Origin of the sequence: Mesorhizobium sp. M1428 (assembly GCF_040317515.1) — a bacterium.
Classification (GTDB): Bacteria; Pseudomonadota; Alphaproteobacteria; order Rhizobiales; family Rhizobiaceae; genus Mesorhizobium.
Genome location: NZ_JAMYKT010000034.1, coordinates 1 through 51,097 on the forward strand (window position 1 = coordinate 1; position 51,097 = coordinate 51,097).

43 protein-coding genes, 1 tRNA gene and 4 pseudogenes are annotated in these 51,097 nt (G+C 57.3%); 40 read left to right on the forward strand and 8 right to left on the reverse strand.

Annotated elements, in window-relative coordinates; translation table 11 throughout:
• The first annotated feature begins 1,408 nt into the window (after positions 1-1,408).
• The 5 genes from NKG60_RS28865 to NKG60_RS28885 all read left to right on the forward strand — a co-directional run bounded on the left by NKG60_RS28865 (position 1,409) and on the right by NKG60_RS28885 (position 6,679).
• Positions 1,409-2,548 carry a hypothetical protein gene (locus NKG60_RS28865; protein ID WP_352493676.1) on the forward strand — a complete coding sequence of 380 codons (1,140 nt, stop codon included), beginning with the start codon at positions 1,409-1,411 and terminating at the stop codon, positions 2,546-2,548.
• A gap of 566 nt (positions 2,549-3,114) precedes the next feature.
• Positions 3,115-3,495 carry a transposase gene (locus tag NKG60_RS28870; protein WP_352671857.1) on the forward strand — a complete coding sequence of 127 codons (381 nt, stop codon included), beginning with the start codon at positions 3,115-3,117 and terminating at the stop codon, positions 3,493-3,495.
• Positions 3,492-3,836 carry an IS66 family insertion sequence element accessory protein TnpB gene (tnpB, locus tag NKG60_RS28875; protein WP_287281401.1) on the forward strand — a complete coding sequence of 115 codons (345 nt, stop codon included), beginning with the start codon at positions 3,492-3,494 and terminating at the stop codon, positions 3,834-3,836. The genes NKG60_RS28870 and tnpB overlap by 4 nt, the downstream gene beginning before the upstream one ends.
• A 73-nt stretch (positions 3,837-3,909) precedes the next feature.
• Positions 3,910-5,493 (forward strand): IS66 family transposase, encoded by a 1,584-nt coding sequence (tnpC, locus tag NKG60_RS28880; protein ID WP_352747989.1) that lies wholly within the window; start codon positions 3,910-3,912, stop codon positions 5,491-5,493.
• A 382-nt stretch (positions 5,494-5,875) separates the two neighbouring features.
• A complete protein-coding gene (locus NKG60_RS28885) occupies positions 5,876-6,679 on the forward strand; it encodes a class I SAM-dependent methyltransferase (protein WP_352493675.1) in 804 nt (267 codons plus the stop codon).
• Positions 6,680-6,834: 155 nt separating this feature from the next.
• On the opposite strand, the pseudogene NKG60_RS28890 reads toward NKG60_RS28885, so the two are convergent.
• Positions 6,835-7,122, reverse strand: a pseudogene (locus NKG60_RS28890) (transposase); the annotation flags it as partial.
• Between the two features lie 180 nt (positions 7,123-7,302).
• On the opposite strand from NKG60_RS28890, the pseudogene NKG60_RS28895 reads away from it, so the two are divergent.
• A pseudogene (locus NKG60_RS28895) lies at positions 7,303-8,076 on the forward strand (helix-turn-helix domain-containing protein); the annotation flags it as partial.
• A 150-nt stretch (positions 8,077-8,226) separates the two neighbouring features.
• On the opposite strand, the gene NKG60_RS28900 reads toward NKG60_RS28895, so the two are convergent.
• Positions 8,227-8,301, reverse strand: a tRNA-Gln gene (locus NKG60_RS28900).
• Positions 8,302-8,954: 653 nt separating this feature from the next.
• On the opposite strand from NKG60_RS28900, the gene ppdK reads away from it, so the two are divergent.
• From ppdK to NKG60_RS28935, 7 genes are all read left to right on the forward strand, one after another.
• Positions 8,955-11,630 (forward strand): pyruvate, phosphate dikinase, encoded by a 2,676-nt coding sequence (gene ppdK, locus NKG60_RS28905; protein ID WP_352976270.1) that lies wholly within the window; start codon positions 8,955-8,957, stop codon positions 11,628-11,630.
• Between the two features lie 85 nt (positions 11,631-11,715).
• Positions 11,716-11,901, forward strand: coding sequence for a hypothetical protein (locus tag NKG60_RS28910; RefSeq protein WP_352493321.1), 186 nt, complete (start codon positions 11,716-11,718; stop codon positions 11,899-11,901).
• Between the two features lie 170 nt (positions 11,902-12,071).
• Positions 12,072-12,221, forward strand: a complete 150-nt coding sequence (locus tag NKG60_RS28915) for a hypothetical protein (RefSeq protein ID WP_023721750.1) — start codon at positions 12,072-12,074, stop codon at positions 12,219-12,221.
• 181 nt (positions 12,222-12,402) lie between these two features.
• On the forward strand, positions 12,403-12,558 hold the full coding sequence (locus tag NKG60_RS28920; protein ID WP_352976272.1) for a hypothetical protein: 156 nt from the start codon (positions 12,403-12,405) through the stop codon (positions 12,556-12,558).
• A gap of 168 nt (positions 12,559-12,726) precedes the next feature.
• Positions 12,727-12,900, forward strand: a complete 174-nt coding sequence (locus NKG60_RS28925; RefSeq protein ID WP_352465314.1) for a hypothetical protein — start codon at positions 12,727-12,729, stop codon at positions 12,898-12,900.
• A 436-nt stretch (positions 12,901-13,336) separates the two neighbouring features.
• The gene (locus NKG60_RS28930) at positions 13,337-14,440 is read left to right on the forward strand and encodes a glycosyltransferase family 9 protein (RefSeq protein ID WP_352670386.1); all 1,104 of its coding nucleotides are present in this window, start codon (positions 13,337-13,339) and stop codon (positions 14,438-14,440) included.
• A gap of 140 nt (positions 14,441-14,580) precedes the next feature.
• Entirely contained in the window at positions 14,581-15,318 is a 738-nt protein-coding gene (locus tag NKG60_RS28935; RefSeq protein WP_352976275.1) for a polysaccharide deacetylase family protein, read from the forward strand.
• Here NKG60_RS28935 and NKG60_RS28940 read toward each other — a convergent pair whose 3' ends face one another.
• Both NKG60_RS28940 and NKG60_RS28945 read right to left on the reverse strand, forming a co-directional pair.
• Positions 15,319-15,708: a DUF427 domain-containing protein gene (locus NKG60_RS28940; RefSeq protein WP_352670383.1), complete on the reverse strand. Its 390-nt coding sequence runs from the start codon at positions 15,706-15,708 to the stop codon at positions 15,319-15,321.
• Positions 15,709-15,833: 125 nt separating this feature from the next.
• Entirely contained in the window at positions 15,834-16,220 is a 387-nt protein-coding gene (locus NKG60_RS28945; RefSeq protein WP_352493316.1) for a hypothetical protein, read from the reverse strand.
• A gap of 178 nt (positions 16,221-16,398) precedes the next feature.
• Between NKG60_RS28945 and NKG60_RS28950 the strand changes: the two genes are divergently transcribed.
• Positions 16,399-18,027 carry a fatty-acid--CoA ligase gene (locus NKG60_RS28950; RefSeq protein WP_352493315.1) on the forward strand — a complete coding sequence of 543 codons (1,629 nt, stop codon included), beginning with the start codon at positions 16,399-16,401 and terminating at the stop codon, positions 18,025-18,027.
• An 83-nt stretch (positions 18,028-18,110) separates the two neighbouring features.
• Positions 18,111-18,896 (forward strand): DUF1499 domain-containing protein, encoded by a 786-nt coding sequence (locus NKG60_RS28955; protein WP_352976278.1) that lies wholly within the window; start codon positions 18,111-18,113, stop codon positions 18,894-18,896.
• Between the two features lie 13 nt (positions 18,897-18,909).
• Here NKG60_RS28955 and NKG60_RS28960 read toward each other — a convergent pair whose 3' ends face one another.
• Entirely contained in the window at positions 18,910-19,818 is a 909-nt protein-coding gene (locus tag NKG60_RS28960) for an MBL fold metallo-hydrolase (RefSeq protein WP_352976280.1), read from the reverse strand.
• 114 nt (positions 19,819-19,932) lie between these two features.
• Here NKG60_RS28960 and NKG60_RS28965 point away from each other — a divergent pair, with 114 nt between their 5' ends.
• The 11 genes from NKG60_RS28965 (at position 19,933) to NKG60_RS29015 (ending at position 31,871) form a co-directional block, all read left to right on the forward strand.
• Positions 19,933-20,523 carry a biotin transporter BioY gene (locus tag NKG60_RS28965; RefSeq protein ID WP_352976281.1) on the forward strand — a complete coding sequence of 197 codons (591 nt, stop codon included), beginning with the start codon at positions 19,933-19,935 and terminating at the stop codon, positions 20,521-20,523.
• A 310-nt stretch (positions 20,524-20,833) separates the two neighbouring features.
• Positions 20,834-21,397, forward strand: a complete 564-nt coding sequence (gene nusG, locus NKG60_RS28970; protein WP_352493311.1) for a transcription termination/antitermination protein NusG — start codon at positions 20,834-20,836, stop codon at positions 21,395-21,397.
• Positions 21,398-21,539: 142 nt separating this feature from the next.
• A complete protein-coding gene (locus NKG60_RS28975) occupies positions 21,540-22,859 on the forward strand; it encodes a UDP-glucose dehydrogenase family protein (protein ID WP_352493310.1) in 1,320 nt (439 codons plus the stop codon).
• Between the two features lie 41 nt (positions 22,860-22,900).
• Positions 22,901-24,178, forward strand: a complete 1,278-nt coding sequence (locus NKG60_RS28980) for a sugar transferase (protein ID WP_352493309.1) — start codon at positions 22,901-22,903, stop codon at positions 24,176-24,178.
• Between the two features lie 37 nt (positions 24,179-24,215).
• A complete protein-coding gene (locus tag NKG60_RS28985; RefSeq protein ID WP_352493308.1) occupies positions 24,216-25,514 on the forward strand; it encodes a nucleotide sugar dehydrogenase in 1,299 nt (432 codons plus the stop codon).
• Positions 25,514-26,536, forward strand: coding sequence for an NAD-dependent epimerase (locus NKG60_RS28990; protein WP_352493307.1), 1,023 nt, complete (start codon positions 25,514-25,516; stop codon positions 26,534-26,536). Before NKG60_RS28985 ends, NKG60_RS28990 begins: the two co-directional genes overlap by 1 nt.
• Positions 26,537-26,583: 47 nt before the next feature.
• Positions 26,584-27,375 (forward strand): class I SAM-dependent methyltransferase, encoded by a 792-nt coding sequence (locus NKG60_RS28995; RefSeq protein WP_352670376.1) that lies wholly within the window; start codon positions 26,584-26,586, stop codon positions 27,373-27,375.
• Positions 27,353-28,543 (forward strand): glycosyltransferase, encoded by a 1,191-nt coding sequence (locus tag NKG60_RS29000; RefSeq protein ID WP_352493305.1) that lies wholly within the window; start codon positions 27,353-27,355, stop codon positions 28,541-28,543. The genes NKG60_RS28995 and NKG60_RS29000 overlap by 23 nt, the downstream gene beginning before the upstream one ends.
• A gap of 49 nt (positions 28,544-28,592) precedes the next feature.
• Positions 28,593-29,804 carry a lipopolysaccharide biosynthesis protein gene (locus NKG60_RS29005; protein ID WP_352493304.1) on the forward strand — a complete coding sequence of 404 codons (1,212 nt, stop codon included), beginning with the start codon at positions 28,593-28,595 and terminating at the stop codon, positions 29,802-29,804.
• Positions 29,801-30,634, forward strand: a complete 834-nt coding sequence (locus tag NKG60_RS29010) for an O-methyltransferase (protein WP_352493303.1) — start codon at positions 29,801-29,803, stop codon at positions 30,632-30,634. The genes NKG60_RS29005 and NKG60_RS29010 overlap by 4 nt, the downstream gene beginning before the upstream one ends.
• A gap of 64 nt (positions 30,635-30,698) precedes the next feature.
• Positions 30,699-31,871 carry a glycosyltransferase family 4 protein gene (locus tag NKG60_RS29015; protein ID WP_352493302.1) on the forward strand — a complete coding sequence of 391 codons (1,173 nt, stop codon included), beginning with the start codon at positions 30,699-30,701 and terminating at the stop codon, positions 31,869-31,871.
• Positions 31,872-32,053: 182 nt separating this feature from the next.
• Here the strand turns inward: NKG60_RS29015 and NKG60_RS29020 are convergent, their stop codons facing one another.
• Complete coding sequence (locus NKG60_RS29020; protein WP_352493301.1) at positions 32,054-32,866, reverse strand: glycosyltransferase family 2 protein; 813 nt, start codon at positions 32,864-32,866, stop codon at positions 32,054-32,056.
• Positions 32,867-32,980: 114 nt separating this feature from the next.
• On the opposite strand from NKG60_RS29020, the pseudogene tnpC (NKG60_RS29025) reads away from it, so the two are divergent.
• Both tnpC (NKG60_RS29025) and NKG60_RS29030 read left to right on the forward strand, forming a co-directional pair.
• Positions 32,981-33,722: pseudogene (tnpC, locus tag NKG60_RS29025) on the forward strand (IS66 family transposase); the annotation flags it as partial.
• A 256-nt stretch (positions 33,723-33,978) separates the two neighbouring features.
• Positions 33,979-34,182, forward strand: coding sequence for a hypothetical protein (locus NKG60_RS29030; protein WP_352493710.1), 204 nt, complete (start codon positions 33,979-33,981; stop codon positions 34,180-34,182).
• A 194-nt stretch (positions 34,183-34,376) separates the two neighbouring features.
• Here the strand turns inward: NKG60_RS29030 and NKG60_RS29035 are convergent, their stop codons facing one another.
• Positions 34,377-34,760: a VanZ family protein gene (locus NKG60_RS29035; RefSeq protein WP_352493522.1), complete on the reverse strand. Its 384-nt coding sequence runs from the start codon at positions 34,758-34,760 to the stop codon at positions 34,377-34,379.
• Between the two features lie 256 nt (positions 34,761-35,016).
• Between NKG60_RS29035 and NKG60_RS29040 the strand changes: the two genes are divergently transcribed.
• Positions 35,017-35,277 carry a hypothetical protein gene (locus tag NKG60_RS29040; RefSeq protein ID WP_352493521.1) on the forward strand — a complete coding sequence of 87 codons (261 nt, stop codon included), beginning with the start codon at positions 35,017-35,019 and terminating at the stop codon, positions 35,275-35,277.
• 421 nt (positions 35,278-35,698) lie between these two features.
• Positions 35,699-35,901 (forward strand): annotated as a pseudogene (locus tag NKG60_RS29045) (recombinase family protein); the annotation flags it as partial.
• 264 nt (positions 35,902-36,165) lie between these two features.
• On the opposite strand, the gene NKG60_RS29050 reads toward NKG60_RS29045, so the two are convergent.
• The gene (locus NKG60_RS29050; RefSeq protein ID WP_352976285.1) at positions 36,166-38,286 is read right to left on the reverse strand and encodes a hypothetical protein; all 2,121 of its coding nucleotides are present in this window, start codon (positions 38,284-38,286) and stop codon (positions 36,166-36,168) included.
• 321 nt (positions 38,287-38,607) lie between these two features.
• Here NKG60_RS29050 and NKG60_RS29055 point away from each other — a divergent pair, with 321 nt between their 5' ends.
• The 10 genes from NKG60_RS29055 to cysQ all read left to right on the forward strand — a co-directional run bounded on the left by NKG60_RS29055 (position 38,608) and on the right by cysQ (position 50,775).
• Positions 38,608-39,078, forward strand: a complete 471-nt coding sequence (locus tag NKG60_RS29055; RefSeq protein ID WP_352493519.1) for a hypothetical protein — start codon at positions 38,608-38,610, stop codon at positions 39,076-39,078.
• Between the two features lie 270 nt (positions 39,079-39,348).
• The gene (locus NKG60_RS29060; RefSeq protein ID WP_352493518.1) at positions 39,349-39,831 is read left to right on the forward strand and encodes a hypothetical protein; all 483 of its coding nucleotides are present in this window, start codon (positions 39,349-39,351) and stop codon (positions 39,829-39,831) included.
• A 470-nt stretch (positions 39,832-40,301) separates the two neighbouring features.
• The gene (locus NKG60_RS29065; protein WP_352493517.1) at positions 40,302-41,111 is read left to right on the forward strand and encodes a tyrosine-protein phosphatase; all 810 of its coding nucleotides are present in this window, start codon (positions 40,302-40,304) and stop codon (positions 41,109-41,111) included.
• Complete coding sequence (locus tag NKG60_RS29070) at positions 41,108-41,896, forward strand: polysaccharide biosynthesis/export family protein (RefSeq protein WP_352493516.1); 789 nt, start codon at positions 41,108-41,110, stop codon at positions 41,894-41,896. Before NKG60_RS29065 ends, NKG60_RS29070 begins: the two co-directional genes overlap by 4 nt.
• A gap of 49 nt (positions 41,897-41,945) precedes the next feature.
• Positions 41,946-44,330: a GumC family protein gene (locus NKG60_RS29075; RefSeq protein ID WP_352976288.1), complete on the forward strand. Its 2,385-nt coding sequence runs from the start codon at positions 41,946-41,948 to the stop codon at positions 44,328-44,330.
• Positions 44,290-45,477 carry a tetratricopeptide repeat protein gene (locus NKG60_RS29080; RefSeq protein WP_352670392.1) on the forward strand — a complete coding sequence of 396 codons (1,188 nt, stop codon included), beginning with the start codon at positions 44,290-44,292 and terminating at the stop codon, positions 45,475-45,477. Before NKG60_RS29075 ends, NKG60_RS29080 begins: the two co-directional genes overlap by 41 nt.
• Positions 45,474-46,790 (forward strand): O-antigen ligase family protein, encoded by a 1,317-nt coding sequence (locus NKG60_RS29085; RefSeq protein ID WP_352493513.1) that lies wholly within the window; start codon positions 45,474-45,476, stop codon positions 46,788-46,790. Before NKG60_RS29080 ends, NKG60_RS29085 begins: the two co-directional genes overlap by 4 nt.
• 340 nt (positions 46,791-47,130) lie before the next feature.
• A complete protein-coding gene (gene cysD / locus NKG60_RS29090; RefSeq protein ID WP_352493512.1) occupies positions 47,131-48,036 on the forward strand; it encodes a sulfate adenylyltransferase subunit CysD in 906 nt (301 codons plus the stop codon).
• A gap of 2 nt (positions 48,037-48,038) precedes the next feature.
• On the forward strand, positions 48,039-49,976 hold the full coding sequence (cysN, locus tag NKG60_RS29095; RefSeq protein ID WP_352976291.1) for a sulfate adenylyltransferase subunit CysN: 1,938 nt from the start codon (positions 48,039-48,041) through the stop codon (positions 49,974-49,976).
• 10 nt (positions 49,977-49,986) lie between these two features.
• Entirely contained in the window at positions 49,987-50,775 is a 789-nt protein-coding gene (gene cysQ / locus NKG60_RS29100) for a 3'(2'),5'-bisphosphate nucleotidase CysQ (RefSeq protein ID WP_352869386.1), read from the forward strand.
• Positions 50,776-51,097 lie beyond the last annotated feature (322 nt).

The window sequence follows — 51,097 nt, forward strand, 5'->3', positions numbered from 1 at the left end:
GCGCATCGACGATAAGCGGCGCGACCGGCGAGTTACCGACAATTCCAACGATACCGCACATGGCGCTTGCCCCCGATTCCGACCTCAAACCCGGCGCTATTTAGAGACTGCCGGGCTGTCGCGAAAAATCACATTCCATTTCGTCCGGTATCAGCCGGACTATCCTGCACAGATGCACCATGACAGGGCGCACTTGCAATCCGGTGCAGAGGACTCGTTTGTGAGTTGCGTCTGATGGGTTGGCTCGATGTGGCACCGCCCTCGAGATTATCAGCGATTTTCTTTGGCGGATCGCCGGCCGGACGAGTCCATTGGACCAATGGAAAGCCTCACTTCTCCATTTTTCATGCCGGTCCTGTCCAACTCAACGCGCATCGAGTCCAGGTGGCCAGGGCCCAAGAAGGGCTAGCCGACGGGGCGTTTTGGATGACACAGCACGTATCCGGTGAAACATCCGTCCTCGTATATTGGAGATAGGTAGGCACTTGCTGAACCCGGCGCGAAGCGTCGAGGCGCGCGAAGAAAGCTGTCCCGCGACCACAAGCCGGCAAATCGGTGTCCTGACTTGAATTGCGCGATCGCCTTGCAAAGCACAACTGATAATGGGACGAGGTAAAGCCTTGAGCCCCGTCTGCTGGCCAACCGAGAGCGAGACCTACTTCACTATCACTGATTTTTCCAGATTGGCAGCTGTGAAGGGACAGCTGAGAAATATCAGGCCGCACGAAATTCCGATGCAGTCAGCGGCCAGATCAAGCACGTCAAGATCCCTCCTAATCACGCTGGTAACCACCAAAACTACCAGAGTCGCCTTTCGTTCTGCCAACCAATAGCTCCAATAAACATTGGTACTGCGAACGCGGTCGCATGATTTAGCTTGTGGTAGTGGAATCCTATGTTGACCCGAATTTCTCAAGCCGGGAGACGGGTAAAAGCGCTAGCACGAGAACGGCAAGCAAAGTGACGAAAAAAGCTGTCCTTCGGTGACTGAGTGCAACCTCATTGTTCTCAATGATGGCTTGGTAAGTGAACATTGCGGTCAAACCGAAGGCTCTGCTCGCACCAGCCCCAAGCCTAGACACGTGGTTAGCTCAGCGGCTACGAATGCATTCGATACCCCGAGAATCAAGCGGGCAGTCTGTGCGCCCAGAAAAGCTGGCTCTCTAGACCGCCGTTGGCGAAGAGGGTAATTTCCGTGTTGAAGCGGCTAGCAACGACTAGCTGTCATCATCAACTTCAGCGAGGATACAGCTTGATACTGGTCTTGTGGGTCGCTGTGGTGGGTACCATCACCATATGTCTTACAAATTTCCCTAACGTTTCGGTCCCGTGGATTGGGGTCGCTGGGTTGTTTTCGTACACCCTCCCGGCACTCGTCGGGCTTACCAGTCCAGTTGCGACGGCTGGTATGACAGGTTACTTCGCCCCTACATCAGATCGGGCCACGATGGTCATGGCGGTTGTATGGATTGCGTTTGGATTATCGATCATCACTGCAAATGCTTTTCACGCAATAAATCGGGAGGAAGTTCGAATCTACTCGCACCCTCGCTATATCGATCGATTTCTAACCATAACCTTCGTTCTCAGCATGGGCCTTTTTGCGTCGTTCGTCGTTAGATACGGCACAGGTTGGTTCCTGCAAACACGCTCAGATCTAAGTTCATTGGTCGGAGTTGACTGGCTAATCTGGAAATGGAGCAATGCCTTAGGTCTCTTGGTGGCAGCGTACTTTTTCATGTGGTCGCGATTATGCAAAATCTACAGTGTCTTTTTCGGGGCCATGATAGTGGTCAACATAGTGGCTGGTGATCGCACAACACCGGTCATCGCTATGGTCAGCGTAATTGTATCTCTGAGTTGGGGAATGCCAATTGGTCGAGCGGTGTTCGCTGCGAAGGCATGGTTTGGTGCCGGCCTGGTCCTTGCGATCATTTTTTTGGCCAAGCCGTTTTATGTAGCGTTGAAAACCGGAGCCTCGTTCGGCGAGGTCTTTAACAGCATGTCGACCATGTCATTCCAGATGGGTTGGGAAGCTTTCGGCACGCACGAGTTACTGGAACGAGTTCTCGCGTTGAATGTTTCCTATTCCCCGTGGGCGACCGTTCGGGACTGCTTGGCGCAGTTCTTGGTGATGCCCTCGGCTTTCGGCTTCGGCAGCACTGGGTACAATGATCTAATACAAAGCCAAGTGATCAGCTATGCGACTTATGGGCTCGCGTCGAATTTTTGGGCGCATTGGTGGTCGATGTTCGGTATAGCTGGGGTAATCATCGGCGGGACGGTTTACGGTTTGTCTTTGGTTTTCTTGAACAATATGATTCAACGTAGCCGGGGAATGACGTTCTTTCTGTTCATAATTCTGGCGGCGACCTTCGGCGTCTATGCTCACCGAAACAGTCCGGAGAACGTCCTTGCGCTGATGAGGCCTATTATGCTCGCATACGCCTTAGTGTGGATCGCAATGTACCTCTTCCCTTTGCGAACGACGGACGGAAGTACAGTCGGAGTAATGTCCCCGACCAGACGCGTGCATCGAAACGCCTAGGCCATAGCAGGTTGCTGGGCCATGTTTAGTGATGCTGGACCCACCTCATGTAGCAAATCCATCAGGCGTTTTCGTACCTCTGCGTACCGATTTGGGATCCAGCCGGCGCTGGTGCTGCCGGACCAGGCGCGGCCGGTGGTGTGGCCGGGTCGTGCTCGATGATTACCGGCGCCATAAGGTTCTGTCCGAGTTGCTCGGCATTGTCGGCATCTCCTGTCGCGTCATGTGTGCGGAAACGCTGTGAAGTAGGCGGTGCTTCGATCCTATCTGGAACGTATCGCCGGACTGGACGCGGTAGGAGCCGGCGGTGTCGGCCGCTGCGGTGCTCCGGCTTCGTTTATCCAGAGGTCGCCGGTGGAGATGTTCTGGCCGTTGAGGCCGCGACGGTCTGGATTGATGGCGGACAGCGCCTGCGCTTGCCACCCGTAGTGATCGAGCCAGACCGATCCGTTCCAGTACGTAAGCGCCAAGCTGACCCCATCTGGCGCGGTTTGAGGTGATGAGCGAGAGATAGTGACACTGAAGGAGCTGAGGAGCTTGCAGTGTCAATTTCTATGTCTGCGCCTATGCCTGATGATAGGAGCTTCCATATCCTTGAGGCGGTTGCGAACCGGCTGGACGCAAGTCCGCAGCGTCCGCGGCGGCGCTGGTCGGCGGAAGCGAAGGCACGGCTGGTTGAAGAGTCCCTGAAGCCAGGGGCGAACGTGTCGGCGATCGCGCGCCAGGCTGGACTGGCGAGCTCGCAGCTGTTCGGCTGGCGGCGCAAGGCGATCAAGAGCGGTGCGGTCAGGCGGCAGCGAGATGCGGCTCGGCTCGGCTTTGTCGAGGTCACGCCGACAGCGTCTGCGTCGGTGGAGATCGAGCTGGGTGGCGTGGTCATTCGCGCCGGTGCCGATATCAATGAGGAGCAGCTGGTGCGGATCATCCGGGCGGTTCGCCAGGCATGATCCCGGCCGGCGTGAAGGTGTTGGTCGCCAGTCATCCCGTCGATTTTAGAAAAGGTCCCGACGGCCTACTGGCACTGGTGCGCGATGCCGGCTCGGATCCGTTCAACGGCGCGCTTTATGTCTTCCGCGCCAAAAGAGCGGACAGGATCAAGATCGTCTGGTGGGACGGCAGCGGCGTGTGTCTTTATGCCAAGCGACTGGACGACGCGAAGTTCTGCTGGCCGCGGATCGGCCACCACCGGGTCCAGCTCAATCATGCTCAGCTCATGGCTCTGGTTGACGGAATGGACTGGAAACGGGTTCGGACTGAGACCGTCAGGCGGCCGCAATCGGCTGGGTAAAACCCTGCGGCATGATGAATCAGGGAGCTGAAAAAGCGGGAAAATTGCCCGCGAATATGCTCTGATTTTGGCCATGTCGGCACCCGAACTCGCGCTCCCGGACGACGTTGACGCGCTCAAGGCGATGGTTGTTGCCATGGCCGAAAAGGCCGCCCTTCTGGAGGAGCGCAACCTCCATCTCGAGTTGGTCAACAAGAGCGCTGATGAGCGGATTGCACGGCTGACCGCGGTGGTGAAGATGCTGGAGCGGGCGCGCTTCGGCAGCCGCTCCGAAAGGTTGCGGACCGGTGCGCTGAGCGAGGAGCAGTATGCGCTGGTCTTCGACGAGATCGAAACCGGCGTGGCGGCCATCGAAGCGCAGATGGAGAAGTCTGCGGGCGGCTCGAAAGCGAAGCGCGCTCCGCGTCCTCGCAAAGGCTTTGCGGCCCATCTCGAACGGGTCGAGGTGGTTATCGAGCCCGAAACGCCTGCTGGCTGCGAAGCGCTGGAAAAGATCCTGATCGGCGAGGACGTCTCCGAACGGCTCGATGTCACCCCGGCGAAGTTCCGGGTGATCGTCACGCGTCGCCCCAAATATGCCTACAAGGGCTGGGACGGCGTTATCCAGGCAGCCGCTCCCGCCCGCATCATCGAAAGCGGCATTCCGACCGAAGCGCTGCTGGCGCAGATCGCAGTGTCCAAATACGCCGATGGCCTGCCGCTCTACCGCCAGGAAGCGATTTATGCCCGCGATCAGGTCGAGATCGACCGGTCACAGATGGCGCAGTGGATGGGCAAGGTTGGCTTCGAGCTCGAGCCGCTCGCCGATTACGCACTGACCCGCATCAAGCAGGGTGAGCGGGTCTTTGCCGATGAGACCACCCTGCCAACGCTGGCCCCAGGATCGGGCAAGGCCAAGACGGCCTACCTCTGGACCTATCTGCGCGATGATCGGCCGTTCGGTGGCAGCGGACCGCCCATCGTCGCCTACCGCTTCGAAGACAGCCGTGCCGGCGAATGCGTCGCCCGCCATCTGGACGGCTATCGCGGCATCCTGCAGGTCGACGGATACGCCGCCTATAACCGGCTGGCCCGATCGGATCGGGGCAATGACGGCGTGACGCTGGCGGCGTGCTGGTCGCACGTGCGGCGCAAGTTCTACGAACTGCATGCCGCAGGCTCCTCCGTTATCGCCTCGCAGACGGTGGCGCAGATGGCCCCGCTGTGGGCCGCCGAGGAGGCCGTGCGCGGCCAGGACCCGGTACTTCGGATAGCTGCGCGTCAGGAGAAATCCGCCGTCGTCGTTGCCGCTCTCTTTGCGCTGTGGGAAAAGGAGCTGCCGAAGCTGTCGGGAAAATCGAAGCCCGCCGAGGCGATCCGCTATGCGCTCGGCCGGCGTGCCGCGCTCGAGTGCTTCCTTACCGACGGCCGCATCGAAATCGACTCCAACACCGTCGAGCGCGCCATCCGGCCACAGACAATTACCCGAAAGAACAGCCTCTTTGCCGGCAGCGACGGCGGCGGACGGACATGGGCCACCATCGCCACGCTGCTGACCACCGCCAAGATGAACCAGATCGATCCGCACGCCTGGCTCACCCAGACCCTCGAGCGTATCGCCAATGGCTGGCCAAACAGCGATATCGAGGCGCTCATGCCTTGGAACTACCAGCGCTGAACGGCATCAGCTACGCGCTTACTCCAGTACTCAGCATCGTTACCTCCCTCCGTTCGGACAGATCAGTTGGTGATCTTCTCCAGTCGGTGTTGGTAGCCCGGTCGACATCTAGAATTAGCGCGGTATCGAAATGGAATTTGCCGATGAAGGTCGGCGTCACCCCACCCGACGGCGAGGCGGCGCTCGTCGAATAGGTCAGGCGGTCCCTGATTTTGGGACTGACGTACCAGGCCGCCGAACCAGGCGTCGTATGGGGATTTGGACAGGGGCATTTGCATATCTCCGCTGGTGGTTAACCGTCTGGGAGGGCATGTTGCTGGTGTAAATAAACTGTGATTTAACGGGCCGATATCCGCACAGAACCGTGAAGGCGGGCTCTCACATGCAGCGCTCAGGCGTTTCCGTTTATGCCGACCGGCCGAACAAGCGGCTCGTTTATGTTGGCCGCCCCGCTGATGAAATTTTCTGGGATGACCATTGGTCCAGCGACGTGGCCGCCGTGGCCGTCCGGCGCAAAGATCGTTTCGTCGTCCGTGAGACGGCAGCCAGATTGCCCAAAGGCTCGAAGGTAATCGATGCCGGCTGTGGTCTTGCCCAGACCGTGTTCGGGCTTCACCACTCAGGTTTCGAGGCCTACGGGATCGACTACGCGCCGAAGACCGTCGATCTGGTGAACAGTGTTGCCCCGGAGTTGAAGGTCTCGATTGGCGATGTCCGGGACCTTCGCCAGTTCCCGGATGGTTTCTTCGATGGCTATTGGTCGCTTGGTGTGATCGAGCACTTTTACGACGGCTACGATCAGATCCTCGCCGAAATGAGCCGAGTGCTGCGGCCCGGCGGTTATGCTTTCGTCACCGTCCCGTCGATGTCGCCGCTGCGCCGGCTGAAGGCATGGCTTGGCGGCTATCCCTCAGTCGTGGGCCGTGATCTCAGCGGCTTCTACCAGTTCATCCTGTCGCCGGAATCGATCGTGCAGGGCTTCGAGCGGCACGGTTTCCAGTTCACATCATCCAAGCCGCGTGGTGGCTTCAAGGGCATGAAGGATGAGGCTGGCTTCCTTCGCAGTCCTCTACAGGCTTTCTACGAAATGAAGCACCCGTTGGCCCGCATGATCAGGACCGGCGTGGATAGGGTGCTCAGCCCGTTCAGCTTTCACACCCGGCTCTATGTGTTCCGGAAGCCCTAGTATTGGATAATCGACGGTGAAGCCGAGGCCAGAGATGGCCGCGGTTCCGCCAACCTTGGAAGTCAACGCCAGTGAATCGCCAGGCTCCAGGTAGGCATCGGCCGGACCGGCTGTGGCGCCACCATCACGAAAGGCAAAGGCAGTTGACGTTGCCCAGCTTTCCGCTTGGCCGCGGGCGTCACCATTTCTTTCCCACACTCCTTCAACGCGGCATTGTCGAGCATGGCGTCGGCCAGAAGCCGCTTCAGCCGCGTGTTCTCGTCCTCCAGCGCCTTCAGCCGCCGAGCCTCGGACACATCCATCCCGCCGAAGCGGGCCTTCCAGTTGTAGATCGAGGCGTGGCTGACCCCGTGCTTGCGCCACAGATCGGCAACCGATACCCCGGCCTCGTGTTCCTTCAAAATTCCGATGATCCGCTCTTCAGAGAAGCGGCTGCGTTTCATGTCCTGGTCCTCTCGATGGGCCAGAACGAACTTCAAACCGGATTAGATCAGAGGGGCAAGGTCAATAGGTATAAACCGTAACCTATGTGTCCAGAATGGACCTCTGAGCGACCCGAGACATAGGTGACGTTTTGTACCGGACACATGGGTAACACTTTTGGCTTTTGGCCGGAGGTGTTGATGCCGTGGAGAGAGTGTTCGGTGATGGAGGAACGTCTTCGTTTTGTAGCTCGTCTTCTCGACGGGGAAGGCATGAGCGATGTGTGCCGGGAGTTCGGCATCTCGCGCAAGACGGGCTACAAGATCTACAATCGCTACAAGGATGAGGGCCTCGAAGCCCTGACGGACCGCTCGCGCCGGCCGGTTCGCTATGCCAACCAGTTGCCGGCCCAGATCGAGCGGATGATCGTAGAAAGCAAGCGGGAGAAGCCGCACTGGGGCGCCAGGAAGATACGCGAGCTGCTGGTGCGCAAGCTCGCAGGCGATGTGCGCATTCCGGCCAAGAGCACCGTTCATGCTGTGCTCGATCGCCACGGCCTTGTGAGCCAGGCCCGCAAGAGGAACCGGGCGAACAAGGCCGTGGGCACGCAACTGTCACAGGCGACGCGGCCCAACGATCTCTGGTGCGCCGACTTCAAGGGCGAGTTCAAGCTCGGCAATGGCCGCTACTGTTACCCGCTGACAGTCACCGACCAGGCCTCGCGCTACCTGCTGGCCTGCGAGGCCATTGAATCGACAAAGGAGGGTCCGGTCATAGAGGCTTTCGTCCGGCTCTTCAAGGAACGTGGCCTGCCGGAAGCGATTAGAAGCGACAACGGCCTTCCCTTCGCAAGCCCCAATGGCCTCTACAATCTATCGAGGCTGTCGGTGTTCTGGCTGAGGCTCGGCATCGCGATCGAGCGCATCCGGCCTGGCAACCCGCACGAGAACGGCCGCCACGAGCGCATGCACCTTGGCTCGTCTCCTTCATGCCTATGATCTGGGATATATCGACCTGGAACAGAGGACCTTGCAGACCATCGACAACCCGTTCGGCACGAGGTTGTCACCCATGTCTTAGGTACAAACTGTTACCCATGTCTTCGGGCCGTACACTCTTGAACTTGGCTGGGGCGCCAGGATTCGAACCTGGGAATGTCGGTACCAAAAACCGATGCCTTACCACTTGGCGACGCCCCAACAGCCGGAGCGTGCCCGCTGTGCGCGCGGCCTTATAGGACGAGCCGAGGGAAAGCTCAATCCCGACAAATTGACTACGCGCGACCGATTCACCGGTCTTGCAATCGTCAGATTCAACGGGCCTATTCACCTAAGCTGCCAATTATCCGCTGGGTCGACGAAATGGAAACTGCCTGGCGCCGGGAAATGACAAGATCGGCCTGACGAGTGGTGGCGCCGGCATTCTCAAGGCGCTCAACGTTTCCTCCAGCCTTTCGGAATAGCGCACCGGCAGCGGCTTGGCCGGCACATCTTGGCCATCCGCCCGAAAACCGACGTCAAGCCCTTCGGCAGAGGCTGAATAAGTCGGCCCCTTATTATCGGTGAACGACCACGAAAAGGCCGCGCTGTAGAAAGCCTTCAGGCTGTCCAGCGTGCTGCATGTCGCAGTCATTTCCAAACATCGAGCTTTCCGGCCATTCTCATCGCTCTGTCCATTTGTTCTCGTTATGTTCTCAAACAAAGCTCTCCAAAAAGCAAGTCTTTTCGGCGCCGCTTTTCCTTAATCGATTTGTACGGGCCGGCCGGCTTGGCCGATGCCTTGCCTTTCGCACCGCACCATCATATCGCTCGATTGGCTAATATTTCCATCCGTCTGCAACCCGGGAGCAAGCATGACCAAGTGGGTCTATACCTTTGGCGATGGCACCGCGGAAGGTCGCGCGGGCGACCGCAATCTGCTCGGCGGCAAGGGCGCCAACCTTGCCGAAATGTGCAGCCTGGGCCTGCCGGTGCCGCCGGGCTTCACCATCACCACCGAAGTCTGCAACGCCTATTACGCCAACGGCCACACCTATCCGGCCTCACTGGAGACGGATGTTTCGGTTGCCCTCGACCATATTGGCCGGCTGACCGGGCGCCGTTTCGGCGATCCGTCGAAACTGCTTTTGGTGTCGGTGCGCTCCGGTGCCCGCGCTTCCATGCCCGGCATGATGGACACCGTGCTCAATCTCGGCCTCAACGACGAGACGGTCGAAGCCTTGGCCGCCGATTCAGGCGATCCGCGCTTTGCCTATGACAGCTATCGCCGTTTCATCCAGATGTATTCCGACGTGGTTATGGGCCTCGACCATGAGGTGTTCGAGGAGATCCTCGAAGACCAGAAGGGCGGCCTCGGCCATGAGCTCGACACCGAGCTAACAGCAATCGAATGGCAAGGCGTAATCGCGCTCTACAAGGCCAAGGTCGAGGAGGAGCTCGGAAAGCCGTTTCCGCAGGATGCGAACGAGCAGCTGTGGGGCGCCATCGGCGCGGTGTTTTCCAGTTGGATGAACAACCGCGCCATCACCTATCGGCGCCTGCACGACATTCCCGAAAGCTGGGGCACGGCAGTCAATGTCCAGGCCATGGTCTTCGGCAATATGGGCGACACGTCGGCCACCGGCGTTGCCTTCACCCGCAACCCGTCGACCGGCGAAAAGCAGCTCTATGGCGAGTTCCTGGTCAATGCCCAGGGCGAGGATGTCGTTGCCGGCATCCGTACACCGCAGAACATCACCGAGGCAGCGCGCATTGCCGCCGGTTCCGACAAGCCGTCGCTACAGAAGCTGATGCCGGATGCCTTCCAGGCTTTCGTCAGCATCTCCGACCGCCTGGAAAAGCACTACCGCGACATGCAGGATCTCGAATTCACGATCGAGCGCGGCAAATTGTGGATGCTGCAGACCAGGTCCGGCAAGCGCACCGCCAAGGCGGCGCTGAAGATTGCCGTCGACATGGCCAGGGATGGCCTGATTTCGAAGGAGGAGGCCGTCGCCCGCATTGATCCGGCCTCGCTCGACCAGTTGCTGCATCCGACGATCGATCCGAAGGCGGCGCGCGACATCATCGGCGTTGGCCTACCGGCCTCGCCGGGCGCTGCCACCGGCGAGATCGTGTTTTCCTCCAACGACGCCGAGGAGGCCAAGACACAAGGCCGAAAGGCGATCCTGGTGCGCATCGAGACCAGCCCCGAAGACATCCATGGTATGCATGCGGCCGAAGGCATCCTGACGACGCGCGGCGGCATGACCAGCCACGCCGCCGTTGTTGCGCGCGGCATGGGCAAGCCCTGCGTTTCGGGCGCAGGCTCGCTGCGCGTCGACTACAAGGCCGGCACGCTGATGGCGATGGGAGCGACCTTCCGCAAGGGCGAGATCATCACCATCGACGGCGGCAACGGCCAGGTACTGAAGGGCGCTGTACCCATGCTGCAGCCGGAACTCTCGGGTGATTTCGCCGCCATCATGGAATGGGCCGACGGGGCGCGCCGCATGAAGGTGCGCACCAATGCCGAGACGCCGCTGGATGCGCGCATGGCGCGCTCCTTCGGCGCCGAAGGCATCGGCCTTTGCCGCACCGAGCACATGTTCTTCGACGGCGACCGCATCGTTGCCATGCGCGAGATGATCCTGGCCGATACGGAAAAGGAGCGGCGAACGGCGCTGGCCAAGCTGTTGCCGATGCAGCGCGCCGATTTCCTCGAACTGTTCGAGATCATGGCCGGGCTGCCGGTGACGATCCGCCTGCTCGATCCGCCGCTGCACGAATTCCTGCCCAAGACCGAGGAGGAGGTGGCCGAGGTCGCCGCCGCCATGAAGGTGTCGCCGGACAAGCTCCGGCGGCGCACCGAAGCGTTGCACGAGTTTAATCCGATGCTCGGCCATCGCGGCTGCCGGCTTGCCGTCTCGTATCCCGAAATCGCCGAGATGCAGGCACGAGCCATTTTCGAGGCGGCCGTCGAGGCCGGCAGGAAGGCCGGCGCGCTGGTGGTGCCGGAGATCATGGTGCCGCTGGTCGGGCTGGTGAAGGAGCTCGACTTCGTCAAGGCACGCATCGACGCCGTCGCCAAAAGCGTGATGGAGGAGACCGGTGTCAGAATCGCTTATCTGACCGGCACGATGATCGAACTACCGCGCGCCGCAATCCGCGCCCACGTTATCGCGGAGGCGGCCGAATTCTTCTCCTTCGGCACCAACGACCTGACCCAGACCACGTTCGGTATCTCGCGCGACGACGCGGCCTCGTTCCTTGAGACCTACCGGCAAAAAGGCATCATCGAGCAGGATCCATTCGTGTCGCTCGATATAGAGGGTGTCGGCGAGCTGGTGCGGATGGCGGCCGACAAGGGCAGGGCGACGCGGCCCGACATCAAGCTCGGCATTTGCGGCGAACATGGCGGCGACCCAGCCTCAATCCATTTCTGCGAGAAGGTCGGCCTCGACTACGTCTCGTGCTCGCCCTACCGGGTGCCGATCGCCAGGCTGGCCGCCGCGCAAGCGGCAGTGCAGGCTGCGAAAGCCAGAGCGTGAATCGATCCCGCCGACGATTCCTCCGCGTGGCAAGGAAGGTTGATGTTTTCGATCCGCCGTGTGAAATGGCGACGGGATGGTGCACATGTCTGATGATGAACAAACCGCCGCGGCGCGCTGGACGGTGAAGTCCGAGCTCCGCGCCGTCGGCCGCGACAAGCCGCTGCTACTGGTGCTGGCGGCGATCCTCTGTCTCTATTGTGCGTTCATCGCCGGACCGATCGTCTATGCGGTGCTGGCCATCGACGGCATTGCGGATTTCTTCAAATGAAGCCGATTCCGGCGATTTCGCTCACGTCCCGGTTCCCGAGTCTATCGCGCCCGAAATTGCTCGACCTGGATGAAATTGCTTAGCCGGGATGAAACTGTTACGCCTATCGTCGTACCTGGAGGGGTGCGGGAGGACATGTGACGATAAGAATCAGGCTTCCAGGCGGGACTTTGAAGATCAAGAAAAGGGACGAGCTGCGGCGGCGCGAGCAGAAGCGCGAGGTGCCGGTTTGGCAGGTCGGCAATTACTTCGTCATCTGGTGGCCGAGCGGGATGTCCGATCGCCCATCCTCGCCCAACAAGTCCTCGCCCAGGAAATAGCCCCCGCACCCAACGATCCCGGCTGGGCGTGACGTTTCCGTGCAGGATCAGGAACCGCCGTGCGTGCCAAAACTTCCGAGACCGCTCGACAAATCCCAGAAAAAGTCGGCGGGCGGGCGTTGACTCTTCCGCGACGGAAGGTCTTTGATGCTGCATTGCACAATTTGGGGCGGCGGAAGCGATGGCAGTGCGTATCAGAATGCCAGGCGGCACGCTGAAGATGAAAGTGTACCGCGAATTGCGCGACCGCCGCATTCCCGTCGTCAAGCTCGGCCGGCTTTATTTCACCTGGTGGTCGAACCGCCAGCGCCTGGTTGGCGACCAGTCGCCAGGGTGACGCCCCAATTTTTTCGGCTTGCCATGCGCCTGGGAAAGCCCGCCCCGACCTCCACAGGCGAGCTCGCAAAATAAGTTGATGACGCTGCTGTTGACTCTCCCGTAACGGAAGGTCTCTACTTACCGCATTGCACGAAAATTGCTGCGTGGCACAACGGGAGGCGGACCGATGGCAGTGCGTATCAGGTTGCCTGGCGGCACTCTGAAGATGAAGACCTATCGTGAGTTGCGAGCGCGGGAACGCGACCGCCGCGTGCCTGTGATGAAGATGGGCTCGCTGTATTTTGTCTGGTGGTCGAAGAGCCAGGACCTGCATCAGAAGCCGCAGGACAGCAGACGGTGAATCCACCTCGCTCTGACCTTGGTCAGTGTTTGGGTGGGAGTCAGAGTTCTAGCAAGCAAGGCCTGTCGTGAAGCCACGCGCGAGCGATATTTAACCGTATCGCCAAAGAACGGTGCCGCTGGTTGGGCGCGAACAGGTCAGACAGTTTGTTGGGGCACTGCGTGAACTCTTTCAAGCACGATCAAGGGGATGGAACACGCACTGTAACCTGGTTCCGCCTCGACTTAATCTGGTCGATCTTGAACCGATAGATCCCCCGCGCAAGCGGTGCTGCAGGCCACAAAGAACGGCCGCAGATAAGAGTTTCAGTCCGCCGGCATCTGACCTTACCGATTTGTAACCGAATTCACGCGAACGTGCGTGTGTCGGCTCCAAATCCCGACATCGGTTTCTGCCCAGTTTCCGGCCCCCGAACCCGCCCCGGTGCCAGAAACACGTGTTGCAGAACCCGCCCACGCACGTCCGCTCGATTCTCATCCTCCAGACGAAATTCATCGGCGATCTTGTCCTCGCTTCCGCGCTCGCCAGAAACCTGCGCCTCCAATATCCCAAGGCCAGGATCGTGTTCCTTTGCGAGGCGAACTTTGCCAGTTTCCTGTTGGCTCATGGCATCGCCTCGGACGTGGTGGCGTTCCGACGCGTACGGATGCGTGGCACCCCTGTGCAGCGTGGTCGCGAGCTTTACGCGATGGTGCGCGCTCTGCGCCGGTTCCGGTTTGACCTGACCATCGACCTGGCCGATTCCAAAACCTCACGCATCATCGTCAGGCTCGTCAACGCCAAGACCCGCGTCGGATATGATCCTCCCGAAAAACCGTTGCGCTGGCTGGAACGCCAGCCCGCCAACGTCCTGGCCAAGCCTTTTGGCTTTGGTGGCCAGCATTATCTATACCGCTATCTTTCGCCACTTGAGGCGCTCGGCGTGGAGTTGCGTGCGCCGGTCCCAAAGATTGAGCCGCTGCCGCTGGAGACCGCCAAGGCATTGGCGCTTCTTGACCGGCATCATCTTCGGCGTAACGCCTTCATAGCCGTTCATACGGGAGCGAGCTTCCGGGGGCGCCAATGGCAGCCGGAACGTTTTGCGCTGGCGATCGACGAGATCTCACGGCAGACCGGGTTGGACTTCCTGCTTGTCGGCGGCTCCGATGAACGGGCATCTGCCGAGCGCATCGTCGCCAAGGCCGCTTCGCCGGTCGTCAACGTGGTCGGGGCGCTGTCGCTGGCAACGCTGCTGGCGGTCCTCGGCCAGGCACGCCTGTTTCTGGGAAACGAGAGTGGCCCGATGCACATGGCCGCCGCCGCCGGAACGCCGGTTGTCGGCCTGTTCGGTCTGACCGAACCGGCCGTCTGGGGCCCTGTCGGCGTGGCCAGCGTTACGCCGCGGCCCTCCATGCCTTGCGAGTGCATAGCCAGGGACCTGTGCCGCCGTCCCGATCCGAGCAAGGCTTGCTGCGTCTGGCGACTTGAGGTCAAAGCGGTGGTCGACGCGGTGCGCGCGATCCTTTCACGTAAGGTTAAGGACGTGGAGCACGCATTGTGACCTCGCGCTTGCCAAAGGCCGGGCCGGCGGTCAAATTGCCGCTGCCGACGCTTTTGCAGGGGCATCGTCCCGATTTCCGCCTTGATGGCGGCCTTGGGGTCGCCGCTTCAATTTTGATCCGGCCGACCTGGAAATAATCGATGCGCCCGTTCCAAAAGTATTTTTGCGCCATTGCGATATCGCTGTGGGCTGTTTCTCCTGGCAACGCCCAGTTGCTCGTCGCACCGACGCTGCACATCAAGGCCGAGGCGGGCAGCGGCCGCGTCGCGCTGACGCTCGATGCGTGCGGCGGAAGGACCGACACACGGATTCTTTTGGCGCTGTTGGAAAACAAGATTCCTGCCACCATTTTCGTCACCGGCATCTGGCTCAAGCACAACGCCGCCGCTGTCGAGATCATGCGGGCGCATCCCGAACTGTTTGAATTGGAAAACCATGGCGGCCGCCATGTCCCGGCCGTCGACACGCCGCAAAAGATCTACGGCATTCGCAGTGCCGGCAGCCCGGAAGCCGTGCTGGCCGAGGTCGAATCGGGTGCTGCCGCTCTTGCCGTGACCGGCGAACCGGCGCCGAAATGGTTTCGCGGCGCAACCGCCGAATACAGCCCGTCGACAATCGCGATGATACGCAAGCTTGGTTTCAAGATCGCCGGATTCTCAATCAACGGTGATGGCGGCTCATTGTTCGGCGCAAAACAGACCGCCCGGCGCATTGCCGCGGCAAAGGACGGCGACGTCATCATCGCTCACATCAACCAGCCGACCCATGCGGCCGGCGAAGGCGTGGTGCAGGGACTTCTGGCGCTGAAGGCCAAGGGCCTCACCTTCGTGCGTCTCGACGATGCCGACGGCGTCGGCGACCAAGGCACTACCGACTGATCAGTCGGGCGTGGCCTCGATGGTCACCTTGTTCGGATAGAATGCGCCGTGGTCGCGGATATCGGCCATCTCGTCGAACGGCCGCTCATAGGCCCACATCGCATCCTTGCCTGCATCGCCGGCGGGCAGCACGCTCCAATAGCTGGCATCGCCCTTATAGGGGCAATGGGTCGAGTGTTCGGTCTTGCCAAGTTGTTTGAAGTCGATGTCGCCGAACGGAATATAGAAAACGGGAGGGTAGGGCGCTTCGGTCAGCACCTTGACCTTGCTGGACGAAGCGATGACGACATCGCCGGCGCGCACCGTCACGGTGCCCTTGTAAGGTTCGACGGTAATGACCTTGCCCGGATTCCGCTGAGAGCCTGGTGACGGGTTTGCGATCTGGTCCATATCGGATCTCCTTGCATCAACGCCAAGATGTGCCTGGCAAGCGCATTGCGCAAGACCTGGCAGCCACCGGCGGGCGTCGCCCGCGGGTGGCAGTCTTGCGCTTTCCTCCGGTATCCGGCCTAAAATCAGGCGGCGGCCTGGAATGCGTCCATCAGCCCGGCATAGGCGGCGGCAATGCCGGCCACCGGATTGCTGCTTTTCGAGGTGGTCTCGACCTTCAGCGCACCACCGCTGGTCGGCAAGGTGAGCAGCAGGAACTGGCGATTGCCGCCATCGCCGACGGAGGCGGCAGCGACGTGCTGACTTTCGCCCTGGTTCTCGACGCACATCTTGAACAAGAGCGTGCCGCCGACCGCCTCGAGGGCGCCACCGACGACCTCGACGAATTCATCTTCGGAAACGGCTTTGGCGTCGGGCACCAGATCGGCCTGCGCGACATCGGCCGCCACCAGATCGGCCAGACTTTCGGCAAGCGTATTTTCGAGGGCTTTGTCGTCGAGCTGCGCGTCCATGCGAACCTCTTTCATTCGCCAATCGCGCCCCGCCTGTTAATCAACGTTAACGCCGAGCATGGCCGGATTGTGGCGAATTTCGCCTCATTTGGCTCCATGCACCGCTTCAGCCCGGTTCTGGCTGGACAATCGGCCGGTTCGTCCCACAATGGCGCAAAAAAATAACGGGAGGAACAAGATGCTCGGGCTGATGCAGGAATGGCCGCTGCTTTGCCACAAACTGATCGACAACGCCGAGCGGCAGCACGGCAGCCGCGAGATCGTGTCGCGTTCGATCGAGGGGCCGATCGTGCGCAGCACATATGCCGAAATCCACGATCGTGCCCTGAAGGTTGCCGAGCGGCTCGAGCGTGACGGTTTCGGGCTTGGCGACCGCATTGCGACCCTGGCCTGGAACACTTCGCGCCACATCGAGGCCTGGTACGGCATCATGGGTGTCGGCGCCATCTATCACACGCTCAACCCGCGGCTCTTTCCCGAGCAGATCACCTGGATCATGAACAATGCCGGGGATAAGGCGATCTTCGTCGATCTGACCTTCCTGTCGCTGCTTGAAAAGATCGCCGGCGCGGTCAAGTCGCTGAAACAGGTTATCGTGCTGACCGACAATGCGCATTTGCCGGAGACTGCGCTGCCGAATGTGGTTGCCTACGAAGAATGGCTTGCTGAAGCCGCCGGCAACTTCGCCTGGAAGACATTCGACGAAAACACCGCCGCCGGCATGTGCTACACCTCGGGCACGACGGGCGATCCGAAAGGCGTCCTCTACAGCCATCGTTCGAACGTGCTGCACGCCATGATCGCCGCGATGCCCGACGCCATGGGCATGTCGTCGCGCGACACCATACTGCCGGTCGTGCCGATGTTTCACGCCAATGCCTGGGGCCTTGGCCAGAGCGCGCCGATGGTCGGCGCCAAGCTGGTCATGCCCGGTTGCAAGATGGATGGCGCTTCGCTCTACGAGCTGCTCGACACCGAGAAGGTGACCTTCAGCGCCGCGGTGCCGACGGTGTGGATGATGCTCCTCCAGCATCTGGAAGAGACCGGCAAGAAACTACCCTATCTGCAGAAAGTCGTCATCGGCGGCTCGTCCTGTCCACGCGCGATCACGACGAAGTTCCAGGACAATTACGATGTCCAGGTCGTCCACGCCTGGGGCATGACCGAGATGTCGCCGCTCGGCACGCTGTGCACCCTGAAGCCGGACTACGCCGGGCTGGAGGGCGAGGCCCGCCTGGGCGTCCAGCAGAAACAGGGCTTTACACCGTTCGGCATCGAAATGAAGGTGACGGACGACGCCGGCAACGAACTGCCATGGGACGGCAAGACCTTCGGCCGGCTCAAGGTCCGCGGGCCGGCTGTCGCGCGCGCCTATTATGGCGGCATCGGAGCCGAACAGTTCGATGAAGACGGCTGGTTCGATACCGGTGACGTCGCGCACATCGATCCCGGCGGCTACATGCAGATCACCGACCGCGCCAAGGACGTGATCAAGTCGGGCGGCGAATGGATCTCGACCATCGAGCTCGAGAACCTCGCGGTCGGCCATCCCGATGTGGCGGAGGCCGCCGCCATCGGCATTCCGCATTCGAAATGGGGCGAGCGGCCTTTACTGGTGGTCGTGCGCAAGCCGGGCAGGGAGCCGACCAAGACGGATATTCTCGCTTTCATGGACGGCAAGGTGGCGAAGTGGTGGATGCCGGACGACGTCGCTTTTGTCGGCGAAATCCCACACACCGCTGCCGGCAAGATCCAGAAGATTACCTTGCGCCAGCAGTTCCGGGACTATCACCTGCCGACGGATTGACCGGAGATGCGGCGTCTTTGCGCCTTCAAGCCGCCGCTGAAAGGCACTATGCCTTGATTCGGGTTGGGGCAGCGCGGAAAACAATGACGGGAATTCCCGAGCGACAAACGTCGAGGGCTGCCGGTTGGTCGCGGCGCGCCGGCGCGTTTTCGGCAGTCCTGCTGCTGACCGCTCTCATCGGCCATCGCTATGACCTCGTTGAGACCCAAGCTTTCCTATGGGTGCTTGGCATTGTCGCCTTGCTGGCCGCGTTTGCGCTTTTGTTTGCCGGGTTTGCCTTCGCGCGATTCTGGAACTTCGGTGATCGTGGCGGCCAAGACCTGACCGCCGGCGCCTTGCTGGCGCTTCTGGTGCTCATCCCTTACGCTGTCGCGGCCTATTGGGCGGCGACCTATCCGCCGCTGCGCGACATCTCGACGGATTTCGACGACCCGCCGGCGCTCGATATTTCTACCCGGACAAAGGACACGAACGAGCTTTTGCCGCCGACGCCCGGCGAGCAGCGCCTGCAAATCGAGGCTTATCCGCTTGTTACCGGACGCAGCTACACCTTGCCTCTCGATCGCGTTCTGGAGGCGGTCAAAACCGTGCTGGATCGGCGCGGCTGGCAGCTCACGGCGCCGTTTCCAGACGCAGCAGGGCAAAGCGACGTGACGGTCGATGCGCTGGCCAAGAGCTTCCTGCTTGGCCTTCCCGCCGATGTCGCCATCCGCGTGAGCGACGACGGCGATGCGGTCATCGTCGATATGCGCTCGGCCTCGCGTTACGGTCGCCACGACCTTGGCGACAATGCAGCGCGCATCACCGATTTCCTCGCCGAACTCGACCAGGAAGTCGCCGGCCAGGTGGGTGTGGCGCCGGCGGAATGATATCCGAAGTGCGCTACGTTGCCGGCGAATAGATGCCGTCGATAGCCGGCGCGCCATTGGTGTGGACCAGGCCGCGCGCCACCAGGTCTTCCAGATGGGCAAGCACCGACAGGCCGGCCGCGCCATGCAGGCGCGGGTCGGTGTCTCGATAGATCGCCTCCACCATGTCCTTGACTGTCCGGTCGCCGCTGTTGATCCGCTCCAGAATTGCGCGTTCGCGCATTTTGCGATGCGTTTTCAATCCGCCCATGAAGCTGCGCGGCTCGGTCACCGGCCCGCCATGACCGGGCAGCAGCAGCCGGTCATCGCGTTCGATCAGCCGCTCGAGCGATGTCATGTAGTCGGCCATCGCGCCATCCGGCGGCGCGACGATCGTGGTTGCCCACGCCATGACGTGATCGGCTGAGAAAAGGATGCCGGTTCCCTCCAGCGCGAAGGCCGCGTGATTGGCGGTATGGCCGGGCGTCAGCACCGTCCGGATCGCCCAACCGTCGCCGTCGATTACCATATCGTCCGGCACCGCAATATCAGGAACAAAGCCGGTGTCGGCGCTGGCATCAAGCGAATTGACCTCGCCGGGGCGCAACGGCCGCGCCGGGCGATGCCGGCCCTCCGCCAGAACCACCGCACCCGTATGCTGCTTCAGCCGCGCCGCCAGCGGCGAATGGTCGCGATGCGTGTGGCTGACGAAGATATGGCTGACCGGCCTGGTCCCGATTGCTTCGAGCAGTGTTCGAAGATGTGCCTCGTCATCCGGTCCGGGATCGATCACCGCCAGCGTCTCGCGCCCGACTACATAGCTGTTGGTTCCGTGAAAGGTGAATGGGCTTGGGTTCCTGGCGGTGACGCGTTGAATACCAGGCGCAACGGCTACGCCCTGGCCGTAGGCCGGATCGAAGCATGTATCGAATTTCAGCTCCATGCGAACGTCGCGACCTTTTTTGGGGCGAGGGCAAAACCGATTGCCGCATAGCACGGAAGCCAATATAGGAAAACGCAAGGCCGCGTTCGGCGGCAATCCGGAACGGGGAAGACCATGGCAACTGCAACGACGATGCGTCCGCTCATTTCTCTCGCTTTGCCTGAAAAGGGCACGGCCCGGCTGGCAGGACAGCTTTTGCTGGGGATCGCCGGAACGCTGCTGCTGATCTTGTCTGCCAAGACCAAGGTCATGCTCGGCCCGGTGGACATCTCGATGCAGACTCTCGCCGTCTTCCTGATCGCTGCCTCCTTCGGTATGCGCCTTGGCGTCGCCACGCTGCTTCTCTACATGGCAGAGGGCGCGTTGGGCCTTCCGGTCTTCCAGAGCACGCCCGAAAAGGGCATCGGTATCGCTTACATGCTCGGTTCGACCGGCGGTTATCTAGCCGGCTTCGTCGTCATGGCGGCGATCGTCGGCTGGGCTGCCGACCGCGGCTGGGATCGCCATCCTATCAAGCTCTTCAATGCCATGCTGGTGGCCGAGATCGTCATGATGGCAATGGGCTTTGCCTGGCTGTCGCTGTTGATCGGCCCGCAAAAGTCCTGGCAGTTCGGGGTGGTGCCCTTCATCGTCGGTGATCTGATCAAGGTTGCGCTGGCCGCGAGCCTGGTGCCGGCAGTCTGGTCGCTGTTGAAGCGGTCGTGAAACCCCATGACTCGGCGAGCCCGTCACACTAGCTTCAAGTCGAGGGACTAAGGACCAGAACCAACGGTCGATTCGGCACGACCAGCGTAACCAAGCATCTACGTATGGAAATTGCTCGACATAGCATCTCCGCCAGATGAAAAAGAAAGCGGCTCGGTGATTATTTAGGCACAGCTAAATTTCTGGACAATGTGTAGGAAATTCTTAACCCAACCGCTTTGACTCTAGTGGCTTGGTTGCTTGTTGGTATCCACACACTGTCGTAACCGTTGACCTAAGATCATGCCGCCGACCGCCGAAGGAAAGACACGTGAGTAGCGCGGAAAAAACAACGAGCAGGGTAACAGCCCTGTCGCCTGAGCCGACCGCCGCGCCGGCAACGCGCTGGTACGCCGCCAGCGTCTTTCCTGGAAAGGAGCACGTCGCCGAGCGGCATCTCCGGATCCAGGGATTCCAGCCCTTTGTGCCGCGCTGCGAGAAAACCGTGCGTCATGCCCGGCGGCTCGAAACACGAGTTGCGGCTTATTTTCCCGGTTATATGTTCATCGCCCTTGACGTCGCGTTGCAGCGTTGGCGCTCGATCAACGGAACCTTCGGTGTGCGTTCCCTCGTCATGCAAGGGGACCGGCCTTTGCCTGTCCCCTCCGGTCTGGTAGAGCGCTTCATTGCGTTGACCGGCAGGCATGGCTTGCTCGATTTCAGCGGCGGCCTCGCAGCCGGTGCTTCGGTTCGGATCCTTTCCGGCCCGTTCGCGGAAATGATCGGTCGCCTTGACCGGCTCGATCCAGCCGGAAGGGCTCGGGTTCTGGTTGCCATCATAAATGGCGAGATCCCTGTCGACCTTGATGCCAGGGATCTCGTAGCCATCGCTTAATCGCAAGCACCGAGGTGCCGCGAGGCGATGTAAATTGTAGGATCGGCTCTCGGGTTTTCACCCGGGAGTGCGGTAGCCGTTCTTTGGTGGGACCAGGCGCTGTCTGGCGAGATCACATCGGCGCTGATTGGGAGTATGCGATATGCGAATAACAATGATTGGAGCCGGCTATGTGGGACTCGTCTCGGGCGCCTGCTTCGCCGACTTTGGCCATCAGGTCTGCTGCGTCGATCGCGATGCGGAAAAGCTTGCGATGCTAAAGCTCGGCAAAATCCCGATCTACGAGCCAGGGCTCGACGAATTGGTAACGACGAACGTGGCGCAAGGCCGCTTGCGTTTCGACGACAATCTGGCGGATGCGGTTTCTCAATCTGATGTAGTCTTCATCGCCGTGGGCACGCCGTCACGACGTGGCGACGGTTTTGCCGATCTCTCCTTCGTATATGACGCGGCGGCAGAAGTGGGCCGCGCGATCAAGGGATTTACCGTCGTGGTGACGAAATCCACCGTCCCTGTCGGTACTGGCGATGAAGTGGAACGAATTATCCGGGAGCAAAATTCCGACGCAGACTTTACTGTGGTGTCCAATCCCGAATTTCTTCGCGAAGGATCGGCGATCGAGGATTTCAAGCGGCCCGACCGCATCATTGTTGGAACCGACGCCGAAAGGGCCAAGGCGATCATGGGCGAGGTCTACCGCCCGCTCTCGCTGAATGCGGCGCCGATATTCTATACGAGCCGGCGCACGGCGGAACTTACCAAATATGCCGGCAACGCCTTTCTGGCGATGAAGATCACCTTCATCAACGAAATTGCCGATCTCTGCGAGCGGCTGGGAGCCGATGTGCAAGACGTCGCGCGCGGCATCGGCATGGACAATCGCATCGGGGCAAAGTTTCTTCACGCCGGGCCGGGTTATGGCGGCTCCTGTTTCCCAAAAGATACGCTGGCACTGGTCAAGACCGCGCAGGACGCGGCAAGCCCGGTGCGGCTGATTGAAACGACGGTCTCGATAAACGACCAGCGCAAGCGGGCAATGGCGCGCAAGGTGATCGAGGCCTGCGGAGGCTCGGTTCGCGCCAAGACAATCGGTATCCTGGGCCTTACGTTCAAGCCAAACACCGACGATATGCGCGATGCCCCGTCATTGGCGATCATTCAGGCGCTCAAGGACGCGGGCGCTTCGATCAGGGCCTATGATCCGGTCGGTATGGACCAGGCTCGAAAGATGATCGAGGGAATTGATTTTGGGGAAAGCGCTTACGCGGTGGCCGACGGCGCGCATGCGATCGTCATCGTCACCGAATGGAACGCGTTTCGGTCACTTGACCTGAAGCGGCTCCGAGCACTCATGGCGACCCCGGTGATGGTCGACCTTCGAAACGTTTACCGCGAGGAGGACGTTGTGAAGGAAGGCATTTCCTACTCCAGCGTTGGCCGAGAGCGGTATCTGGTCAAGTGAATGTCCAGGTTTTTCATGGCGCCTGATTCGCGGGATTCAAATTGATCGCCACCACCATCCATTTGCCCAAGAGACGGCATCTGCTGCTCCGGATGCGCTTTCAGCTGCTTGGCGGATTGACATTCGCGATACTGCTGCCGGCGCTGATCCGCCTATCTGTCGATCACGAGGTGATCCGGTCACCGAACCTACAGGTTACGATCTTTGCGGCATTTACCGCTCACACGGCAGGTTATTTCTTCTATAAGCGTATCGGCAATTTCCCGGGTGTTGCAGCGGCTGGCTACATCCTGCCGACCTTCGCCCTGACCTATGGCCTGGTGTTCGCGACCATCTTCTTCTTTAGGTTCGACTACAGCCGGTTCCAGGCAGCGGCGAGCTTTATTCAATCGACATTGTGGTATTTTGGTTTGAGCTTGGCCACCCGGCGGCTCGATGCACACACGCTGGCCATAATCCCGGGCGGAGACGTCACCAGGCTGGAGAGCATACCGGGAGTTAGCTGGCACAGGATTCACTCGCCCGATACGGCCGTCGAGTATGCGACCGGTGTGGTGGCCGATCTTAGAGCCGACCTTTCAGATGAGTGGGAGCGGTATATTGCCGACAGCGCGCTCTCGGGTACGCCGGTCTATCATGTCAAGCAAATAAGCGAGTCGCTCACAGGCAGGGTGGAAATCGAGCATCTTTCTGAAAACACTCTAGGTTCCTTGAATCCAAACCAGGCCTACTTGAAAATAAAGCAGACGATAGACTGGGTTTCTGCGTTGTTTGTGCTTGTTGTTTTCTCGCCATTGCTGATGGTCGTGGCGATCGCGGTAAAGATCGATTCGCCTGGACCGGCGCTATTTCGACAGAAGCGAATGGGCTACGGAGGGCGTCCGTACGAGGTTTACAAGTTTCGAACGATGAAGCTCAGCGACACGGCTGTCGACGAGAAGGAAGCGGCCATCACGAAGGCCGGCGACACACGCATTACCCGTTTCGGGCAGTTCTTGAGAAAATCCAGGATCGACGAGTTGCCGCAGGCCTTCAACATCCTGCGGGGCGAGATGAGCTGGATCGGACCGCGGCCAGAAGCACTCGTACTCTCTAAATGGTATGAGGCGGAGCTGCCATTCTATCGATATCGCCACATCGTGCGGCCGGGCATTACCGGATGGGCGCAAGTCAACCAAGGCCACGTAGCGGCCGTGGACGATGTTCTGGAGAAGCTGCATTACGACTTCTACTACATTAAGAATTTCTCCCCTTGGCTCGACGTGCTGATTGTGTTTCGTACCATCCGAACCATGCTGACAGGATTTGGTGCGCGATGAGCGAGGGTGTTCTAACATTAAACCAAATGTGGAAAAGATGTCCCAAGAAAGAGTGTTTCCGTTGAATCTAGATTCCAAGAAAATAGCTATTATAGGGTTGGGCTACGTCGGATTGCCACTCGCCGTCGCATTCGGGAGGATCCGCGAGGTGGTCGGATTTGACATCAACGAACATAGAGTTCTTTCGTTGAAGAGAGGCGAGGACGCCACATTGGAGGCAGATAAGGAGGAGATTAGACTTGCCTCCGGTTTAACCTTCACAACTTCTGTGGCCGATCTTAAGAGCTGTGGCATATTCATTGTCACTGTCCCTACGCCGATTGATAAGGCCAACAGGCCCGACTTGAAGCCGTTGATTTTGGCTTCAAAGACCGTTGGAGAGGCGCTATCGCCTGGAGCAGTTGTCATTTTTGAATCGACCGTGTATCCGGGCTGCACGGAAGAGGTTTGCGCCCCATTAATCGAACAGGCATCAGGTCTCCGTTTCAACCGAGACTTCTTCATGGGCTACAGCCCTGAACGTATTAATCCAGGCGACCGAGAGCACCGGCTGCAAACCATTGTCAAGGTGACAAGTGGGTCCACTCCTGAAGCAGGAAAGGCCATTGATGAGTTGTACGCCTCAATCGTGCCAGCAGGAACGCATCTTGTAAGTCGCATTGCGGTGGCTGAAGCTGCCAAAGTGATCGAGAATACGCAGCGCGACTTGAATATTGCGTTGATGAATGAGCTTTCGTTGATTTTCGGCAAGCTCGGAATTGATACCTTGGAGGTGTTGGATGCCGCTGCCACCAAGTGGAACTTCTTAAGGTTCACCCCGGGCCTTGTTGGCGGTCACTGCATCGGCGTAGATCCCTACTATCTCACCCACAAGGCTCAAGAACTCGGTTACCATCCGGAAGTCATACTCGCAGGGCGTCGAATCAACGACGGCATGGGAAAACATGCAGCGGACCAGACAGCCCGCCTGATGATGCGCAAAGGAATATCCGTCGTTGGCAGCCGAGTTCTTGTGATGGGCGCAGCCTTCAAGGAAAATTGCCCGGATTTGCGAAATTCCAAGGTGGCCGACCTAGTCACACAATTAAAGGAATATAATGCCCAAGTTGACCTCTGGGACCCCTGGGTCGATCCGCAGGAATGTGCTCGAGAACTCGGCGTGCTTAGTATGAAAGACAGTCCCGCTTGGGCCTATGACGGTGTGATAGTGGCGGTGGGGCACAGGCAATTTCATGCGCTGGGGGCTGCCGGTCTACAGGCCCTTCGCAAGAGCCCAGGTGTCATTTACGACATCAAGGGCCTGTTTCCCAAGGAAATTACGGATGGACGTTTCTGATGAAAATTTTAGTAACCGGCGCCGCTGGGTTTATCGGCTATCACGTATCGAAGCGTTTGCTGGAGCGCGGTGATGAGGTGGTCGGAATAGACAACGTCAACAGCTACTACGACCCCGAAATCAAAGAAGCGAGACTGCGGTTGCTGGATCAAGCCAACCGCAGAAGCAATTCGGGCTTTCATTTCATCCGCGGCAATCTGGCTGAAAAGGGTGTGGTGGATGCTTGCTTTACTGCTCATTCATTTGATCGCGTGATCCATCTCGCCGCCCAGGCTGGGGTGCGCTACAGCCTGGAAAACCCACATGCCTACGTGGAAAGCAACATCACCGCCTACACCAACATCCTTGAGGCATGTCGCGCCGGTCGTGTCGCCCATCTGACGTACGCAAGTACCTCAAGCGTTTATGGGGCGAATACCAACATGCCCTTTTCCGAGCATCGCCCTGCCGACCATCCGCTGCAGTTCTATGCGGCGACAAAGCGCGCGAACGAACTGATGGCGCACAGCTACAGCCACCTGTTCGGCTTGCCTACCACCGGCCTTCGCTTCTTCACCGTCTATGGTCCCTGGGGCCGCCCGGACATGGCGCTTTTCCTGTTCACCAAAAGTATCCTGGCCGGGGAGCCCATCAAATTATTTAACAATGGCAACCATACGCGCGACTTCACTTACGTCGAGGACATTGCTGAGGGCGTTGTTCGTGCAAGCGACCAGCCCGCAGCACCGAATCCGGACTGGAACTCAGCTGATCCGGACCCTGCAACCAGTAGTGCACCCTGGCGGATTCTTAATATAGGAAACAGCACACCTGTGCCCTTGTCTGAGTATGTTCGCGCGTTGGAAGATGCCTTACAAATTAGGGCGATTACAGAACTCCATCCGTTGCAGCCTGGTGACGTACCGGACACTTTCGCCGATGTCTCCGAGATATCTAGAATTCTTGGCTACAAACCAACGACTAGCGTGAAGGATGGCGTAGCAATGTTTGTCGCGTGGTATAGAGAATACTACTCCATTTAATGAACGCGTCTCGTTGACACGCAATACTTTCCTGAAGAGGGAGACGAATGGGAATTGCTAGGCGGTTCATAAACTTCAACATCAAGGTCTGCCGATGGATAGACGGGTTCTTGCCTATTGCGTTGCGGCGCGACGGAAACGAGCATTTCCTTTCCCAGATTTTGCCGGGAGCATTTTCAAACGGTTCGCTGGTCTATGATCTTGGGGGCGGCTCTGAACCATGCATCCGTTTAGAAGATAAGATACGGATGAATTTGAGAGTTGTGGGTATCGACATAAGTGCTGAGGAACTAGCCGCTGCTCCAAGCGGAATATACGATGAAACGATAGCCGCGGATTTGTGTCAATACACTGGGAGAGGGGATGCCGACTCTGTTGTTTGTCAGGCCACACTCGAACATGTGTACGACACCGGGAAGGCCATTAGGGGTATTGCAAGTGTCGTCAGGCCAGGAGGTAGGGTGTTTATCTTTGCTCCGTGTCGAAACGCCCTCTTTGCTAGAATTAATTTAATTCTCCCTGAGTCGGTAAAGAGGAGGATACTCTTTGCAATCTTTCCAAAAAAAGGAGAAGGGCACGATGGGTTCAGAGCCTATTATGATAAATGTGTCCCCAGTCTTATCGAAGAATTGGCATTGCAGAACGGTCTAATTGTTGAGGAGCGTAACGTCTTCTGGATTAGTTCCTATTTTAGCTTTTTCGTGCCATTTTACATATTGTGGAGGGGATGGCAGCTGGTTTCATTTGCGCTGATCGGCAAAGATGCCGGTGAAACGTTTGCTTATGTTCTGAGGCGAAACGTCGGCGGTGGCACTGGTGCGCGCCAAGGGTCGGTTTAGGATACTTGGATTTGACGCCAGAGAGAATTGTGTGATGCGTAGGGCCCTGTTCGTTGTTCCTATCGATCGAGCGGGTGGCGCCGAGAGGGTTGTTTCGCTACTGGCAAAAGAACTGTCCTTAACGGACAATTGGGACGTCGAGATTGCCGTTTTGGCCGGACCAACGCCGTCATTCTTTGGAGGGCGCGTTGGAACAGCGCGGGTGAGCTATGGTGTTGGGGGGGGGCGTTTTGGGAGCGAGTGGGGGTTGCTCGCGAGGCTCCGCAAATCCCGCTACGACTTGGTGTTTTCGTCACACATACGGATGAATGCGTTTTTGGCGGCCTGCCACCGGGTTGGTTGGCTTCGCTGTAAACGGTTTGTCACGCGAGAATCCACGATCTTCGCCAAACGCTACGGAGGTCTTAGATTGGCGGCATATCGAACTCTCTACTCTGTCTACGGTAGTCAAGATTTGATTATCGCCCAGACCGGGGAAATGAAGGCGGCGCTAGAGAACGTGACGCCTCGCAGTGCATTTGATCGTGTCAGCGTGCTTGGGAATCCGATTGACGCTGTAGAAGTTGCTTCGCTCGCCGAGCAGGCGATAGCCACAGATTTTGAGGAAAGAACTGCCAACACGCCCTACATAGTGTGGTGTGGAAGGATGGTTGAGGTAAAGAGGCCGCTTTTAGCACTCGATACGCTGCACGAGATCGTGAGAACGACCGGGAGAAAATTGGTGCTCGTAATGATTGGATCTGGTCCTCTCCAGGCCGAGGCTGAAGGGTACGCCGCCTCACTAGAACTCACGGATCAGGTGATCTTTGCTGGGCAGCTTCAGAACCCGTTTCCTGTAATGAAGGGCGCACGCTACGGCCTGTTGACCTCTTCGCACGAAGGTTTTCCCAATGTCTTGATTGAGATGATGGCATGTGGGGTGAAACGAATCGTAACCACCCCTTGCTCTGGAGATCTTGACACGTTGGCCGGAGTAGTGGTCGCGGAATCCTCCAAGGAATCACTTGCAAAAGCTCTCCTGGAGGACCACGACGCACTGAAAACGTTGGAAGGCTATCGCGCGGCGATATCGACGCGCTCCGTGAAGCTTTATCTTTCATATGTAGTCGAAGGCGAAAACTCCGGAGAGGGAAACTTAGCGAAGCGGTTCCGAGTTAGCGTAAACTAGGTAAGAAATTCACCCCATCATAGAATTGGAGAGGTAAGTGTGGAGAACGATGCTTCGACTTGTCGAGGCTGTTGTGATAAGGTCTGGTCCCGGCGTAATTAACCTGATCACGCTCTTGCTGATAGGTAGATGGATGCCTGCCGCGGACTATGGGGCCTATAGTACTATAGTCGCCACGTCAGGCTTGGTATCCAGCGTGGCGTTCGGTCCATTCGCGTTCGCCATAGTCTCCCAGCATGCCAAGATTGCCGCTGAAGGTAAGATCAAAGAATACGAGTCGTCGCTTGTTTCACTGACTGCACTTGTCTCCCTAGTTCTGGCTGTCGTTGTATCTCTGCCGGCATATTTAGGATTGGTGCCGTGGACATTTATTGCGCCGTTCGTAGCGTTTGGGTTCTATACAACCGTTCAGGAAATATTGCACGCCCGCCTCTCTCTTTGGCTTTATGGTACAGCATCTCTCGCTCAGTCTATAGCCTACATCCTCCTGGCTTGGGTGATTATCAGACCAAATCCGACACCATCAATCGCTCTTATCGCCTTTTCAGCAAGCTACGCAGTCGCAGCAGGGATTTCTCTTTTGCTCTCCCGGCCGTCGATCTCATTACTGCCGAGATTATCTGTTGTCAGGGAGACGCTAAGAGTCGGAGGAAGTTATACGTTGAGCACTATAACGGAACAATGCTTGTATCTAGGAATGCGCTATGTAATATTGTGGTTTGGCACTGCGCAGCATCTTGGGGTATTTTCGTTTTCCGTTGACTTAGCACAGAGGGTTGTGGGGTTTATTATAAACGCGTCGTCTTTTGTAACAGTCCCGAACGCGTTTAAACATGCCTCAACCGGAGATACTTCAGAGTTTCGGCGAACGTTAATGGGGGGAGCCGCGCTAGCCGCCTTGTGCTCTTTTGTCGCCCTTGCTGGAATTATGGCTTTTTATGAAACTGGATATTTTAGTAGCGTCTCAAACGAACTGTTTCGCCCTCTCTCGTTCATTATAGTGTCAATAACAATCGTGTTGAACCGGACTAAGAAAATGGCAGTCGACCCTATTGCCATAAACAACAGACGTCCGCTCGTTATAGCCCTGGGATATTTGGCCGGGATCCCGGTAATGATCGCGTCTTGCGCGGGTTTGACCGGCTCTGGAATTTCGCTGGCTTTTGAATTGTCATACTTGTTCGCATACTGCGCATCAACTCTAATGACCTTGCTGCTGGTTAGACACCAGAGCTGGGCAACAGGAAGGATTTGTGGATGAAGCTCGCGCCATACATACAAGAGGCTGTACTCGGAATTCGTGCTAGAGTGAACAGTGCGGTTGACTCACGGTGGAACAACGCCCCTTTCGGAACTGCGCCACATGCCACTAGGGAGCAATACCTTAGGTGGCACCAGCAAGCACAACAGCAGGAGTACTATGAGATTGATCGGCTCGAGAGGGACCTGGGTTACACGATTGATCGGAAGTGGCTTGATGAGCTTGCGCTTCATACGCAAATCGTAAAAAAGAAATCCGATTTAGCCTATCCTCACGGGAGGTTGCTTTACACTTTGATGCGCAATATGCTCAGTAATTCGGGCCTAGATTTCGCAACGGTGCTCGAGACAGGTACAGCTCGGGGGTTTTCGGCACTTTGCATGAGCAAGGCGATGGCGGACCAAGGGGTTGCTGGCCGGATCGTTACGCTGGACGTCTTGCCTCACCTGAAACGGCAGATCTGGAATTGCATTGACGACCATGATGGGCCCAAATCTCGGGCTGAGATCCTACAGCCCTGGGCGGACTTGGCGCGAAACATTCTGTTTTTACAGGGGGACACTTTGGACCTCTTGCCCAAAGTCGGCTTGGATCGCATTAATTTTGCGTTTCTTGATGCCCAGCATATCGAAAGCAGCGTCATGCAAGAGTTTGAGTTGGTTTCGGCGCGCCAGAAGAAAGGCGATATGATCGTTTTTGACGACGTGACCAGCAAGCTATTTCCTGGCGTCGTTAAGGCAGTTGATAGAATTGAGAACTCTGGGCTGTACAGTGTGAAACGCCTAGTGATTTCTGACAGCCGTGCTTATGCATGGGCGCAACGAGTTTGAGCTCGGTGCCGCTGAAGGGCTGCGGTGCGTCCCTTGCGTTTAAGATAGATCTGGTGAGGGCCGTATGAAAGGCCAAAACCTGATCATTATTGTCAACTTGGCTTGGAACATCGTTAATTTCCGTGCGGGGTTAGTTCGTGCGCTGATCGCGGCTGGATATAGGGTCACGGTAGTTGCTGTTGCCGATGGTTATGAGGATCGGGTCGTCGAACTTGGTTGTGATTTTATACCGGTAAAAATGGCGGAACATGGAACGTCGCCCTTGGCAGACATCAAGCTGATGTGTCATTACTACAAGATATTTTCGACCACGCGGCCGGACGCCATATTAAGCTTTACTATAAAGCCGAATATATTTGGTAGTTTGGCGGCTAGCTGGTTGTCTATCCCGGTGATTAACAACGTCCCTGGACTTGGTGCTGCCTTCTCAGGTAAGAGGTCGCTCAGGTTTGTAGTAGAGGGACTTTATCGAATATCCTTCCGCAGAGCGTTTAAGATCATATTTCAAAACGATCAGGACCGCGAGCTCTTTTCGGAAAGGCGATTGGTCGAGCCATCGAAGACGCTGGTTGTTCCAGGTTCCGGAATAGATCTTTCGCATTTTCGAGGCTCGGCAAGGCTGGCCAATGACTGCTCAGCCGAGGGATTGACATTCATTTTCGTTGGTAGGCTGCTGCGCGAGAAAGGGGTTTTAGAATTTGTCGAGGCAGCGCGGGTTGTGAAGAGCTTGCGACCGGCTTCGCGGTTTCAGATACTGGGATTTATCGGAGAAGGCAGCAACGCAATAACGGAATTGGAGTTGGCAGCGTGGCAAGATGAGGGGATTGTTGAATACCTCGGATCCTCTGATGACGTTAGGCCATTCATTCAAAACGCTGATTGTGTTGTGCTCCCGTCATTTTACAGAGAGGGAACACCCCGGAGTTTGCTCGAGGCCGCTGCGCTCAGCAGACCTATAATCACCACGGATTGGGTAGGATGTCGGGACGTAGTGGATGATGGTGTAAATGGGTATCTCTGCAGAGTTAAGGATCAAGCGCACCTGGCAGAGCAACTGATGAAGTTTATTAATCTCGGCGCTGCCCAGAGGATGGCCATGGGAGCGGCGGGGCGGTCGAAAGTAGAGCAGCAGTTTGACGAGAGAGTTGTGGTCCGTCGCTACATCGATGCTCTCCAGGAGTGCGGACGCGAGGTTGGCACGCGTTCGAGATGGAAGCATAGGCGCCGCAAAAAATGACGGCGTACATTCTTGCCGGGATCTGGCCGTCATGCCGAAGCTAATCCAAAACGATTGTGGCGGTGTTTTCGTATCTTTGCCGTGTCAGCGTATCAGCATCAGGATAGTCCGTACACCTATGAGGTCAAGGTGACACTGAATAGCCTCGGCCCGAGTCTGAGGGAGGGTGAGAGATACTCACACTATTGCCTTCCCGTCAGGGCCTGCCGGAGTATGAATACGGAATAGTACACACTGGATAACAGAGACCGTGCCGCAGCTGTGACAGACCTATGTCGACCAAAAATAAACCCTAGCAGGATCGTTATTTTGTGTTTTAACATTGGCGCAGGGCTACCTCTTTTTACATTGCTGATGACCGAAGTCAGGCCACCTGGAAAGTAGCACTTAACACCAATCGCTTCATCGACACACATAACGTCATAATTAAGAGCTAATCTGTACCAGAGGAGCGAAGTGGGTACCCGCCGGGCGCCCCTATAGTATTTCTCGACCACTGACTTTAGAATTTCCGAGCGAACGATCTCACGTTTATCGCCTTGTACGTGGTCGTCGAACCTCATTTGAAGGAAGTTGGTCCGTCTTCTTACAAACTGGCTTCCATGGAGGCGCCCGTCTGCTTCCATGTAATGTACGACAATCCCGCACAGACCATCGTCTGTGCAGCCCATCAAATGGTTAATTATAGCTGGAATATTTTGCACGATGATTTGATCGTCGTCATCGTAGATTGCGATGAATTTGCCTCTAGCTCGGGCAACGGCTACCCGCCTCGACCCCGCACTTCCGGAATTCATGCCTGAAGTGACAGTCAAACGAGAATCCTTGATCGAAAGCAGTTCCTCCAAAGTTCCATCGGTTGATCCGTCTACATGGATGCAAACTTCGATCGGTTGGTCGCTCGCCAAAATATCACGGACCAAGGCGGTTGCCATCTCGCGTCGATTGAACGTCGCGATACAGAAACTTAGGACGGGAGTTGTATCTGCAAACATTGTAAGGAGGCTGCTCCGGAAGGTGGAATCTCGCGACACCCTATGCCATGGAACGTCTTGGGCGTCGATCTAAAGAATTCGGGCTGAGCGACACCCCAAAGGAAAAACCGTGCCGCCTCGCGCGATCGGCGGCAGGAACATCCTGAGCGCCATCTGGAGACCTCTAGCGGCATTCTGCAGGCGGACGCCTATAGCGGCTACAATCCGCTCTTCAAGGCAGATCGTGGCCCTGGTCCGCTGACCCAGACGCTGTAATGGGCGCATGCGCGCCGCAAGTTCTTCGTGCTCGCCGACATCGCCACCAATGCCTAGCGCGGCAAGGATGCCGCACCAATCTCCCCGATCGCGTTCGAGGCGGTCAAACGAATGGACCTGCTGTTTGATATCGAGCGCGACATCAACGGTCTTGCCGCCGACGAACGCCTGCAATGACGCCAGCAGGAAAGCCGGCCGATCGCAGAGGCGCTTGAGGAATGGATGCGGAGCGAGCGGGCAAAATTGTCCCGAAGCTCTCCGCTTGCTGAGCCAATCGACTATGTGCTGAAGCCGCTGGAACGGCTTCACGTCCTTCCTCAGCGACGGCCGCATTTGCCTGACTAACAACGCCGCCGAACGGGCGCTGCGTGGTTTTGCTCTCGGCAGGAAAGCTTGGCTGTTCGCAGGCTCCGATCGCGGCGCTGATCGGGCCGCCTTCATGGCGACGCTGATCAACACCGCCAAGCTCAACGACATCGAGCCCCAGGCCTGGCTTGCCGGCGTCCTCGCGCGCATCGCCGACACGCCGATCACACGGCTCGAGGACTTGCTTCCCTGGAATTGGAGCCCAATGGCGATCGCAGCAGGTAAAGCCGCCTGATCTGGGCCTCACATAAACGAGCCATCAGATGGGATGTCGCAGCTCGGCTCTTTACACCCTCAGATATGTCGCCGAGATGCTCGGCGAAGACGAAGACGCTTTGCGCGATTGCTCGATCGAGATGTTCTCAGAAGACGGTCGCCTGAGCATGAGCGATGAACTGATCCGCCTTCCAGGTGCCCTGGAGCCAGGGCGCGCGCCGTGATGGGCCTGAGCCGGCCTTGACGATCGCCAGACCAGCGCCAGAATCCGGCATATGGAAGACGAAAACTACATCTACGGCGAGCGCACCGGCCTGCAGCTCGTGGGCATGGCGATCGAACTCACCTGTCCAGCCGGCGTTCTGCCGAGCGAGGAGGCGGTCAATTTGCTCTATGGACCGTTGCCGGTGAATGAGGGCGAGGCGCTTGCAAAGGCGATCATCGAGACGGACGAGCGACTGACCCGCTGCTCGAATTGACACTCTCGCCCCGATCATCGAGACCTAAGTCTGACCTGCCCGCGCGATGGTCCGGTGCACAGGCGGCGTCGGGAACAGCCGCGGCTCTTTGTACTTGGTAGCGTCATCTCCAGGAGGAGAAATTGGCGCAAGAACAGGCCCCTCGCGCGCTGATTAGGGCCCGCTGGCCATTGCTGGGTTTGGCAGGCGGGCTCTTAGTTAGGAGACTCTCCGCGAACTAATTTCTTTGTCCAGCTTGCAATCGCGAGCCCGCATGCGATGCCGACACAATCGGCAAACCAGTCGAAGATATCCATGTCGCGACTTATTATTTGCATGCCCTGCAGTATCTCGATCGCGGCGCCGGTAAGGGCGAGAAAAACTATCAGTCTTGCTCTGTGCTCTGGCCAAGCGAGACTGCCGATAGCCGTCAGCACGACGAACGCCGCGGCGTGATTGAGCTTGTCATCATGAGAGGTGAGGCCGAAACCAAAATTCTGCAAAAGCCACACCGGTGAGAGCGCGAGCACGAGGACACCGGCCAGTGTGACCAGAAAAGCAGTCCTTGCCGCGATGGGAAAAGGTCTTACACGCAACAAATGGGGTCACTCCTTTGTCTGGCGGGGGATCTAGCTAAGCATTCCGGGTTCAATGCGGCAGCAGGAGGGCGGGCGTCAACCACCCGATCCATCGGCGCATGGGTATTAGGTTTCCCTCATCACCGAAACCCTGCAACGAGCGCTTCGTATATATGTGTGCTCGCCGCGCGGAGGTGCTTGACGCACAGCTTGACCTCCCCCGGCTGGAGCCACTGCGTCGCGGGTCGCTTCTTGACGCCGCCGGAGGTGGACCGGCATGTTCCTGGACCCGCTTCCACAGCCGTTCCCTCATATCGCGACCCAGGCTGATGAAGGCCGAGCCGACATATTTTCCGGTGCCAGGTTGCGCCAGCAAGGCGAATGCCGCCTTGCCCGGCTCGCGCTCGACGCCAAGCAGCTCGCATTCCTGGACGGTGAAGCTCTTGGTCTCAGCCAGTTCGATGTCGGGCCGCTGCGATACGGGCTGTCGGCGCGCTTGGAGACAATGCCCTCGAGTCCCGCCTGGTCGGCGAGATAGAAGATCGCCTTGGGATCGCCGGGGATGGCCTCGCTGAACTGGATGCGGCGGCCGCAACGAAGCAACGAACGGCAGTTCGCTGAATTCTGTGCAATGCACAGACATGATGCGACATTATGGGCAAAGACTGTGATACGGCGATCGTTGAGGACTAAGCCTTTTCTGCACACAGAAGGATACATGATGCCTTGGATTACCGCGACCTGCCCGATCTCGAAACACCGTGCAACTCTGATGTCGGAGACCGTTGACGATGTAAGGACGTTTAGCTGCCCGGCATGCGGTGAGTTTCACATCACAACGGCTGCGCTTGTTAAATTTGCAGCACTGTCGGTAGAAGAGAAGTTAGAGCGCTTCGTTTACGCAAAGTCGCTAGCAAGCGACGAGCACGCTGTTACCGTCGCGGTTGTGTAAATAAGCGATATTCGCGCGCTTCCGCGAACTCGGCAGTGCGCGCCAGGTCCTGATCTCGATGATCGATGATGGCGTGCATTCCCCAGCCCATCCGACGGCAGGAAGATGGTGTTCTTCGACTGGATTCCGATCCGCTACCGCAACGTGATCTCGATCCTGAAGAACCCATTCTACGCCGGCGCCTATGTCTATGGCAAAAGCGAGAAGCGCGCCAGATGGGTCGGCTTGGCGCTTACTCAAGACCGCTGGTGACGAGAACATGAACGGCCGTTATTGGCGGACGTAGGACGTAGGCGCTGGTCGGCAGCATCCAGCAAGCAACCGTGCGACGGCGGTGCCGTGTACTGAGCCGTGATCGCGTCAAAACGTCAAAACTTGCAAGCGCAATGGTATCGAACAGCTTGGCTCTCGGACCTCCTCAGGCCGCGGCCTTGACACATCGCTTGCCAAGTTCTCGCCGATCTTTTGCAAGCTTCAATATTCGATGAAGTCCAGTATTACCCTGAGATTTTCGAGCATCAGACCTGCACCTTTATGGTCTGAATTGATGGTGACTATGTCGCCCCGATCCAAATAGCAGCCCGCCTGGTTTGCTCGGACACCAGCATCGCGACAAACGAACGAACTAAATCCTTCTGCAGCCGTGTCAATCGTGGCGATACTAATTGATGCTCCGTTCCGATCCCGCGTCAGCGAGAGACTTCGACAATTCTTTTCGTCGGGTGCCGCGTCCAGCGACACCAAATATCTGCCGCGAGTGATCAACGTCCGACGCCGCGTTACGAACACGCCCTTTCTGACAGTACCTTTGGCGGACAAATTGCCGACCTCGACGTCTACGTGTTCACCATGGATGTAGTTTTGGGTGTTGCCCTCCAGGATGACCGTTCCTCCCACTCTGTTTGTTTTACCCCACAGAACTGAGTAGGGGCTATCGAGATAGCGCCACAGCACAGACCCGTTGATTGGTCGCCACACAGCGGTCCCGTCGAAGATTCTTTCATCGGTTCCAGTGGGACCGCCGGAGAACTCCGAAACGCCAGCTGCCATACAGATGTAACAGCGATCCTGGTTCCTGCAGAGGTCGTCGACCAAGTATTTGCTGCCACCCGCCCATGCCGCAATGGATTCGCTGCCGTCGTCAGGAACGGCTGTGCCGATCCCAGATGGACCGCCAGACCATCCCGAAATACCGTCAACGGTTGAACGATAGAATCGACCATCATTGACGACTAGAGAGTTCCTTTTGTACAAGGTCTGCGCTTTCCAAGGTGCAATGCTCGTACTGTCGCCGGCGATCAATACGTCCCCTTCGATGTCGCAATTGTCTATGCTACAATGCGCTGCTCGAGTATGGAGAGACGTGATAATCAAATCGGGATCTGTGCCGCCCAACGTGTTGTTGCCACGAGTTATGAGGCTGTTCACGATAGCACGCGACGGAGCAGATATCTTCAAGGCTCCTCGTTGGGCATTTTCGATCCTCATTTTGTCGATCTGGACATCGAGGTCGGAAAAGCCAATCTGATCTGCATTTGCCTCGGCTGAGCGCATATCGACAGCTGAAAATCCAGGTGAAGAAATCACCGATCGTAAAGTGATGTTCTTGAAGACGAGACCAGAGCATTCTCGAATAAAGACAAACCCTGTATCTTCTAAGCATATATTTTCAAGAGCGATATCGCAGACCGGACCAGACCCTGCATGATTTCCGGCGGCCCAGTCCCACCCGATATAAATGGAAGGGTTGTTAACCCCATCGCCGATTTGGCTTCCACTGATGTTACTTACAAAAATGCGTTTTCCAACCTGAAAATTCCGTACCGCAGAATTAAGGAGGTATTCGTTGTATGTATCTGGCGTCGTTGTCTTATAGTTTATGGTAATGATGTTGCCGACGTTATTAACCGAAAAATCACCAATGGAGGCGTCAACCTGATCGTTCACGTCGATGCACTGTTGCGTGCGCTTTGTTCCTTGGAAGACGCCATTGCGAATGATTGCCCGCTTTGAAGTTCCATCTAAGTCGATAGCTTCAGAGAAATCGCTGAATATAAAATCGGTGACTACGATGTTTTCGCAATACCGGAGGTTGTACCCGCCTGTCATTCTGTCATGACGGTGGCCCATTACCTGGATATTGCGGCTGTTCTGAATGTGAGAGAAATATCCGCTCCGATTCCCGCTGGAATGTCCAACGGTGTTCAAAAAGCGCAAGCCGTCGATGCCTACGCCATAGAAGAAACGTTGGTTTGAATTAGCTGGAGCGTGGTCGTTTGTAGGGTCAAACGCGACGTCTTTGAATGTCACATTCTTGACCGAGCCGACTGTCAGATTCTTGTCGGTCGCAAATACTGGTTGAATATCGGAAGGTGCGACGCCAGGTCTGTTGACGCCGTGAAAGACGACTCCATTTCCAGAGATTGTAAAATTACCCTGGGTTACCGCAACCGCTCTGTAGAGTTTGTTTGGAAGGTTGCTGAGCGTAAAAGGCGATTCAGCTCCGGGGATCATCTCGTAAACTCCAGCGGGCAACGACACGCCGCCAAGCGCCATGTCGAGTTCTAGCTGGATCCCTGCTGCGTCATTTGCCATATCGCGCTCCCAGGCGCCGCTTTGGCTCCCCTGGCCACTTCTAGGCGGAAAATCGACTTTTGTTGGACATCTAATCAACGTGTCAGGGACCTGCAGTCGCTATCATCCGATTGTGCTCTGTTCCGAGTAAATCGTCATCTTGATGATGCTGCGGTGGCGTGCGATGTGGGCTCGTCTGTTGGTCACCAAAATCGCACCGTGGGGTTGAAATCCGGGGCGGCCAGTTGGCGGCAGTATTCGCGGCTCCACTCGAGGAATGGCGGCGTCATCACGTGTGTGGGTATTCAGAGTGCAGTAGAAACACAGTTGGCGGAGGGCGTCTTGTCGTTCAAGAAGGTAGGTCTGCTTAGTCTAATACTGCTGATGTTCGTTTCTGGCTTTCTTGGCCTTATCGTGACGCAAAGAGATAGTTCAAGGGCACCACTTAAGCCCTTAACGGCACTTGAACCGCTTCACGGCGCGTTTTTCATTCAGACAATCGATGATCTTCGTGTGGGCGGACACAAGATCATGCTGTGCGGCGTTGCATTTACGAAGCCCCAATCCATGCGCGGAATGGTAACGGAAGCTGCGCGCCGGGACTATCAGGGTGTTGCCTTGACCTGCAAGCCGGTCGGTACAGGAACACCCTGTGATGGCAATGTCGCGCCAAAATACGCCGATGCTGTGATTGTCCAGTGCTTTACGTCTGACGGGGCGGATTTGGCCGCGAAACTAGTTGAGAGCGGGATTCTGTGTGGACAGAGTGCCCAAGCGGGCACAACCTACAGGCCTTGCTCGCCGTCGTCGTAGCTCTGTCGCTGGTCGTCGTGATCAGTGGCCCCAGATTGCAATGTGCGATAGGCTTCTACAGAGAAGAAAGCTGACCCTTGGTCGCAGGCGGAAGATGGTACATTTGAATCGACTAACAGTGTGTTCAATCGACCACACCGAAACCAAAAATTATCTCGCAATTGCGAAACGGGTTGGAATTAGCCCAAAAAGCTGGTACCCGCTTAATTTACTACCTAGACCTTGCGGCGGGTGGGCCTCAGGTAACGTGGGACAGAAGGATCGAAACGGATGAATGTTGTTTTCAAAAGTGCGTTGGCTGGATTTGTTGCCTTGGTCGGCCTCGCTCCTGTGTCGTCTTTTGCGCAGGATGCATCGTGCACTTGTGCAACTGCCTATCAGGGTGTGAATCCGATTGGATCGATCAAGCGCGTCAATGGCAACGTGATGGTCTCGCAAGTGGCAGGCTATGGTCCTGCGCAAGCAGGAGGCGCGCTGGATTTCGGCAGTCGCGTCGTGGTTGGCGCCAAGGGCTCGGCTTCAGTGAATGTCGGTGGCTGCAATGTCAGCGTCCCGGCTAACTCGACCCTCGATATCTCCCGTGTTGAGAACAAGATCTGCCTCAATGTTCTGGGTTCTGAGCACACTGCCCAAGCTGGTAATTCCACGGGTAATTCCAACAACAATACGCCACTCTTCATCTTTGGCGGCATGGCGCTTGGGGCCGGTATTTTGGCGGCGACGGCGGACAAAGATCACGGCGTTAGCAATTAAGTCTGAGTTGCGGTAACAGGGACGCTGCAGCAGACATGCGCGCGCCCCTGTTGTCTCGCCGCTCGCTGTGACAGAACCGCGTTGATGCGCACGCTGGTGTGTGGCCGGAGTGCGTGTCAAATCGCTCAGACCTAAGGCGGCATGCGAATGGCCTGGCTCGGTCGTTCGTTGGGCGAATTGACGTCTTTTCGACGATCAAAGTCGACCTCTTGGAACGGGGCATATGTGTAGCGCCGGACACGCGAGGCGTGGGGCTTTGCCATGCGTTAACTTTGTTGACCGGCGCTGTTATCTGTGGTGCAGTATCGGTCATCGACCAACATGATGACGACCCTGTCAACCATTAGCTCCGGTTCGGCATTCCTGTTGAGTAAGCTTGACAAATGCGTCATTCGCTGTCCTGCGAGTGACGCATTCATTTTTTTTGGAGATGACGTCGCTGCGCTGCTTCGTTGCAGTTACAAACGCTCATGATCGATCTGCACTCTCATATCTTGGCTGGCCTCGACGACGGCTCACCTAGCCTTGCCGAATCGTTGGAAATGGCCCGGCTGGCGGTAGCCGACGGAACGACCCATATGGTGTGCACGCCGCACGTCACACCGGGCGTGTATGAAAACGGAACGTCGAACATAGTCCGCGCAGTTAAAGAGTTGGACCAGGCGCTGCGCTACGCCGCGATACCGCTTGCTCTTTACGTGGGCGCCGACGTGCACATAGCGCCTGATCTTCCCGAACGATTGGCGGCAGGCAGTGTGCCAACTTTGAACAGGTCGCGCTATTTTCTGTTCGAACCACCCCATCATGTTTTACCTCCAAGAATGGAGGATCTTACTCTACGCCTCATAAACGCCGGGTTTATTCCGATCCTTACGCATCCTGAGCGTTTGACCTGGATCAAAACGAATTATGACGTTATCGAGAGGCTGAATGCAGGGGGCTGCCTTATCCAGCTTACCGCAGACTCGATTGTTGGTGCTTTTGGGCGCACGGCGCTTTATTATTCGGAAAAGCTGATTGACGAGGGCAGGGTGGACATTATTGCATCGGACACGCATAGCGCCACGCGCCGCCGTCCTGGACTTTCGCAGGCGGTTGCTGCTGCTGCCAAGCGATGTGGCGAAGACGAGGCTCACAATATGGTGTTGAAACGTCCAGGTGAGATATTGGCGAACCGACCCATCGAACCGGTCGGAAAGACACGTCCGAAGACATCGAGCGCCGGCAACACCGGCCGTTTTGGAGCATTTGGCCGCTTGTTCAAGGGCGGGACAGCATGATGGGCGTTTTTCGTATTGCAAAAAGCCCTATCGGCACCGTATTCGTCCTGTTTGCGTTGCCAGTAATGTCTGCGTGCACGAGCACCTCGTCAGCAACACCGTCCTCGTCGAGCTCGGTTGATGCGCTGCAGTTAGCGTCATCGTCGACGTCACTTTCAGGCGGTGGGGCTCTGAAGGTGGTAAAGGATCTGCCTGCGCCGCAAAACACCCAGAATGGCAGCGAACAGCCTTTATCACCGAACGACGTGCTGGAAGTGAACGTGTTTCAGGTCGACAATTTGAACAGAACGGTTCAAGTGGATTCTAGCGGCCAGATTTCGCTGCCGCTTATCGGCACCATTGCCGCAGCGGGGAAGACCGTCCGCCAATTGGAGCAGGAGATCGAAACCGCCTATGGCGCCAAATATCTGCAATCCCCTGATGTTTCGATTTTCGTCAAGGAGTCGATCGGGCAGCGCGTAACAGTCGATGGCGAAGTTAATAGGGCAGGTATCTATCCGGTATCGAGCAATTCTTCCCTCATCGACGCGATCGCCCTTGCTGGAGGATTCAATGCCGTTGGTGACGCAAAAAAGGTCTTTGTCTACCGCAATGTCGGCCCAAACATCTTGGTTGCTAATTACAATGTAGAAGAGATTCGCGGTGGCAAGGCCCGCAATCCGCGCATCTACGGTGGCGACAAAATTGTAATTTTTGCGTCGAAGTCGAAAATCGCAATGAACAATCTCAAGGACGCTCTCGGCGTTGCTTCAAGTGCAGCTAGAATTGGCGTACTGGTTCCATAGATGCTTTCCATCCAGCCCAATATAGGCAAACCTAGGATTATCTAGCGCTATGCTCGATCGCAACAGGCAGCACCAAATTGCTGGGCCCGGCAATAGCCAAGTCTTGTCCGCAGATGTCTATTATGATGGTGCGCAGAACTACAGCCCCTATGGCCGCGATTATTTGGAGGCGGAACAGAGATTTAATCCGCTGAAACTGTTGTTCTACGTTGTCCAGTATCGCTGGCTGATCGTAATGATGGCTGCCGCCGGGCTTGTCGCAGGCGTCATCGTTACCATGATGCAAACTCCAAAATATCAGGCAACAACCCAGCTAGAAGTCTTGGTTCCTTCTGCCAAGGTGTTCCAAGACATCGAGGTGGTTTCCGAGAACAGCGACGTGCGCGCATTTCTCACTGCCCGAGAAAAGCTGAGAAGCCGTGCGCTGGCTCAGCGCGTAGTGTTCCAGTTGGGGCTTAGCGAAAAGCCGGACTTCCTGTTTCCGACGCCCGATTTCTCGCCCGCTAACATCTTCTACCGCGCCTTCGGAGTTTCCAAGGCGCCGTCCATGGAGGAGAAAACGCCAGAGCAACGTGAGGCGATTGCGATTGATCGCGTTCTTAATGGCCTGACAGTCAACCTAGTCCCAAACACGAGTTTGTTGTCCATTACCTTCATCGATCAGAAGCCGAAATATGCAAGCGATGTGGCCAACCAGGTTGCGCAAAGCTTCATTGATCAGCGTCTTGATCAGACCAGCGAAACCTCCGACCTGGCCCGGCAGTTCATTCAGGAACAGGTCTTGCAGGTAAAACAAAAGCTTCAGAAATCAGAAGAGGAATTGGTCGCCTATGCGAAGGATGCAGGCATTACCGTAACAGGTGACGACAAGTCATTGATAGGTTCGAATATCGATGCCCTGAACACAGCGCTCGCGACTGCTATCCAGGACCGTCTCGATGCAGGGCGAGCGGTGGACCAGATCGACAAAGGCCGCGGCTCGAGCCTCGCGCCGGTCTTGGAAAGCGAAGGTCTGCAGAAGCTCAGCGAGAAGTTGGCGGATCTGACGAGCCAGTACCAACAAAAGTTGGGTATTTTGAAGCCCGGCTTTCCGGAAATGCAACAGCTTCAGTCGCAGATCAAAGAATTGCAAAGGGTCTACAACAACGGTGTTTTGGCGATCACAGATTCATTGCGCTTAAAGTATCAAGAGGCGCAGAGCAAGGAGGCGGATCTTAAGAGCAAACTCAATGAAATGGAAAAGCAGCAGGCCATCTTCAATGACAAAAATATCAAATACACCATACTAAAACGCGAGGTTGATTCGAACAGATCACAATATGACAGCCTTATCGCTAAACTGAACGAAGTTGGAGTCAGTTCGGAGCTCAAGACGCAAAGTGCTGCAATTGTTGACTTCTCGGCACTCCCTGAGCGACCATATTCTCCACGTCTCAGTTTAAACCTTGCTATTACTTTGGCGTTGTTCTTGGCCATATGTGCGTTGATTATTTATGTAATTGAGTTGTTGAACAACACCTTTACGAGTCCTGAACAGATTGAGAGAGAATTGGGGTTGGCAATGCTCGGCATCTTGCCGTACGTTGACGACCGAGAACTCGCAGCCAGCATCGCCGATCAGAAGTCAGGGCTGTCGGAGGCCTACCGCTCGCTTCGCACATCATTGCAGTTCTCAGGTGCGGAAGGCGCGCCGCGGTCGCTCGTCGTTACCAGTTCTGAGCCTTCGGAGGGAAAGTCGACGACATCGCTCAAGCTCGGCCAAGATTTTGCCGCCCTTGGCGCGAAAGTTCTTATTGTTGACGGCGATCTTCGGAAACCGAATCTACATCGCTTGTTTGGTCTCGACAACACGATTGGCCTCAGCAATCTGCTAACAAATACCGTTCGGAAGGACGATCTGGGGATCATATTCAGGGCGACGAAACATCCCAATGTGACCGTGATGACCTCAGGGACAATTCCGCCAAATCCTGCGGATCTGCTCTCATCACCGAAGATGGCTCTGATCTTAACCAATCTTGGCAAACGCTTTGATCTGGTCATCATCGATGCACCGCCGGTAGTCGGCCTCTCGGATGCCCCGATCCTCAGTAGGCTTGCCGAGGGTACATTGATGGTTATCTCTACTAGTCAGGTGACGCGCAAATCTGCCAAGACAGCCTTGAAGCGCCTGCGAGCTGCTGGCGCAAACGTGGTCGGAGCCGCGATGTCCAAGTTTGCGGTAAATAAATTCGACTACAACTATTCATACAAGTACATGAACTACCAATACTACAGCTACGGCACGGATGCGAATGCGTCAAAGATCGAGGGCAAAGTCGATGATAGAGCAAGCCAGCCCGCGCATGGGAAGTCTTCGGCGTTCAGTCGTCTGGTTCGTCGCATCCGTTCTAGTGTTGGCGGCTTCCTCGATCGGGCTAAGTCGATTTCTTGAAACCGAATCGCCTGCCATTTCTCTTTCACTTGATCCTTTGAACGTTGATGCGCTGATAGGTGACCTCACAAGCCAACTGAACGACAGGAATAATGCTCCCGATCTGGACCAGCTGCTTGTCAAGGCTAAGGGGGCGCTTGCCTTCGATCTGGGAGACGCTCGTCTATATAGCCTAATCGGAGAAATCAAATTCCGGCAGGGCGACAAGAACGGAGCCTACCAGCTCTTTCAGCAAGCCCGAGAACTTTCTAAGACAGAGATACATGCGCTGCAAAGATCCATTGATCGCCATGTGGAGACAGGTGATTTGGCGAAAGCCGTTGCTGAGATGGATATTTTGCTGCGGCGATGGCCGGATCAATTTTCAGTGGTCGCTGACGGCATACCAACGATTCTCGCAAATCCCGATGGCTACCAAGCCGTGCTGGCAGCCATTGCAGCGGAGGCGCCCTGGAGAGGCAGTCTATTTCTCTCTCTTAACGGGACTCCCGAAGGGCTCGACTTAGCAAATCGGCTGCTTCTGGATTTGACTGGGTCAGGCGCACCGCCGAAGCCCGGCGAACTGGCCGCCGCGATTACCGGCTACATCCGTCAGAAGGAATACGAGGCGGCATATCGACTGTTTCTTTTCAGTCTTACTGAAGAAGAACGAAAGCTCGGTGGGTACATTTACAACAGCACGTTCGAGCCTACGTTCGGCGGCAAGCCGTTTGATTGGCAGCTACAGGATCAATCAGGCTTGGAGGTCACTTTCGCGCCATCCAAGGATGCGGTGGAAGGGGAGGGCGGTGCCACTGTCCGCTTCTTGAACACACCTGTCAAAAACGCAGCTCTCCAGCAGTACATTATGCTGCCTGCAGGGTCGTACAAGATTTCGCTGATTGCTTCAGCGCGAAATTTGAAGCTTCCAAAGGATTTGTTCTGGTCTATCAGATGTGTTGACCCATCGGGAGAAATAGCGCGATTCAGCATCCCGGAGGGCACGTATAATCGCCAGAATCTCAATCAGGAATTTTCGGTTGGACCAAGTGCGTGTCCTCTTCAGTTGCTGAGGCTGCAGACTGCTGCCATTGCAGAGAGCTGGCGATTTCGATATGTCGGCACCTTGGTGATGCACAGATTGAACATTGAGAGACTTCCATCTTGAGCGACAGACCGTCTGAGTGGGATAAGTATCTTCTAGGTTCGGTCCTGTTTGTCTCGCTGCTGGTCGGCGGCGGTACCGCGAGTGGCCTCTACACGGACACCTTGATCGAGGTCGTTGCGATCGTTTCCGCGGCAGCCGTCTTTTCGCTCACCTCTGGGCAGAAAAGCCGCCGTTCTGTCCTGTGGCTGCTGATTTGCGCCGTGGCGTTGGTGAGTGTGCAAATCGTGCCCCTGCCTGGGGCAATATTCAATGGATTGCGGCCAGAGCTACTACTCGGAAATTCTTGGATTGGAGAAGATCGATTTCGCTTCATCAGCGTTGGTGTCGGCCGCACAGTTGAATGTCTGCTATATCTAGTGGCCGCAGCGGCGTTTTTTCTAGCCATATTGCGCCTACGTGCCGAGCAGCTCAGCGCGCTTCTTCCTTTTTTTTTCATGGGTGTTATCTGCAACGGACTAGCGGGCGCGATTCAATATTCCCTTTCCAATGACATCGCAATTGTCGGCCTCTTACCCTTTACCATTAACGCGGGGCTTTTTGCCAACTCGAACCATTTTTCAGCCTTGCTCTTCGTTTCAATCCCGTTCGTCGTCTATTACGGTCTGTTCCGCGGGCATCTTTTATCCGGATCGATCGGCTTGGTTGCGCTTTTGCTTCTACTTCTAGCAGCCGGTTCCCGCGCTGGTGCTGTGATCGGATTGGTGATCACAGTGTTGTCAGTCATCTTCCTTTCAGCCCGTTCTAGGGCGAGCGGGTTCAGTGTGCTTCTGGTTTTTGTCGGGCTGTCGATTTACACGATAGGCGCTTGGACCAAGATAGATTCACAGGTGCTTGATCCCGCTTTCGGACGAGCAGAATTTGCACGAACCACGATCGAAGGGATCAAAGACAATTGGGCGACAGGTGTTGGATTCGGGAATTTTCAAAACGTCTATCAGATCTATGAACGTGAAAGCATGATTTTCAAGCAATACGTCAATCATGCTCACAATGACTATCTTGAACTCGCCCTCGAAGGTGGAGCGCCCGCTATCCTGCTGATAGCAGGTTATTTCGTACTGCTTCTGGCTGCCTTGGCAAGAAGTCGCCGCAACCCGTTTCAGAAAGCGGCATTTCTCTCGGTTTCTTTTCTCCTGGTTCATTCCCTAGTCGATTATCCGCTGCGAACCGAGGCACTCGCAATGACCTTTGCGTATATGAACGCCATCCTCTTCCACAAAGGATTTGCAGAGCGCTTGAGTCCTAAGAGTGACATGATCGAGGTAGACCACAACGGTGGCAAGCTGCTAGTACCGATCGGAATTTCGTCTTAGCTCGTCGCCCCCGCTGGCTGTCAACTGATTGAGGCGGACCAATGTCGGGCAAGCGCCCTCGACCGCCAGCTCCGGGTCTCAGCCTCGGCAATAATTTCCTGTCCTACCTACGTGAAACAGCGTCATGAGCAGAAGTTTCCCGATTTTGCGAGCCACATGGAAAATTCATTCCCGAACCGTTCGGCCGCAAGCCTGTCTTGCATTGTTCTGGACCGGAACGTTCTGCTAGAACGCCCGCACGAGAATAGATTGTCCGGAAGTGCAGTTTGAATCGGGCGGCTGAAGGTCGCCTCCGATGCAGCCCCTTCCGTGGATCAGTACGAAAGAACGCTCGCCGTCCATGAACATCGCACTTACGCACCTTCAGCGGCTTGAGGCTGAATCCATCCATATTTTTCGCGAGGTGGCCGCAGCCTTTGCCAAGCCGGTCATGCTCTATTCGGTCGGCAAGGATTCGTCCGTGCTCATGCACCTGGCGATGAAGGCGTTCTATCCGGCCAAGCCGCCCTTTCCCTTTCTCCATGTCGACACGACCTGGAAATTCCGCGAGATGATCGCCTTTCGCGACCAGATGCAACAAAAGCTCGGCTTCGACCTCTTGGTCCATGTCAATGAAGACGGCGTGCGCGACAACATCAATCCGTTCGACCATGGCTCCAACACCCACACGCATGTGATGAAGACGGTGGCACTGCGGCAGGCGCTCGACAAATACGGGTTTGACGCAGCCTTCGGCGGTGCGCGACGCGACGAGGAGAAGTCGCGGGCCAAGGAGCGCATCTTCTCGTTCCGCAACGCCCAGCATGCCTGGGATCCGAAGAACCAGCGGCCGGAGATGTGGAAGATTTTCAACACCCGCATCGCTGCCGGTGAATCGATCAGGGTGTTCCCGTTGTCGAACTGGACCGAGCTCGACATCTGGCAGTACATTCTCCAGGAAGACATCCCGATCGTGCCGCTGTATCTGGCGAAGGAGCGGCCGGTCGTCGAGCGCGATGGCATGCTTATCCTGAGGGATGACGAGCGCATGCGACTGCGGCCCGGCGAAACAGTGGAGAACCGGATGGTGCGGTTCCGCACGCTCGGCTGCTATCCGCTGACCGGCGCGATCGACTCGGAAGCCGCCACTCTGGAGGCGATAGTCGGCGAAATGCTCACGGCGCGCACTTCCGAGCGGCAAGGTCGCCTGATCGACCGCGACGAATCCGGCTCGATGGAAAAGAAGAAGCGCGAGGGGTATTTCTGAGTATGCGCCACATCATGGCCAAGAGCCTCACCCCGACCGACGGCGTCCGCGACTATCTGGCGGCACAGGAACGAAAGTCGCTGCTGCGCTTCCTCACCTGCGGCTCGGTCGACGACGGCAAGTCGACGCTCATCGGGCGCCTGCTTTCCGACACCAAGCAGATTTTCGAGGACCAACTGGCCACGCTCGAGCGCGATTCGCGCAAGCACGGCACCACCGGCGACGACGTCGACTTCGCGCTGCTGGTCGACGGGCTCGAGGCCGAGCGCGAGCAAGGCATTACCATCGACGTCGCCTATCGCTTCTTTGCCACGCCAAAGCGCAAGTTCATCGTCGCCGACACGCCCGGCCACGAACAATACACGCGTAACATGGCGACGGGTGCATCGACCGCGGATCTCGCCATCGTGCTGATCGATGCCCGCCAGGGCGTACTGCGCCAGACAAGGCGGCATTCGATCATCGCCTCGCTGCTTGGTATTCGCCACATCGTGCTCGCAGTCAATAAGATCGATCTTGTCGGCTTCGACGAGGCGGTCTTTAACCGGATCGTGGCAGACTACGCGCAGTTCTCACGTGAGCTCGGCTTCCAGACGATCCTGCCCATACCGATGTCGGCCCGTTATGGCGACAACGTCACCGGCCGTTCCGACAGGACGGACTGGTATTCCGGCCCGACGCTCATTGAACATCTCGAAGCCGTCTCGGTCGAAGAGGCCGCGGTCGAATTGCCGTTTCGGTTTCCCGTCCAATATGTGAACCGTCCCAACCTCGACTTCCGCGGCTTCGCCGGCACCATCGCCTCCGGCTCGGTTGCGCCGGGCGACGAGGTGGTCGTCGCCAAATCGGGCAAATCCTCCCGTGTCAGGCGCATCGTTTCGCACGGCGGCGACCTTCAGCAGGCCATCGCCGGCCAGGCTATCACCCTTGTCCTCGATGACGAGGTCGAGGTCTCACGCGGCAATATGCTGGTATCGTCGGCGGCGCGGCCACAGGTCGCCGACCAGTTCGCCGCCAATATCGTCTGGTTCGACGAACATGCGCTGCTGCCCGGCCGCTCCTACATCCTGCGCACCGAGACCGACCAGACCAGCGCCACCGTGACCGACCTGAAATACCGCGTCAACGTCAACGATTTCGCCCATGAGGCGGCCAAGTCGCTTGAAATGAACGAAGTCGGCATCTGCAATATCTCGACGCGCTCGCCGATCGCGTTCGATCCGTTTGTCGAAAACCGCACCACCGGCGCCTTCATCCTGATCGACCGCATCACCAATGCCACCGTCGGCGCCGGCATGATCCTGCATTCGCTGCGCCGCGCCGAAAACATCCACTGGCAGTCGCTCGATGTCGGCAAGCGCGCGCGTGCCGATATGAAGAACCAGCGGCCGGCCGTGTTCTGGTTCACCGGGCTTTCGGGCTCGGGTAAGTCTACCATCGCCAATCTGTTCGAAAAGAAACTGTTCGCCACCGGCCGTCATACCTACATTCTGGATGGCGACAACGTCCGACACGGCCTCAACCGCGATCTCGGCTTCACCGACGCCGATCGTGTCGAAAATATTCGCCGCGTCGCCGAAGTGGCGCGCCTGATGGCCGACGCCGGGCTGATCGTCATCGTGTCGTTCATTTCGCCGTTCAGTGCCGAGCGGCGCATGGCGCGCGAACTGATGGCCGACGGCGAATTCATCGAGGTGTTTGTCGACACCCCCTTCGAGGAATGCGCCAGGCGTGATCCGAAGGGCCTTTATGCGCGGGCGTTGAACGGTGAGATCAAGAATTTCACCGGCGTCGATTCACCGTACGAGGTGCCGGAAAAGCCCGAAATCCATCTCAAGACACTCGGCAGATCGGCCGAGGAGATGGTGGACGCCCTGGAACACTGGCTGAACGAGCGGGACATTGCCGAAGACCAATATGAAAGCGGCGGCGGTATCTGACGACGAAGCGATGCTCGCCGTCTTCGAACACCTTGCCTTGGCGGCAGGGCGCGAGGTGATGCGCGTCTTTCGTGCCGGCTGTGCGGTCGACAGCAAGTTGGACAGCTCGCCAGTGACGGAGGCGGATCGCGAGAGCGAGAAGATCATCCTTGCCGGGCTGCGTGCCGCATTTCCCGAGATTCCGTGTGTGGCCGAGGAAGAAGCTTCGGCCGGCATCATGGCACCGGATCTCGGTGAGGCCTTCTTCCTCATCGATCCGCTGGACGGTACCAAGGAGTTCGTCAACCGCAGGACCGATTTTACTGTCAATATCGCGCTGGTCCGTCACGGCGTGCCGGAGATCGGCGTCGTCTTCGCGCCTTGCACCGGCCGCTTCTTTTCCGGCCGGCCGGGCAAAGCGGAAACGATCGAGATCAATGACGACTATGAAATCGTCGATCGCCAGCCGATTTCGGCAAGGGCCGGTACGGTGCCGCTGACCGTCGTTGCCAGCCGCTCCCACAACACGCCGGAAACCGACGCCTATATCCGCGCGCTTGGCGCTGCCGAGATCGTTTCGGTCGGCTCGTCGCTGAAATTCTGCCTCGTCGCCGGCGCCGAGGCGGACGTCTACCCACGCTTCGGCCGCACCATGGAATGGGACACTGCCGCGGGGGACGCGGTGCTACGCGCCGCCGGCGGCATGACGCGCACGCTGGATGGTCAGCCGCTAGCCTACGGCAAGCGCAACCAGAGCGACGATGAGGATTTCGCCAACCCGCATTTCATCGCAAGCGGCAAGGCTGCTAAATCTGGCTAGACGATGATTGCGCAGTTCCAAACCCGTACGAAAAGTGCGGGTATCAGCGTCTTATGGCAGCGACCTCAGATAATGCTCGAGGTCTGTAAAACATAAGATACGATCCTCATCCAGCCTGCAGTTGCGCGTGGCACGGCCGATTCGCGTCGTGGCCGCTTGATGCTGGGTGGCATTCACTCGGTGTATCCAAATTGCTATAAACCGATACACTTGAACGGCTATACGATCGAGTGATGAGTAAGCGCTGTTGTGGGACCACCTTTCGGGAGTGGTCGCGATCTGTGAGGTTGCCGATTCTGTATTGGGATCGGAGATCGGCTTG

Excerpts from the sequence above, each read along its gene's own strand:
- NKG60_RS28865 (WP_352493676.1), top strand. The coding sequence starts at position 1,409 with ATGACAGGTTACTTCGCCCCTACATCAGATCGGGCCACGATGGTCATG.
- NKG60_RS28870 (WP_352671857.1), top strand. The coding sequence starts at position 3,115 with ATGCCTGATGATAGGAGCTTCCATATCCTTGAGGCGGTTGCGAACCGG.
- tnpB (WP_287281401.1), top strand. The coding sequence starts at position 3,492 with ATGATCCCGGCCGGCGTGAAGGTGTTGGTCGCCAGTCATCCCGTCGAT.
- tnpC (WP_352747989.1), top strand. The coding sequence starts at position 3,910 with ATGTCGGCACCCGAACTCGCGCTCCCGGACGACGTTGACGCGCTCAAG.
- NKG60_RS28885 (WP_352493675.1), top strand. The coding sequence starts at position 5,876 with ATGCAGCGCTCAGGCGTTTCCGTTTATGCCGACCGGCCGAACAAGCGG.
- ppdK (WP_352976270.1), top strand. The coding sequence starts at position 8,955 with ATGACCAAGTGGGTCTATACCTTTGGCGATGGCACCGCGGAAGGTCGC.
- NKG60_RS28910 (WP_352493321.1), top strand. The coding sequence starts at position 11,716 with ATGTCTGATGATGAACAAACCGCCGCGGCGCGCTGGACGGTGAAGTCC.
- NKG60_RS28920 (WP_352976272.1), top strand. The coding sequence starts at position 12,403 with ATGGCAGTGCGTATCAGAATGCCAGGCGGCACGCTGAAGATGAAAGTG.
- NKG60_RS28925 (WP_352465314.1), top strand. The coding sequence starts at position 12,727 with ATGGCAGTGCGTATCAGGTTGCCTGGCGGCACTCTGAAGATGAAGACC.
- NKG60_RS28935 (WP_352976275.1), top strand. The coding sequence starts at position 14,581 with ATGCGCCCGTTCCAAAAGTATTTTTGCGCCATTGCGATATCGCTGTGG.
- NKG60_RS28940 (WP_352670383.1), bottom strand. The coding sequence starts at position 15,708 with ATGGACCAGATCGCAAACCCGTCACCAGGCTCTCAGCGGAATCCGGGC.
- NKG60_RS28945 (WP_352493316.1), bottom strand. The coding sequence starts at position 16,220 with ATGGACGCGCAGCTCGACGACAAAGCCCTCGAAAATACGCTTGCCGAA.
- NKG60_RS28950 (WP_352493315.1), top strand. The coding sequence starts at position 16,399 with ATGCTCGGGCTGATGCAGGAATGGCCGCTGCTTTGCCACAAACTGATC.
- NKG60_RS28955 (WP_352976278.1), top strand. The coding sequence starts at position 18,111 with ATGACGGGAATTCCCGAGCGACAAACGTCGAGGGCTGCCGGTTGGTCG.
- NKG60_RS28960 (WP_352976280.1), bottom strand. The coding sequence starts at position 19,818 with ATGGAGCTGAAATTCGATACATGCTTCGATCCGGCCTACGGCCAGGGC.
- NKG60_RS28965 (WP_352976281.1), top strand. The coding sequence starts at position 19,933 with ATGGCAACTGCAACGACGATGCGTCCGCTCATTTCTCTCGCTTTGCCT.
- NKG60_RS28975 (WP_352493310.1), top strand. The coding sequence starts at position 21,540 with ATGCGAATAACAATGATTGGAGCCGGCTATGTGGGACTCGTCTCGGGC.
- NKG60_RS28985 (WP_352493308.1), top strand. The coding sequence starts at position 24,216 with ATGTCCCAAGAAAGAGTGTTTCCGTTGAATCTAGATTCCAAGAAAATA.
- NKG60_RS28990 (WP_352493307.1), top strand. The coding sequence starts at position 25,514 with ATGAAAATTTTAGTAACCGGCGCCGCTGGGTTTATCGGCTATCACGTA.
- NKG60_RS28995 (WP_352670376.1), top strand. The coding sequence starts at position 26,584 with ATGGGAATTGCTAGGCGGTTCATAAACTTCAACATCAAGGTCTGCCGA.
- NKG60_RS29005 (WP_352493304.1), top strand. The coding sequence starts at position 28,593 with ATGCTTCGACTTGTCGAGGCTGTTGTGATAAGGTCTGGTCCCGGCGTA.
- NKG60_RS29010 (WP_352493303.1), top strand. The coding sequence starts at position 29,801 with ATGAAGCTCGCGCCATACATACAAGAGGCTGTACTCGGAATTCGTGCT.
- NKG60_RS29015 (WP_352493302.1), top strand. The coding sequence starts at position 30,699 with ATGAAAGGCCAAAACCTGATCATTATTGTCAACTTGGCTTGGAACATC.
- NKG60_RS29020 (WP_352493301.1), bottom strand. The coding sequence starts at position 32,866 with ATGTTTGCAGATACAACTCCCGTCCTAAGTTTCTGTATCGCGACGTTC.
- NKG60_RS29030 (WP_352493710.1), top strand. The coding sequence starts at position 33,979 with ATGGAAGACGAAAACTACATCTACGGCGAGCGCACCGGCCTGCAGCTC.
- NKG60_RS29040 (WP_352493521.1), top strand. The coding sequence starts at position 35,017 with ATGTTCCTGGACCCGCTTCCACAGCCGTTCCCTCATATCGCGACCCAG.
- NKG60_RS29050 (WP_352976285.1), bottom strand. The coding sequence starts at position 38,286 with ATGGCAAATGACGCAGCAGGGATCCAGCTAGAACTCGACATGGCGCTT.
- NKG60_RS29060 (WP_352493518.1), top strand. The coding sequence starts at position 39,349 with ATGAATGTTGTTTTCAAAAGTGCGTTGGCTGGATTTGTTGCCTTGGTC.
- NKG60_RS29065 (WP_352493517.1), top strand. The coding sequence starts at position 40,302 with ATGATCGATCTGCACTCTCATATCTTGGCTGGCCTCGACGACGGCTCA.
- NKG60_RS29070 (WP_352493516.1), top strand. The coding sequence starts at position 41,108 with ATGATGGGCGTTTTTCGTATTGCAAAAAGCCCTATCGGCACCGTATTC.
- NKG60_RS29075 (WP_352976288.1), top strand. The coding sequence starts at position 41,946 with ATGCTCGATCGCAACAGGCAGCACCAAATTGCTGGGCCCGGCAATAGC.
- cysD (WP_352493512.1), top strand. The coding sequence starts at position 47,131 with ATGAACATCGCACTTACGCACCTTCAGCGGCTTGAGGCTGAATCCATC.
- cysN (WP_352976291.1), top strand. The coding sequence starts at position 48,039 with ATGCGCCACATCATGGCCAAGAGCCTCACCCCGACCGACGGCGTCCGC.
- cysQ (WP_352869386.1), top strand. The coding sequence starts at position 49,987 with ATGCTCGCCGTCTTCGAACACCTTGCCTTGGCGGCAGGGCGCGAGGTG.